Below are 57,671 nucleotides of genomic sequence, written 5' to 3' on the forward strand. Positions count from 1 at the left end.
AGGCTTTCAAGGCGCTCTGCAGCCAGGGGTTCATCTTCAATAATGAGCACTGTCATACGGCAGGGTTTTGGTTTTTAATCAGCGGAATTTTCACTGTAAAATGGGATGCGGACCTTACAATTTCGGGCTCCTTTCCTGAAATCAGGGCATACTGCTGTCTTATATTTTCAAGTCCAACCTTGCCGGATACAACGGTTGTTTTTACCTGCAGGTTATTCCGCACCACCAGGAAGTCGCCTTCAACAAACAGCTCCAGGGTTAATGGTGAGTCAGAAGTAATTACGTTGTGCTTGATTGCATTTTCAACCAGCATCTGTACCGACAAAGGAATAACAAACAGGTCATCGGAAGCCGGCAATTCTTTTTTAACGATTAAATTGCCTCCAAACCGTGTTTGCTGAAGAGCGAGGTAGTTGTCAACAAATTCAGTTTCAACCGCCAGGCTTACAAGCTTTTTATCACGCTGTTCAAGAATATACCGGTAACTATCCGACAGGTTTATGATCAGTTTCTCGGCCATGTCGGGGTCTTTATGCACCAGGGTAGTAAGCGTATTGAGGCTGTTGAACAAAAAGTGAGGATTAACCTGGTTTTTCAACGTTTCAAGCTGCATCTCCAGCGCCTTCCGTTGCAAGGTTTCCTGCTTTATTAAGCCTTCCTTCCACATTTTAAAGAATTCGAGGGCGGTAAACAGGCTGAAGACATATATTACAATAAGAATCTGAAGAACAAGGAGACTAAGGGTTGTTTTGAAAAATTCACCGCCTGAACCTCCATTGATCCGGATTATAAAAACATAGTTCAGCAGCAGGGTGACTATTATGGCGACAATGATTACAACACCAAGGGTGACGGCTATGCGTTTAACGGGACTGACATCCCAGGTAATGCGATTTCCGAATTTCCGCATTAAGAAACTGCTCAATTGCATCATCGGGTAGCCGAAGATTATTGAGAAGGCCGAATTGGAAAGCCATACCCGCGGATCACCCAGCCTGGAGGGAGCCATGATAAAACCGATCAGGTTGCCGATAAAGAGGAGGATCAGTATCGAAACGATTTCTTTCGTAAGCCTTTTCGGCAACCTGAATGTAACCATGATATGAACTATTTGGTTTGAGCGGAAATCACCATAGAATCGCACTGTTCCCTGCCCCAGTTTGGAACAAGGTTGTCGGATGGAACAAATTTGTCGAATTTTTCCTTAGCTACCAACAAAACCGGTAATGCCTTTTCTTTTCCGCCCCCGAAACCAACAGGCATATTGTAAATGGCCTGCGCTTCGATGAAATAAATACGAGGGTTATCGGGATTAATAGTTTTTGCCTTTCTTATCAGTTCATTGGCTTCTGATAGCAACGGCATGGCATTCATCGGATCCATTGCCATGGTGGCGTAATACGACATGACTTTAATAACCATGAATTCGGTTTCTTCAGGCTTAAGAGTTAATCCGGTTTCGATCATTTTCTGTGCCTGGTCAATATACAGTTTCTTTTTCTCCTTGTCGGATTCCTTGAAATTGGCAGAAAGGTTGTAAAAGGCGGCATAATACCATGCGGTCCACTCGCTTTTTTCCGCTTCGGCTATCCTCGTAAAAGAATTGGCTATGGCCACAGTTTCATCAAGGGTTTGAACGGTGCCGGCTTTCTGAAGCATAGCCGACATGGCATTTCTGTATTTTTCTGATTGAGCCTGCAGGGTTAAAGTAAGTGATAACAGGCAGATGAGTAATGCAATTGATTTCATGGCTTATTGATTTAAAATTTATTTTCCGTTTATTTAATGATCAGGTAAAATCCGGCAACAAAGAACCTTTTCGACTGAGGTTTTATCGGTGATTTTTCATAACCGACGCCATTCTCAGCAGCAGAGTAATTGAAGCCGTATACATTATTAAAACCCGCAATATTGTTGATGTTAATGAGAAACGCGCAGTAGGTTCCGAGCAACGGCCTGATGCAGGTTATGTTCAGACTCAGGTCGTTGTATGATTTTGTCCTGTCAGCTGCAGAGTTCGGAATGTAAGGATTGTAATATGTTTTCGGATTGGCATGCATAAAAGTCAACCCGGTGTAAGTATTGTATTTCCGGATGAAATATTTCCCTACAATGGAAAGGGTTTGCGGGGACACGAATGAAGGCATCCTTGACTGCGTATAGGTTTTATAGTTGCGTTTTGTATCAATCCAGGACCACGATACCCAGTAATCGAGATTGCGGATTGTTTTGCTGTCGCGCCAGAAAAGGTCTATCCCCCGGGCATAACCAAAACCATCATTATTGTAAGTACCCGGATCAGGATTCGTTTCACTCTCGTAACGTACCAGGTTATTATACCACTTCTGGTATATCTCAGCCCTGAAAATCCTGTCGTTCACTTCATACATGTAATTAAGAATCAGATGGGCGGCTTTTTCCGATTTCAGCGAAGGACTCATAACCAGTACCTGGTTTTCTGTGTGCTGACGGAACATGCCGCATGCAAGGGAAACCTGTGAATAATCCCCAGTGTGCCATGCCACTGAAATTCGCGGAACAAGCTGCCATTCGTTTGAGAGTGAGAGGTATTCGGCACGCAATCCCGTGCGGAGAACAATCTTTTCTTTCACCCTTATTTCGGGCTCTGCATACAAGGCATAATCCATTAATCTAATCCCGGAACCATACGTTCTGCCGCTATCGGATGCAAAATAACTCCTGTTGAAATAGTTCCCTCCGACCTCCTCACCCAGTTTCAGGTTGAATTTTTTAGGAACTTCATAAGTAAGCGTCGTTCTGTGATGGAATGACCGGGTCTGGTCGTTCAGCAGGTTCAGTGAGAAACCGGTTTTATTCTGATCATAACCATAAGCGATCCCGGTTTTAATCCTCCATTTTTCCGAGAGCAGGTCGTTGTAGACCGCATTGATATAAACATTGTGATTTTCGAGTTTAATGAGCGTGACATCATCATCTGATCCCGTCATATTGTAATAAAGAGAACTGTTACTGTTATCGGTTGAACCGAAAACCTTGAGCATTCCGTATTTGCCGAATTTCTGCCGGAACAGCATGGTGCCTCCGGTTTGCTCAGGAGCCTTCTTCCAGTCCATCCGCTGTTTGCTGAGCGAATAATAAGGCTGCATATTCAGGTACTGCAAGGTTCCCGAGAACGAGGTACGTTCCCACTTATGTGTGTAAGAACCGTTCATTCCCACAGTCATCAGTGAGAAGGCTCCCTGGTTCTGATCAGCCATCCCTGTTGTATTCAGGTTTATGGCAGATGAAAGCGCCTGTCCATATTCAGCTGAATAACCGCCTGTACTGAAGGCCGTGCCGGTAAACAGGATGGGTGAAAATCGGCTGCGGGTTGGCAGATCAGGCATCTTCGACATATAGGGGTTGGCCACCATAAGTCCATCGATGAAGGTTTTGGTTTCATATCCCTCTCCGCCCCTCACATACAGTCCGCCTTCGTTGCCTACAACCTGGGTTCCGGGGAGTGTGGTCAGCGCCCCATAAATATCGCCCACAGCGCTCGGAGTGGTGGCAATGTCCATGGGTTTAAGCACAATGGGCTTTTTGGTTTCACCCGTTTCGAATGCCCCTGCTGTAATCATCACACTCCGGATCTCTCCTGCCTGCTCGTCCATTTGTATTAAAACGGAATCAAGGCTTCGGGATAAATCAATTTGCTGTTCATAAGTGCGATAGCCAATGTAACTCACCTGTAAAATCTGCTTTCCTGTATCTGAGGCTAAAAAAGAAAACCGGCCTGCTGTATCTGCCGAAGCCCCGTCATAGGTACCTTTTATCGAAACATTGGCACCGGGGAGTGAAAGTCCTTTGTTGTCGGTTATCCTGCCACTCACTTTAACCTGTGAATAAAGGCTAAATCCAAAACTTAACAGGATGATAAGGATGCTGCAACTTGCTGTTTTCATGGCTTCAGGTATTAATTTCACATCAAAATTGCAGTGAACATGCCGGCTAATCAAATAAAAGGGAATCACCCGGCGAACCTTCAGGATGAATTGTAAAAAAGAAAGGATGAACCGGGAAGGTGTAATTGACTTTTTTATCTTTGAGTAATTAAAATACCCAATGAACACCGAACAATTGGTACAGGCCATAATCGACTATTGCAACCGTTACGCAAGTGACGAGAACATATTAAAATACAGCCGCTATTTCAAGGAAGGATTGTACAAGGGGTATGGGCTTTCGGCACCCCAGATTTATGCCGGGGCAAAGGAAATGATAAGCGAAAAGCCGCAGCTTTATACCGTGCTTTCAGCTGCGCCTGAAATCTTCAGCACCGAAAAGTACGACGCCATCAGTATTCTCATGCTGACAGTGAAAGAACTGCACAAGGAATTCACACATGAAACTTTTGAAGAAATTGCAGGATGGTACCGGATGGGAATCGATAACTGGGCACATGCCGATACCCTCGGCATGCTCATCCTTCCGCTTTTTTTTAAAAAGAAACTGGTTGATATAGCCGATTTCAAAAAATGGCTTAAATCGGAAAACAAGTACCAGCGGCGGTCGGTACCGGTAACATTTATTAAGGTGATGAAAGCCGGCAGAGACTGCGAAGAGCTTTTCCGTTTTACTGAAATACTGATGACCGACAGGGAACGTGAGGTTCACCAGGGAATGGGATGGTTCCTGAGAGAATCGTGGAAGCGTCATCCGGAGGTGACTGTGAAATTCCTGCTGAAATGGAAGGACATTACTCCACGGTTGATTGTTCAGTATGCTACAGAGAAGATGAGTAAGGAAGAAAAACTGCAGTTTAAACGAGTCCGATGAAACACGAAGCTCAGAACGTAAATACCGGCATTCTGCTTGCCGTTGTCATGATCTCCTCCTTCTTTAATCCTTTCATGGGTTCAGCCGTAACCATTGCATTGCCAAGTATCAGCACCGAACTGAACATGAATGCAGTCGGAACCAGCTGGATAGCCATGTCATTCCTGCTCTCGGCTGCAGTGTTTCTTGTGCCGCTCGGTAAACTGGCGGATATCCTGGGACGTAAGCGGATGCTTCTTTACGGGAACGTGTTTTTTACAATTGCGACCCTGTTTTGCTCGTTTGCGACAAATGGAACCATGCTTATCGTTGCCCGGTTCCTGCAGGGCATTGGGAGTGCCATGAGCCTCAGCTCGGGTATGGCTATAATCATCTCGGCTTTCCCTCCTGAAAAACGCGGAACCATCATCGGTTGGAATACAACAGCCGTTTATGCAGGGCTTTCCGCAGCTCCCCTTCTCGGCGGATTTCTGACCAGGAATTATGGCTGGCACAGCCTGTTTTATGTGAATGCAATGGCCGGTATCCTTGTTATTGCAGGAATTATTTACGGCGTAAAAGCCGAATGGGCCGAGGCAAAGAATGACACATTTGATATCATCGGCTCGCTCATTTACATGCCATCCATGATGGCGCTTATGTACGGCTTTTCAAAACTTCCTGAAAAAAGTGCAGTACTCTTAACTGCTGCAGGACTGACCGGGCTGATCGTTTTTGTATTTTGGGAACTCAGGCAAAAATCACCGGTACTGGATATTGCTTTGTTCAGCAGGAACAGGATATTTGCTTTTTCAAACCTGGCTGCACTGATCAATTATGCGGCAACATTCGGGATCACTTTTGTCCTGAGCCTCTATTTGCAGAATGTACGCGGACTTGACCCGCTCAATGCCGGGTTGTTGCTGGTGGCCCAGCCTGTAATGATGGCCATTGTTGCATCTGTAAGCGGCCGTTTATCAGACAGAATCGATTCGCAGATCCTGTCTTCTACCGGTATGGCCATAATTGTAACCGGACTTATTTCCCTTGTATTTCTTAAAGCTAATACAGGAAACCTCTACCTGATGATAACCCTGTTTGTACTGGGTACCGGTTTCGGCCTGTTTTCCTCACCGAACACCAATTCGGTGATGAGTTCAGTGGAGAAGAGATTTCTCGGTACAGCATCCGCGACCCTGGGAACCATGCGACTTACCGGTCAAACGTTCAGCATGGCTATAGCTGCCATGGCCATTCACATTTTTATCGGAAATTCAACGATAAAAGGTAATTCAACCCAGTTTATGGGCAGTGTACGGGTCATATTCATTGTATTCGCAGTATTGTGTACATTGGGAGTTTTCGCGTCACTGGCAAGGGGAAAGAAGAAAACAGCAATAATTTAGCGGGGTTCAGTTCCCCGACTCGAGGATGCTTTTCAGGTTACCTAAGCCGGCTGAAAAGTCATTCCCGATCATTTTTTCCATATTCATAAAAACTAACATAATATTAAAGGGGTATTTCATGTGGCTCGACATTCCCCACTCCACCCTTGTAGTATTTTCTGATGCAGGTTCTGTACTGAGATATACCAACGCCCTGGAATCAAAAGGTTTCATAAAATGCAGATCATAATCAATCCGTTTTCCGCGCTCAATTTTTGAAATCGTTTGTTCGCCCTGTCCCACATTCTTATTCGTACTTTCCCACCTGTATACAAAGCCGGGTTCACCGTCTGTGCCTGTAAATGTAAGTTTCATTTGCGGGTCCATTTTAGCCCATTTACTGTAATTTGGCTGGTTCTTCAGATACTTTATATAATCAAAAACAAAATCTTTGCCTTTATTAATTATGATTTCTCTTTTAACTGTATAGTTCTTTTTCAGAAACAAGGCTGTAAGGAGAATCAAAAGAACAACAACAGCTACCACGATAAAGATGCCTATAAGTATATTCATGAGATTAGTATTTATTAAGGATCAGAGAAATAACAGCTAAAAGTCAGAAATGTTCCGGTTGTGACTTGCTTCTTCAAATCAGGTCATTGAAAGCCTCTTTCAGCAGTGGATACCTGAATTCAAATCCCGTTTGCCTGATTTTTTCTGACGACATCCTGCTTCCCTCTAAAAGTAAACCGGCCATTTCACCGAATGCCAGTTTAAGAATGGCGGCAGGAACCGGAGGCGCTATTAAAGGTTTGTTACGGGCTTCCGCCAGAGTTTTCATAAACTCCCGGTTTGTTACATGCTCAGGGGCCACTGCATTATATGCGCCCTGCATGACCGGGTCAGAAACAGCCTTCAGATATATTCTGCACAAATCATCAATATGGATCCACGGCATATATTGCCGGCCGCTGCCAAAGACAGGCGTCACTCCCAGGCTCGCGGAAGCCGCCATTTTCTCCAGGATTCCACCCCTTTCGCTCAGTGCAATAGCTGTGCGGATTTTAACGCTTCTTGATCCAAGTTTCGCAAATTCATCAGCCGTTTCTTCCCATACCTTGCAGATCCTGCCCAGGAAATCAGAGGCCGGCGGATCCGATTCACTAAATATCTTTTCCGACGTTAACGTTCCGTAATAATTGATGCCAGATGCGGTAATGAAGGCTTTTATGTTACTGCCGGTTTCCCTGGCCATTTTAAGCAATAGCATACCTGATCCTATACGGCTGCGGAATATTTCTTCCTTTTGTGCTGCTGTCCATCGTTTACCTGCAATATTCGTTCCTGCAAGGTGAACAATATAATCGCTTGTCTTAACCGCTTCTTCGTCGGCTTCGCCTTTATCAGGGTTCCACAGGAAAACCTTTATACCGGGGATATCAATACGTTTCCGACTGAATATGCTAACTTTATAACCGTTTTGCAGCAGCAAGCCGGTCAGATTCCGGCCTATCAAACCGGTTGCCCCGGTAATTAACACAATATCCTCTTTCATGTTTACCATTCAGGTAATTTATTACAACATAACCATGTAATGAACAAAAAAACAATTGATCTGTTTAACGTATTCTTTGAAATATTAAACAAGATCCAATGATATCCAATATTCATATTAGAAAATTGTTTTTACTGCTTCCGCTCCTGTTTCTTACAATAACAATCGGCGCACAGAACGGAAGTGTAAAAGGAAGGGTTTACAATTCCTCGAGCAATGAACCCCTGGGCTTTGTAACACTCGGAATTGAAGGCACCAACATAACTACATTAAGTGATACGGCGGGAGGCTTTGTATTCACAGGACTTAAGCCCGGATATTACAAAATAGCGGCGCAGTCGGTGGGTTTCGAGCCATTTCTTACAGAGGAATTTCATGTAACTAACGCCCGTTCAGCCTTTATAGATATTGCCCTGAAAGAAAAACCGCTTGAACTTGACGAGGTGGTGGTAAAAGCCACCGCTTTTAAAAGGGCTGAAGAAAGTCCGGTTTCACTAAAATCCATTGGTATTGCTGAAATCGAAAGAAGTCCGGGCAGCAACCGTGATATATCAAAAGTAATCCAGGTTCTTCCGGGTGTGGCATCAGGGCTGTCGTACAGAAACGACCTGATCATCAGAGGCGGAGGACCATCTGAAAACCGGTTCTTTGTTGACGGAATAGAAATTCCCAACCTGAACCATTTCGGAACCCAGGGCGCAAGCGGGGGATCGATTGGTATTATCAACAGCGACTTCATCCGTGAGGCTGACCTTTTTACGGGCGCCTTTCCGGCAAACCGCGGAAACCTGCTCAGTTCGGTGCTAGAAATGAAACTGATTGACGGGAACCCTGACAGGATGCGCTACAGGGCTGCCATAGGGGCAAGCGAAGTGGCAGGCAGTATTTCGGGACCTGCAGGTAAAAAGACAACTTTGCTCGTCTCTTTCAGAAGATCCTATCTCAAGTTTCTTTTCAGTGCACTTAAACTTCCGTTTCTGCCTACATTTAATGATTACACGGTTAAAGTAAAAACCAGATTTGACCAGAAAAACGAACTTACATTTTTAAGCATTGGTTCACTTGATAAAAGTGTGCTGAATACGGGCATTGATAATCCTACCGAGGAACAGCAGTACATACTCAGCTATCTTCCGGCCTATGATCAGTGGACTTATGCCATTGGTGCGGTTTATAGGCATTATGCCGAACACTCCTATTCAACCCTTGTGCTGAGCCGCAATATGCTTGATAATGGATCGTCAAAGGATGTGAATAATGAAAAGAACGGCGATCCCTTACTCAGGTATCAATCGCAGGAAATTGAAAACAAACTGCGGTTTGAAAACACCTACAGGAATAACGGGGTGAAGCTGATCTCTGGTTTCGGATTTGAACAGGCTAAATACAACAATAACACATTCAGGAAGGTTTTTATACCACAGGGAAAAGACACCCTCCTTTCTTTAAACTATAAATCAGCAATTGAATTTTACAGGTATAATGCTTTTCTGCAGGCCAGCCGGGAGTTTTTTAATGATCAGTTGACAGTGTCTGCAGGGTTAAGGCTTGACGGTAATTCGTATTCTTCAGAAATGTCAAATCCTTTCAACCAGGCGAGCCCCAGGGTCTCACTATCGTGGGCAATAAACGCTAAGATTTCTTTAAATGCCAATGCGGGGCGATATTTCCAGCAACCGTCATACACCACCCTCGGATACAGGAACGATGCCGGTGAACTGGTGAATAAAACGAACAAAATTAAATACATACAGGCTGATCACCTTGTGGCCGGAATTGAATTCAGGCGCAACCAGGATGCCAGGATGTCGGTTGAAGGATTTTACAAATGGTACAGCCGGTATCCGTTCTCGGTTACCGACTCGGTATCCATTGCAAGCAAGGGCGCAGATTATGGAGTATACGGCGATGAGCCTGCGGTTTCCACTTCAAAGGGAAGGGCTTATGGTGCTGAAGTCTATTATCGTGATCAATTTGCGGATAAGATTAATATAATGCTGTCCTATACTTTCGTAAGGTCGGAATTCGGGGATAAAAACGGTAAACTGATACCATCGGCATGGGATAACCGGCATATTCTGAATATCACAGCTGCAGCCCAATTCAATAAGAACTGGAATGTGGGCGCCAAATGGAGATTTGTCGGAGGCGGACCTTACACACCTTACGACTTTAACCGGTCGTCACTCATAGAAGCCTGGGACGCAAAGGGACAGGGGTATCCCGATTACAACCGGTTCAACACCGGCCGTCTTGAAAGTTTTCAGCAGCTCGACCTCAGGATTGACAAGGAATATTTCTTTAAGAAATGGTCGCTCAACCTGTATTTTGATGTGCAGAACGCGTATAATTTTAAATCCAAATCGCCGGATATCCTGGTAGTTGAACGCGATGCGAGTGGTAACCCGGTTGTTGATCCTGCTGATCCCACACGCTACAAGCTGAAATACCTGCCGTATGAGAACGGCACGGTGCTACCGACGATTGGGATGGTGGTAGAGCTTTAACCGGGGTTTCACCCCGAACCCAACTTCTTTCATCCCGCTCACAGCCACGCCGGCTCCGCGTTTTGTCCCTGCCCGCCCGCGGCGCTTCGATTATCGTTGTGGTTTAAAACAAAGCAGTGAGATGGTGTTATTGACTATCCGCTTCATTGAACTTAGTGATTACGACTAGGGACCCCTCCTCCGCCTCTTAAAAAACGCGTTAAAAAAATTAATTCACGAAGCGTTAAAAAAGAAAAGCTGTCTGAGTCCGATTCCTGCGGACGAGTTCTTTTCTTTTAGCGCAGTGAATTAATTTTTAGCGATTTTTTCAGCAGCGGCGGCATTTTTTGGCTACTTTTTTTTGCTGCAGAAAAAAAGTAGCTCAGGGTTCGGGGCGGATAGCCCCGATAGAATAAATCCAGATATTAACGACTGATCGTCATATCATTGGGTGATCCTTAAAAAGGTGTTCTTACTCGCAATGACGGCTGCGAATCCAGTATCCAGCATCCAGCATCAGTTATACAGATACCTCTTGATGCTTCTTTTCGGAGTTTTGACGAATTCCTCGGGGTGAAGCTCGAAACGGGTTATGTTCATGTACTTTGGAAGCGATGCATTTACTTCCTTGCGATAATGCTCAAGAATTTCAAGCAATGCATTGCTATCGATATTTTCGGCTTTTAATTTGTCCGAATCCGGATAAATCAGCGCCACCAGCTTTTCATCACGATATACTACCAGCGATTCACTCACATAGGTTTTATTATTGATGGATGCCTCAATTTCTTCAGGATAAATATTCTTGCCGTTGGATCCGAGGATCATATTCTTGCTCCGTCCTTTTATGTGGATAAATCCGTCCTTGTCTATCAGTCCAAGGTCGCCCGTATGCAGCCAGCCATCATCATCAATAATCTCCTTTGTGGCTTCCGGATTCTTATAATACCCTGTCATGGCGTTTTCGCCTCTCAGGATGATCTCACCCACTATTTTTGCCGGATTTGGTGAATCCACAATCACTTCAAGCGTATCCACCTTTCTGCCGCTTGCCCCGATTTTATTCACGTTCCATGGAGCATAGCTGATAAGGGGACCACATTCGGTCATACCATACCCAACAGCAAACGGAAAGCCGATTTTTTTCATAAAAGTTTCGGCTTCGATGTTGAAAGCGGCGCCTCCTATGACAACCTCAGCGAAATTACCTCCAAAAGCCTGAACCAGGTTGGCCTTGATTTTCTTATAGATTAACCTCCTTAATAAAGGAATCCGCAGGATCACATTTACAGGGAATTTGCGGATTACGGGTAAAATTCTCGCTTTGAAAATCTTTTCAATAACAAGCGGAACTGATAGGATGAGCCTTGGCTTCACTTCCTGGAACGCCTGCGTAACAATCTGCGGTGAAGGTGTTTTGGTTAAAATGGTGATGTGGCATCCGATTGAGAAAGGGAATAGGAATTCAAAAGCGCATCCGTAGGAATGAGCCAACGGTAAAAATGAAACGATCGGATCGCCGGGGACAAGAGGCATATTGTTCTGTGCATACCTGACATTGGCTGCCAGGCTGTTGTGCTGAAGCATAACACCCTTTGAAAAGCCTGTTGTTCCCGATGTATAGCTTATAACAGCGAGTTCTTCATTACTGATTTCAGGCAAATCGAAGGTATCTCCCGTAATACCCGAGGGATACTTCGTTTTAAATGCCATATCGAGATCTGCCATCAAAGCGGTGATCTCATCCGAACTGCTGTGGAACAATTCAAAATTGTTCAGCGATATGATGGCCTGAATGGCAGGCAGTTTTGAAGAGTCAACCGACTGGAAAATAGTGTCTGTACAAAACAGAAGTATTGAATCGGAATGATTTACAATGGACTGGATATCGTCGGGTTTGAAATCAGGCAGAACCGGCACTACCACGGCGCCGTATGATGTTACTGCCAGGTAAATACAGCACCAGCGGGCAGAATTTTTACCCACCAATGCAATTTTATCACCTTTTTTTATTCCGGCCTTTTCAAAGAGAAGATGAAATTTAAGGATGTAATTGCCGGTATCTGCGTAAGTAAGTTTTTCGCCATTGTAATCGGAAAGTGCCGGAAGGTGCCAGTTTTTCTTTATGCTGTTTTCAACATAATCCACAAACCGTTCCTTAATCATGACTGATTATTTATGTTTAGCACAGAAAGATAGTGATTTTTACTGATTCTGGCTTAATGCCTTCAAAATTTATAACCCGGTCGCAGAGACGCGATGAATCAGAGACGCGATGAATCGCGTCTCTACGATCGGGTTAAAGATTCTTACCAGTCGTCCGTTCTGAACGGTGATGCGGGCAAACCTTCCTTGTTATAGAGGTTTGCATCATCAGGATTATCGGCCCAGGCATAGCGCACTGCAACAGGATTCTTTACATCAGGACTGTAAACACCAACCTTGTTGTCTGCAGTAACATATGCTTTTGCCCAAACGAATTTCTTATCGGCCCCGGCAATGGCAAATGATTTCAGGTACCCGTATTTATCATGGATTTCCAACCCTGAACCCACCTGGTCAAAATCAATAAGGATCTTATCATTATCGATTTTCATCGATTTATAGATGGGGCCTGAATACACGATGTCACGGCCATATGCCTTTTTAAGGGCTGCAAGCGACAGACGGTATCCGACGTCATCCTTATCACGCGGATGGATATCTTTTGCATCACCAATGTCAATAATCACGGCCATACCCGTATTGGGCTCGGCAAGAGTCATTGTCTGGGCTTCACGTAAGCCGGCCCATGAACTCTGTTGCGGAACTTTAGGCGGTTCCATATAATTGGCCAGCTGTACAAACAGGAACGTAAAATCACCGACGTTCCATTTTTTTCTCCAGTCACGGATCATACCGGGAAATAGGGACCTGTATTTTATGAAATTACCGGCATTGTTTTCGCCCTGATACCAAATCACACCTTTAATCGGGAAATTGATAATCGGGTTGATCATGGCGTTGTAAAGCAAAGAGGGGGAACTATTGGGACTTGAAACGTCCTTTGGTGCGGGAAGATCGAGCCCTACTTTATACGACCAGTCGCCTGCCAGGCCAATCTTTGTACCACCTGCATCCACATAAAGCTGGTTATCCATACCCCATAATCCTCCGCCTCCACCTGTATCAATTACTTTCACGGCTATTACATTCACTCCGGGTTTAAGTGTACCCGCCGGTACTTTATAGGACCTCGGAGCGTCATACTGTTCGGTCTTGCCAATGAGTTTACCATTCAGGTACGTCAGATCGTTGTCATCAATGGGTCCCAGGCTTACAATCGCATCTTTGGCTGCATCTGCGGCGCTTACAGTAAATTCCTTCCTGAACCATACCACACCGTCCAGCGAAGGCAGGCCGGCACCTTCCCAAGTCTGGGGCAATTTCATCGTTTTCCAGTCGGTAGTCCCTGTTTCCGGCAGGAACCATTTATTCACAACTCCCGGGTCTTCGTTATTAATTGCATTCATCCACTTTTTTGCATTGGCATCGGCTTCTTTCTGAAGCTGTTCAATGTTCTGGCTCTTTACCTTATCAATAGCAGCTGTATAATCCTTATCGGCATACATGGTTTCAAGGCTGATCCATGTTTCAATATCGGTTCCTCCCCAGTTGCTGTTGATGAGCCCGATGGGTACATTCAGTTCTTTTGCCAGATTCTTACCGAAATAATAGCCGATAGCTGAGAACCTCGGCGCCGATTCTTCATTGCAGGGCTGCCATTGCGCTTCTTTCGTATTATCCAGCGGTTTGAAACTCATGTTCTTGGGAACATAGAACAACCTGATATTCGGATTCTTCACATCATTCTTATCCGTTGCCCAGTTTCGGGATTGCGCAAGCGGCCATTCCATGTTCGACTGTCCCCCGCACACCCAAACATCACCAATCAGTATGTTTTTCAAAACAATTGTATTTTTTCCCTTAATTGTCATTTCAAAAGGTCCGCCTGCCGTCAGCGGCTTCAGTTGAACTTTCCATTCTCCTGTCTTACCTGCCTTAGCAGTAAGTTTCTGGTTTGAGAATGTCACTGTGACTTTTTCACCGGGATTGGCCCAACCCCAGATGTTAACCGGCAGGTCGCGCTGAAGCACCATATTATCCGAAAGGATATACGGCAGCTTTACCTCGCTCCTTGAAAGGGCGGGGAACATGAATGCGAGCAGCAATACATATGCCCACTTCATTCCGTAAATCGATTTATTGTTCATTGTCATGAAATTATGTTGATTATGCTTTTGGTTTCATAGCCTGGTAGCCGATATGGAGCATATACGCATCGAGAATGATCAACGCAGTGAATGCTTCAACAACAGGCCACATTCGGGCAACAATAGTGGGATCACGGCGGGTTACTGCCGCCAGCTCCTTATTTTCAAGACTTACCTTATCCACAGTGTGCTGTGGTTTGGCAATGGTGGGGGTGGGTTTTACAGCCACGCGGGCTACAATGTCCTGACCGGTTGTTAACCCGCCGGTTATGCCGCCTGCATTGTTTGATGTGAAAACCACTTTACCGTTTTCAACATACATGGCATCATTACATTGTGAGCCTGTCATTTTTGCGGCATCCATACCACAGCCTATTTCAACTGCTTTCACTGTACCGATACTCATTAAACGCCCCAGTTCACCATCAAGCTTATTGAAAACAGGCTCGCCCATACCAGCCGGAACACCTGTCACAACAACTTCAACAATACCACCTGACGAATCGCCGTCCTGCATGATCCTGAGAATTTCATCGTACATGCGGTCGGCCACATCCGGATCGGGACAGAATAATTTCGGGTTGATCCCGTAGTTTTTCCTTACTTCCTCTTCATTATAAATCGGTCGGGAAATAAGAGGAATGCGGGTTTCAAGTTCAGCCAGTATGGCGGCTTTCTCAAAAAACCGCTGTGAATCATTCATTTTACCCGAAGCAAAAAGCTCGAGGTAAATCGGATCGTACTGCTTACGCACTTCGCGGTATGCCGCTGCCTTTTTCCTGATTTCACTCAAAGGCATATCCTTCATCCGTATACCGGCGGCTTCCCTTACAAACGATACGACTTCAATGCCATGGTCCTTCAATATCTTTTTGGCTATACAGCCTGCAGCCACTATGGATGAAGTATATCGGCCGCTGAAAAAGCCTGCGCCGATTGAATCATCCCATGATCCGTATTTCTGATAAGAGGCATATGATGCATGACCGGGGCGCGGGGTGCGGTTTGTCGACTGATATTGCTCGATGTGTTCCATATGCCTGTCGACATTGGGAATAAGGATAACCATGGGCGTACCATTTGTAAAACCGGCATTTTTAAATCCCGGCATAGTGTCGGCCGCATTCACTCCGCTGAATATAATAGGAACATCGGCTTCACGGCGGGGTGAAGTCAGTTCACCCTGCCCGGGTTTGCGAAGCATGAGTTCTACATATATTTCTTCTTCACTGAAGTGATATCCGGGCGGAACACCCTGGATGTTGATTGATAGCCCTTCCTGGTAAGAACCACCTGCAACCGTGGTTTTAAAAAGAGTTCCGTATGTGCATCCAAGCATAAGTATTTAGGTTAAAGGTTTCACGTTTAAAATACTTCGAAGCTGGCTCCCAGCCGCTTCATGTCATCCACAAACGCCGGGTACGTCACAGAAGCCGATTCGGCCGTGTCAACAATAGTCTGACCTGATGCTGCCAGTCCGGCAATTGAAAGTGACATCACCAGCCTGTGATCGTCATATCCGTGAACAGCGGTTCCGGTTAATTTGCTTTGTTTTATAATCAGTCCGTCGGGTAACTCTTCAATATCAGCGCCCATCTTTGAAAGCTCTTTTGCCATGGCTGCAATCCGGTCGCATTCTTTTAACCGGGCCTGAGGAACATTCAGAAGCCTTGTAGTTCCTTCTGCAAAGCATCCGGCCACCGCCATAGCAGGCAGTGCATCAGGTGTGGCGTTCATATCGATATCAATTCCCTTAAGCCTGCGGCCGCTTACTTTCACACCGGTATCCATCTTTCTGATATCCATTCCCATCTTCTCAAAATATTCAAAAACCGCTTTATCACCCTGGTGGTCCGCAAAATCCAGCCCTTTGATTGTGAGTGTTGAACCGGTAACGGCTGCAGCACATAACGGAAAGGTTGCCGTTGAGAAGTCGGCCGGAACATTCCTGTCAAATGCGCTGTATTCCTGGTTTCCTTTTATCCTGAACCAATCAAGACCTTTATTCTCAAATGCTATTCCCATACGCCTCAGCCAGTCGAGTGTAATTTCTACATAAGGCCGTTCGTTCAGATTTTCAACTATGATTTCTGTATCCTGCGGTGCAAGAGGACACGTGATCAGAAGCGCAGTAAGGAATTGTGAACTCACCCCGTTCACTGTTGTTCTGCCGCCATTTATCGGACCCAATATTGTAAAAGGGCATTTCCCGCCCGCTGATTCAATCGTTCGGGCACCCAGACTCTGGAGTGCAGACAGGAGCGGTTGCATGGGCCGTTGACGGATTGATTTATCCCCGTCAAAAGATACGGGATGATCCGCAAGGGCACATAATGCAGTGAGTATTCTCAGTGAAGTTCCTGAATTTCCGACATCAATATGGCGGCAATTTTCGGATAGCCGGCCTCCTGTTCCGCGGATTATCCAGTCGTCACCCATGGTGACCGCGGCTCCCATTTCAATGGCACCTGATAAAGCTGAACGGGCATCATCCGACATAAGGGGATTCCGTATTACCGAAGTTCCGTGTGCAACGGCAGCAAAAGCCACAGCCCTTATGGTGTGCGACTTTGAAGCCGGAACCAGTATATCTCCGGAAAGAACGGATGGTGTTGATTTGAGCTTCACCCTCTTTTAGGTTTTGGTTCAAAGGGAACGAAGATAATACATGAACCCTTCAATTGCAAATTCGTCTGTCATTCAACAGTACCCTGCCTAAACAGGGGTTGTCATCAGAAAAGTGACATTTGCTCACCGGTATCCCCACCCTCAGGCAAATCGGGTTTCTCGGATGGCGTCTCGGTTTCTTCAGCAGGTGGCTCAGGAAGTGGCTCAGGCTCTTTAAACCTGACCGGTTCGAGTTCGCTTATTGATGCCACTTCAAAATTGGTTAACCGCTTACCTTTAGCCTTATAGCTCTTGACGGCAATGAAATCAGCGGCTTCAATAACTTCCGGTTCGCGCTTTTTATGCTTTCCTCCGAATTTGATCTCAACCCGCGGGAAGTCTTTATCCGAAAGAAGCACGAATTTCGATTTGGCATGTTCATCAAAGAACCTGCCCTGTTTTTCAGTGGCCTCGGCCTGGAATCGCTTAATATAATTGAATTTTTGTTCGCCGTCGTAATATATCACGGTGAAAACTTTTGAAGGATCGTACTTTGTGATCAGGATCAGGTCTTCTTCAAAATGGGTTGTCAATTCAAATCCAGAGAACCGGATGAGGCCCGACTGGGTCATCACAAGGATCTTATCATGGCCGCTGAATTCTCCAAGGTACTCCCCTTTCCCGTCATCCCTGAGCCTTCTTACATAAGAATCCCACCATATTTTCTTGCCCCCAAGGGTGGATATACCTTTCTCTTTCAGTTCAATCTTATGGACAGGATACCGTGTGAGAATATTGCCGATAGAGGCTTTCCCCTTTATATCCGTATTGCTGAATTCGGCATCGAAAACAAGGTTTTTAATGCGCGGCCTGGGTTTCAGGGTGACCTTAACGGTTTCGGCCTCGCCGTTAGGATTCACGCTCATATAAAGTATTTTCGATCCTTCACTTTTTGCAAGATCATATTCTTTATCGCGTGTGAGACTGGTGATAGCACACCGTTTTATATATATGATGCCGGTTTCGCCGTCGCGATAAATGATGTTGAATATCGTACGCTCATCGTTTTTCTTGAATACACCGGCATACTCGATATCTTTGCCGACGAATTGTTTTTCAGCCACTTTAGTGATCAGGTATTTTCCTGTCTTCCTGATCACCAGGATATCATCGATGTCCGAACAGTCGCAGATGTATTCATCTTTCTTCAACCCTGTGCCTATGAAGCCCTCGGCCCTGTTCACATACAGCTTTTCATTGGCCACAGCCACTTCGGTAGCCATAATGGTATCAAAGCTCCTGATCTCGGTTTTTCTTTCCCTCCCGGCCCCGTATTTCTTTTTAATCTGCCGGTAATAGCTTATGGTGTATGGAATAATGTTTGCCAGGTGATTCTTTACCTCCTCCATTTCAGCCTCAGTCTGCCGTATGTGCTCATCGGCCTTGAAACTGCTGAATTTTGAAATTCGCTTGATGGGAATTATGGAAAGCTTTACAAGGTCTTCGGTAATAATATCGCGTCTCAGCAAATTCCGGAAAGGCTTTAGTCCTGTATGAATGGTGGCCAGTATGTCCTCTTCGGTCTTACACTGCTTAATGGGCTCATAAAGCTCATTCTCGATAAAAATCTTTTCAAGTGAAGAATAATGCCATATCTCATTCAGCTCATCCATCCTGATATTCAGTTCTGCCGTAAGGAGCTTAATCGTGTTGTCAACCGACATTTTAAGCATATCGGAAACGCCCAGGAAAACAGGCTTTTCATCCCTGATCACACAGGAATTGGGAGAGGCAGGCACTTCACAATCAGTGAAGGCGTACAGGGCATCAATTGTAATATCCGGATCGGTACCGGGAAGCAGGTGAACGATGATTTCTACCTGGCCGGCCGTATTATCCTCTATTTTGCGGATTTTTATCTTTCCTTTTTCATTGGCCTTTAGGATCGAATCAATCAGGGTAACGGTTGTCTGACCGAATGGCAAGTCATTTATGATGAGCGACTTTCTTTCCTGTTTTGTTATTTTTGCCCTGATCCTTACAATACCTCCGCGAAGTCCGTCATTGTATCTTGATACATCAATGAGCCCTCCTGTCGGGAAATCAGGGAACAATTCAAATGGCTTTCCCTGGAGATAAGCGATGGAAGCATCGATAAGCTCATTGAAGTTATGCGGAAGGATTTTGGATGCAAGTCCCACAGCAATTCCTTCAACACCCTGGGCAAGCAACAGCGGAAATTTCACAGGCAGCGTAATGGGCTCTTTGTTTCTTCCGTCATATGAAAGTTTCCAGTTGGTTATCCTCGGATTAAAAACAACTTCCTGGGCAAATTTGGAAAGACGTGCTTCAATATACCTCGAGGCAGCCGCCCCGTCACCGGTGTAAATATTGCCCCAGTTACCCTGGGTGTCGATGAGAAGATCTTTCTGACCCAACTGAACAAGCGCGTCACCGATCGAGGCATCGCCATGCGGATGGTATTGCATGGTCTGACCAATGATGTTAGCCACTTTGTTATACCGCCCATCCTCGATCTGCCTCATGGCATGCAGAATTCTCCGCTGCACGGGCTTTAAACCGTCGTCCAGGTGGGGAACCGCCCTTTCGAGAATCACATATGAAGCATAATCGAGAAACCAGTCCTTATATTTACCGGCCAGTTCAGTTACATGACCGGTACCGATAAGCGGATCCTCCGTTAATCCCTCCTCTCCGGGCAATGCATTATCCAGCTGCCCTTCTTCGTTTTCATCCCTTTTATAGAGATCCTCAGAGTCCATTAATAAAAGTCTTTTTTGAAATATTATACGGCATCTACAAGGTCTTCCTCCACACGCAGATTTCCGATGATGAACTCCTGGCGCTCGGGGGTGTTTTTGCCCATGTAAAACGGAAGAATGTCCTGCACATGCTCGCCTCTTTTTACCCTCACCGGTTCAAGCCGGATATCTTTACCGATAAAATGCCTGAATTCGTCAGGCGATATTTCACCCAGTCCTTTAAAACGGGTGATTTCGGGATTTGCTCCCAGCTTCCTGATTGCACCTTCCTTTTCATCGTCGGTATAACAATAGTAGGTATGCTTTTTATTTCTCACCCTGAACAACGGCGTTTGAAGGATAAACAGGTGACCCTGCCTTACCAGTTCAGGGAAAAACTGGAGAAAGAAAGTCATGAGCAGGAGTCGTATATGCATCCCGTCAACATCGGCATCGGTGGCGATAACCACATTGTTATAGCGGAGATTTTCAAGACCGTCTTCAATATCCAGTGCCGCCTGCAACAGGTTGAATTCTTCGTTTTCGTATACAATCTTCTTTGTAAGACCGTACACATTCAGGGGCTTGCCTTTCAGACTGAACACGGCCTGTGTGGCCACATCGCGGGATGTGGTGATGGATCCGCTTGCTGAATCGCCCTCAGTGATAAATATGGTTGAATCGAGCCTGCGCTCGTCATTATCGTTGAGATGAATTTTGCAATCGCGCAACTTCCGGTTATGCAAACTTGATTTCTTAGCCCTTTCCTTTGCCAGCTTCTGGATTCCTGAAATAGCCTTTCGCTCTTTTTCCGATTCGATTATCTTTTTGAGCAGCAGGTCAGCCGTTTCAGGATGCTTATGCAGGTAATTATCAAGGTGTTTTTTAAGAAAATCGGTTATGAAATTGCGGATTGAAACACCGTCAGGCGACATCTCTTTCGATCCCAGCTTGGTTTTGGTTTGAGATTCGAACACCGGTTCCTCGATTTTCAGGCTAAGTGCGGCTACGACGGAGGCACGGATATCTGACGGATCGAAATCTTTTTTATAGAATTCCCGGATTGTCTTAACAAGCGCCTCTTTGAAGGCTGCCAGGTGGGTTCCGCCCTGGGTGGTATGCTGGCCGTTCACAAACGTGTAATAGATCTCGCCGTAATGCGTTCCGTGTGTCATGGCGAGTTCCACATCTTCATCAGTAAGATGTATAAGAGAATAGAGGCTGTCGCCGTTCACATTTTCATGTAGCAGGTCAACAAGCCCTTCCTTTGAAAAAAACGGATTCCCGTTAAGGTTAATCGTAAGACCCGCATTGAGGTACACATAATTTTTGATCATGGACTCCACGTAGTCTTCCATAAACCGGAAATGACCGAACATTTTCTGGTCGGGCACAAAGGAAACAAGCGTTCCGTTGCGTGCGTCGACCGTCTGCTCAGGTATGTCCTCGGTTATATTGCCTTCGCAGAACTTTACTGTTTTTACCTTACCATCGCGGAAGGAACGGATTTCAAAAAAGGAAGACAGGGCATTGACTGCCTTGATACCAACACCGTTAAGACCAACCGATTTTTTAAATACCCTCGAATCGTACTTGGCACCTGTATTCATTTTCGAAGCCACATCAAGTACTTTTCCCAGGGGTATACCGCGGCCATAGTCACGGATCTGAACTATATTTTCATTCAGTGTGATATCGATCTTCTTCCCGAAGCCCATCATGAATTCATCGATGGCGTTGTCGAGAACTTCCTTCAGAAGAACATAAATGCCATCGTCCTGTGATGAACCGTCACCCAGTTTACCAATGTACATACCCGGACGCTTCCGGATATGCTCCTTCCAGTCGAGCGTACGTATAGTATCTTCCGAATAATTAGCAGCGGTCATATCTTTTAACGGTTTGTCGCAAAATTAGCATAAAGATGCTTGTGCCTTCCATTTCTTTATTAACATGCAAATAACAGGCTGTTGCGCCTTTCAAAAGGTTTGAAATTGAAAGTCAAAATTTTATCCTGTTTAAAATTAAATTTACGATTAATCCGATTTACGATTTACGATTTACGATTAAAAAATCCTATTACTGATTACTGTTTACTGAATACTTCTCTTGGCTAAGTCCTGCCTGTGCGGGCAGATTGCTTCGTCGCAAGCTCCTCGCAATGACGCTCTCTGTTCAAGGCAGTCACCAGTCACCAGTCACCAGTCACCAGTCACCAGTTACCAGTCACCAATCACTAATCACTACTCTTAAAACCACTTCTCCACATCCTGCACACTCAACCCCTTCAACCCCAGCTTATTCTTCTTATTAAACCCGTTGAGGTCATTGGCGAGTTTGGCGGCTTTGGCCTCATTCAGCTTTTCAATGGTTACAAAACCCAGTTTTTTCAGCGGATCAATCCATTCCTGCGGAATACCCTTCTCAGTATATTTTTCCGGTTCATCTTCCTTAATCACCAAAGGCTTTTCGGGCTTCATCTGGGGGAAGAACAACACATCCTGAATGCTCGACTGGTTAGTCATGATCATGGCAAGCCTGTCGATTCCCACGCCAAGTCCCGATGCCTGCGGCATTCCGTATTCGAGCGCCCTCAGAAAATCCTGGTCAATGAACATCGCTTCATCATCGCCTTTTTCTGAAAGCCTTAGCTGTTCCTGGAAACGTTCGCGCTGATCAATAGGGTCATTAAGCTCGGAATAGGCATTGCAAAGCTCTTTCGAATTCACGATCAGCTCAAAGCGCTCTGTGAGGCCCGGGTCGGACCTGTGCTTTTTGCAAAGAGGAGACATTTCAACCGGGTAATCCATGATAAATGTGGGCTGAACCAGGTGGGGCTCGACCTTCTCACCGAATATCTCATCAATAAGCTTGCCTTTGCCCATTGAAGGATCGGTTTCGATACCCATATTTTTACAGGTATCTCTCAATTGCTGTTCATCAAGAGCCCTGATATCAATACCTGCATATTGCTGAATGGCGCCTGCCATTGTCAGACGGGCAAAAGGTCTCTTGAAATCAATAACCGAATTGCCAAAAGGAACCTTTGTGGTGCCGTGTAAGTCGAGAGCCACCTTTTCAAGCATTTCCTCCACAAAATCCATCATCCACAGGTAGTCTTTCCAGGCAACATAAATCTCAAGAACAGTGAATTCAGGATTATGAGTCCTGTCCATTCCCTCGTTCCTGAAATCGCGTGAAAATTCATATACTCCCTCGAAACCGCCGACAAGAAGTCTTTTAAGGTACAACTCATCGGCTATCCTCAGGTAAAGAGGCATATCAAGCGTATTATGATGAGTGATGAAAGGCCTAGCCGTTGCACCGCCAGGAATGGGTTGCAGCACCGGTGTTTCCACTTCAAGGTATCCTTTTGAATTATATAATTCCCTGAGAGAATTGATAATTTTAGTGCGTTTTATAAAGATATCGCGCACGCCGGGATTAACAACAAGGTCAACATAGCGCTGGCGGTACCTGAATTCAGGATCGGTAACCGCATCATAAACGGTTCCGTCCTTTTCCTTAACAACCGGAAGAGGTTTAAGTGATTTCCCAAGAATTATGAGTTCCTTCACATGAATTGATATCTCGCCCATCTGGGTTATGAAAACAAATCCCTTAACACCTATGAAATCGCCTATATCCAGGTGTTTTTTGAATACGATGTTGTATAAGGTTTTATCCTCACCCGGGCACAGGTCATCGCGCTTCAGGTAAATCTGTATCCGGCCGTGTTCATCCTGAATCTCGGCAAACGACGCACTTCCCATGATGCGTTTACTCATAAGCCTTCCGGCCAGGGCCACATCCTGAAACTTCTCCTCATTGCCCTGGAATTCGGTTATGATGCGCTTTGTATTTATATTCACCGGAAACATGGCGGCCGGGTAAGGATCAATACCCAGTTTGCGTAATTCATCGAGCGACTGCCTGCGAATTACTTCCTGTTCGCTCAATTCAGAATGATTCATTTAATTAAATTGATTTAAGATTCGGCAAATATACATTTTTTTAATATCGCTCGCAGAGATGCTATGATCACCTCTCACGATTGAGCATCAGAGTGCAAATCATTATATTTGCACTTTAGTTTACAGCATGCGCTATTTTATTATAGGTTTCAAAAACAGTGGTAAAACAACATTCGGAAAATTGCTTGCCGAAAGACTTTCGCTTGAATTTATTGACCTGGATGAATACATTGAAAGCCGGGAGAAGAAAACAATCCCTGAAATCTATACCGAACGGGGCGAAGAAAGTTTCCGCCGTCTTGAATGGAGAGCCCTGAAAGAAGTGGCCGTAGGGCATGATAACATCGTCATTTCAACTGGCGGAGGTGCTCCCTGCCACTGTGATAACATGACCCTGATGGAAAAATACGGGAACGTTATTTACCTCAGGGTAAGCGACAGCTTGCTTATCAGCCGGTTGTCCGAGGCGGCGAAAGACAGGCCTATAGTTCTGGGTAAAAGCACCCGTGAACTCCGGGAATACATAACTGAATTACGAAACCGGTGTGAACACCATTATAAAAGAGCCAGGTATATAGTGGATGGCGATATCCCCGATTTGGAAGCAGTTGTGACTATGCTTAATGCCGGCTGAATCAGAAAGGAAGATCGTTGGGTTCTTCGCCGGGCAACAGGGGCTCCAGGTGGTCCATTACATCGGCAACAGGTAGTGCGCTTGTTTCCTGTACGCCTGAAGATTCAATTTTCCATGCTCTCAGATCGGTGTACCACTTTCCGTTGAACTCCCGCGACTCGGCATTAAAAGCTACATTGATCAAAGCTCCGGGCTTTAATGATTTAACCAGACCTGCTTTTTCTCCCCATGCAGAAATGCAAACCTTCCGGGGATACTGCTCCTGGGTTTCCAGGATGAAATCCTGCCTGTTCCATTGGCCGTTCTTACCGGTGCCGGTCTGCTCAGGAAGAATCTGTATCAGTTTACCTGAAATTTCAAGTGCCATAACGTTATTCTTTTAAAAAGTTAATGGATAAAAGTACAACTATTCGGTCGATTATTAAATGGTGTTAATTTCTTTTTCATATTTCAAACCAGGGCCGTCTATCAGCGTTTTCGTGTTGTCAGTGTAATTTCTTGATGATGAATCATTATTTTCGTAGTTTTGCAATTGTTAACCTTATCAACAGCTTTATCCTTTAACCGACACCTGTATGGCACACGTGTTCCCTGGAGTACATGCCAAAAACCGCAAGGAATTCTTCATGTTACTTGTTACTTCCATGCAGGCCGCTTTTATTGGCGCCTTTTGTTCGCTTTTTCTCATTGGTTCACATGTGCTTTTCCTTCAATCGTGGTACCCTGAAAATCTTCCCCAGGCATTTGTGATATCAGGCGTAACCGGGATATTTCTGTTTTCGCTGTATTCTTACATGAACAGCAGGGTAAATTTCAGGGTTTTTACAATTTTCTGGCTTGTCTTCATGTTCCTTTTGAACGCTTTCATTTACATATTTTATGATTTGATCGTTCCATTGAATATTGCCGGAATCCCGCTGATGATGCCTTTCACCCTGTGTCTCCCGGTTAATTTCATTGTAATGCTTTTATGGCGCCGGCAGCTGCTGGAGCTTTATACATCTTTCCAGAACAGGAAATACAATGCCACCATACGCAATTCCTTTATCGGAGGTATCATTTTTGTCAGCTATGCGCTGGTGGCAGGACTTTACATCAACTGGGACATCCTGCTTATCCTGGCTTTCAGTTCGGCGTTCATAGGAATGGCGCTGATTCTTCAGGTCGTAATCAATTATCATCATAAATATTCAGGATTATATCATCAGCCGATCAGGCGTAATCCGCTCCGTTCAAGATTTTACGAGCTGTTTTACACGCGGTACACGCTTTTGCTTGTATCATTTGTTGTGCTTTCTGCAACTGTCGGGTTCATCATTCATTATCATTTTATTACCGAAACCCGAATCAACTTTACTAACTCCATAAGCCTTGCCAAGTTTTTCGGATTCTTTACTGGCACCATGTTTCTTTTTGTCCTGACCGTCGAGGGATTTTTGCTGCGCCGCATTCTTTACGCATACGATTCACCTTACAGCCTGGTCCTGATTCCGGTGATCCTGCTTATTGCCGCTGCTGCTTCGCTTGTGGTTGATATTCTTGTGGGCCAGAATAACGCGTTTGCCCGCTTTTCTTTCGGGTTCCTCATGATCGCAATGATGCGCATCGGTTACGAAACAACGTATGACGCTATTGAAGTCCCCTCGCTTAAAGTATTGTTCCGCACTCTTGACCTGAGGTTTTCCTCATCCATTAAGCCCAGGTTAGGAGGAACAATAAGAATGGCCTCGCTCATATTTGCCGGTTTAATCCTTCTTTTACTGCTGATTTTCAACCTGAATAAAGGCATTTTCATTAATCTTACCATCATAGTACTCACCGGTATATGGGTACCCGTTGGCATTAAGCTCGTAAGAAATTACCAGGCCTCGTTGAGAGATTACATACGCCGACTTAAATCGATCAGAAGGAATACGGGACAGGAAATGAATATCGATGAGAAATCGCATGTTCTGATCAACAGCAAAAACCCGGTTAAGTCAATCAATACCCTTTCTATCATAGAGCGGCTTGAACCGCTTACCCATGAAAAACATATTATTTCGCTGCTGGGTACCGAGTCGCCTCAGCTCCGCAAATACATACTCGAGCGCATTGATGAAAACGCCTTGTTCAGTGCTCTTCCAAGCCTTAAACAATTAATGGCTACGGATCAGAAACAGCAGAACGGTTATCTGGTCAAGCTGGCAAACCGCTTTGAAATCAAGCTGAATGCCGGAACAACGCGGCATGCCATTGAAACCATTGTGAATTCAACCACACTCACCGACCGTATATTGGCGGCAGAAATTATAGGCAATTCAGGGAACCAGGAATACGCGGATTTCCTGCTCCACCTGTCGCGTGATTTTGAACCGGAGGTGAAACTGGCATCTGTAAAAGCCATGGCAAGGCTTGCCAACCCAAATCACAGTTATGTGCTGATTGGGTACCTGACTACGCCTGTTTACTATCCTTATGCTTTTGAAGCCCTTGTAAAAATTGGTGATCCGGCAATTCCTTTCATGGAAGAGTGTTTTCTTGTGCCGGATGCCGATAACAAGCTTTTATTGCGGATTGTGAGAATTTATGGTAAGATTGGAACCATGGCCGCTATGGAATCGCTGCTGTCGAAAATTGAAAACCAGAATCGCAGCATTTCACGGCAGGCATTACTCGCCCTTCGTGAGGCTAAATTCCAGGCTTCACCCGGTAATATAAACCGGATACTCAATGATATTGTGCGCCTCATTAATATCATGTCGTGGAATTTCGGTGCCTACGCCAGCATTCAGAATCATTCTCATTTCCGGCAGCTTAAGAATTCGATTGAATCTGAAATTGCCGATAATTACGAGATCCTGTATCACATGCTCGCACTGGCTTATAATCCAACCTCCATAGCGAATATTAAAAACATGCTAAATGAAGGCACTGATACCGATATAAGCTTTGCGATTGAACTTCTTGATCAGATAGTAAATGAGGAGATCAAGCAGGTGTTCTTCCCTGTTGTTGAAAATATTTCGGTGAATGACCGGTTCAAACAACTGCAGTACTTTTTCCAGACTGTAAAGGATTCTCCTGAAAACCTTATTCATGAAATCATTACGCGCGATTTTAACCAGATATCGCTGTATGTTAAGGCAACTGCCATTTACAGCATGCTGCTTTTAAAGAAATCGGTGCCCGGCCAGGAAATCAACGCCTGTTTGTTCCACCCGAACCAGTTGATAAGGGAAACCGGTGCGCTGATTTTACATGAGCAAAAACCTGAAGAGCTGGAATCAGTATTAAACCGGCTTCCCGCCGAACAGGTTGTGGAACTCCGCTCGGCACTGAGCCGTCTGAATGATGGCGTTCCGTACCTGCTTATCGACAGGATCAGGTTTATAAAAAATTGCACAGTGCTGCAAAATATTTCAGAAGATATTCTTCTTGAAATTTCAAGAGCGCTTGTCTTTCACCAGATGAAAACTCACGAGGAATTTCTCATTAAGCGTGAGGACGTTCACTTTGCCTTTATGATTGTAATCGAAGGCACCGCCCAGATCAATATTTCTTCAGGGAAAGTGTTTACCTTTGGCAAAAATGATATAATTTACAGCGATATTTTAGTTGAAGATTGCACGTATTCTTTCAAAGCACTTTCTGATCTCAGATTCTACAGTCTTGAGCAGGAAGTACTTAATTCACTGATGTTCGATTATATCGATTTCAGGGATACCGTATTGGAAATTGTAGAAGAAGCCTAATTATTGCATAATGGGATTTGAACATGACATATTTATAGGTTTTGCACCGTCCTCGGGTAATGAAATTACTTCGGCATGGACAGTTAAATTCTGCAATTATCTTACCCTATTGATGAACCGGATATCGGAACGCAAACTCACCTTCATCACTCATGAAGACTTACGGGTGAGGCAATCCGTTCTGGGCGAGAACCCCGGGAGTATTTTTTCTCAAACGGCAGTTTTTATAATTATCCTGTCACCCGAATACATTAAGTCCAAATCCTATCTTAAGGAATTGGATGATCTATACAACAAGATCAATGCTGAAAATGCCGAAAACGGAAACATGCACAGGATATTCAAGGTACTGACACAACCTGTGCCTGTTGAAGAACAGCCTGAATGCCTTCGGGACGAACTGAGCTATAATTTCTTTGAAATAAACCGGTATAATAAAAAGGCAATATCTTACGATATCACCTCACAGGAACCAACAGAAAAATTCTGGTCCAAACTCGTTGACCTGGCTTATGACATTACCGATAAGCTCGATGAGCTTTCAGGTACCAGTCGCGCAGGTAAACCATCCAAAAATCTACCGGCAGTTTTCCTGGCTGAAACATCATTTGACCAGACAGAAAACCGAGATAAGCTGAAACGCGAGCTGCAATACCTGGGTTATAGGATACTCCCGGTTTTACCAATTTCCGAAGAGGCTGAAAAAGGGAAACAGGCCATTGACAAGTGCCTGAGTGAGGCTGTTGCCACAGTTCACCTGCTGGGTGCATGGTACGGCGATTTTATAAAGAATTCACGGCTGTCTTTCATCGATTTCCAGATCAAAACAGTCAAAGACTTTATTTCAGCCAAGGAAAATCTGACAAAACCCTACCAGATCATCTGGATCCCCAACGATATAAAACCTACGGATCAAAGGCAGGCTTTGTATCTTAAACGTCTGAAAAGGGATGAATCCCAGTACCAGACTGAAATTATAGAAACTTCTTTCGAGGTATTTAAAACAATACTGAACGCACGGCTTTCTGAACTTACAAATCCACAGGAAAAGCCGGTGGCCGAGAAAAATAAGCTTTATGTTATTTATGAAAAGCCCGCACAGGTTAAGATGAAGCAGTTTAACGACATGATGCGCGGCAGGGGATTTGAGATCGTGGAACACAGCCAGAACGGAGATGAAAATCCGCTCAGCCGGCATATCAACAACCTGCTGATTGCTGATGCGGTTCTGATCTATAAAGGTGAAAGCACAATGGACTGGCTCAACAGCAAGATCCGTGATCTTGTTAAAGCCCCTGGTTACGGAAAAAGCAAACCTTTCAGGGCGGTTGAAATTATATCCATGCAAAAAACAGCTGATAAATCGTTATTATTTCTGAAGAATGTTCCGGTTAACTGGGATGAAGAAATAAATCCTGAGGTTATTAATCACTTTTTAGATCATTTGGCAAAAAAATGACAGAGAATCCGATCCGAAATATAAAAACCAACACACTTACGCTCGCCAATCCCTTCCCGGGGCTGAGGCCTTTCAGTGTGGAGGAAAGCCATTTATTTTTCGGTCGTGAGGGTCAATGCGAAACCGTTCTCGGTTACCTCGCCAGGAACAGGTTTGCCGCAGTAACCGGTGCATCCGGAAGCGGAAAGTCGTCTTTGATCTATTGCGGCCTTATTCCTGCCCTGTATGGCGGTTTTATAACCGAAGCAGGTTCAAAATGGAGAATCATTACAACCCGTCCGGGTAACAGTCCTGTTGAAAACCTTGCAGAAGCCATAGCTGAAAGCGACCGGAAAGACAAGGAAAATGAAGAACTGATAATCGATAAACAGATTATTTATACGATCCTTCGCCGAAGTTCCTTCGGACTTGTCAATGCGGTGAGACAAATCAAACTTGCACCGGCTGAAAATATACTTCTTATCCTCGACCAGTTTGAGGAATTGTTCCGGTTTAAGGAAAGCAGGAAAGATATCACGGTTGTAAATGAAACCGAAGCCTACATTAAAATGCTTGTAAATGCCATCAGGCAGAAGGACCAGCCGATTTATGTAGTGCTTACCATGCGTTCCGATTTTATTGGTGAATGCTCACAATTCCAGGAGCTCACCAAGCTCATCAACAAAAGCAATTTCCTGATCCCTCAAATGACGCGTGACGACTTCAAGGAAGCCATCACAGGTCCGCTTGCCGTTGGTGGGGCTGAAATTGATCCCCAGCTTCTCCAGCACCTGCTGAACGCCATTGAGGATAAGAATGACCAGCTTCCTGTTCTTCAACACGTGATGATGCGTACCTGGGAGTTCTGGACCCGGAATAACGAACCGAACGCGCTCCTTAAAATACGTGATTATGAAGTGGCCGGCCGGATCGAAAACGCTCTTTCAATGCATGCCAACGAGGCATTTGACGAGCTAACCGAGGAAGGTAAGGGAATCTGCAAAGTGATGTTCCGTTGTCTTACCGAAAAAGGAACTGATAATAAGGGTACTCGCCATCCTGCTACTATAAAATATATTGCTGAAATTGCACAGGTTCCCGACTCGAAAGTGATTGATGTCGTGAATAAATTCAGGGCAAAGGGCAGATCTTTCCTTACACCGGGTGAAGAAGTGCTGATCGACAGCGATACAGTTATCGATATCTCGCATGAAAGTCTGATGCGAATATGGGATAAGTTGAAATCATGGGTAGATGAAGAGTTTTCATCTGTGCAAATGTATCTCCGTCTTGCCGAAGCATCATCGCAATACCAGGTGGGGAAAACCGGACTGTGGAGACCTCCTGACCTGCAGCTTGCCATAAACTGGAAAAAGACTCAGAAACCAACGCTGGCTTGGGCAAAGAAATATAACCCCGCTTTCGAAAAGGTAATGGTTTTCCTCGATGCCAGCGAGAAAAAGTATCAGCAGGAAGAGCAAAACAAAGTGAGGCTTCAGCGTATGGAGCTTAACCGCACCCGTAAGTTTGCCGTCTCATCCCTGCTTGCCGCGGTTGCATTTCTGTTTATATCGGTTTGGGGCTTCCAGCAACGGGCTGAAGCTATTAAAAGAGCCCGTGAATCAGAAATGGCACGGCAGGAGGCCGAATACAGGAAGAAAGAGGCCGACAGCCTGAGGGATATAGCCAACAGCAGGGCATCCATGGCAGAAATGGAAGAAATGATGGCACAACTCAGTGCCGACTCAGCCGATAAAAAAAGAGCCATTGCGTATCTGCAAACTAAAATCTCCGATCAGCAGAGACTGCTCGCCCAGGAGCAGGCTGAACAGGAGGCTAAGAAAAGCGCGGCTTACCAGCAGGAAAAAATTCAGGCTGAAACAACAGCAAAGCTTGCCCAGGAACAACAATCGATAACCGAAAAAGAGAAAGTAGCGGAACTGAAAAAGAAAACCCTCTCGATTGCCCAGACAATGGCGGTTAAGACCATTCAGACTGATGATAAAAATCTGAGAGGACTGTTGGCTTACCAGGCTTACCAGTTTAACCGCGACTATGACGGACAAATGGATCATCCCGATATTTACAGCGCATTGTACAACGCTCTGTGCGGCTTCTGGGGCGATAACTACAACCTGCTTCCCGGCCATACCGGACCAGTGAAATCAGTGGCATTTGTCCCCGGAACTTCGGTATTTTACAGTTCAGGAGCAGACGGTAAAATCCTGAAATGGGATTTAAACGGCAATGCGAAGTCATTCAAGACAATCGTCAGCAACCCGATTAACCGGTGTATGGCTATAAGTCCAAATGGCCGCTGGCTTGCCAATGCAACCCTTACTTCGGCCATTCAGTTCTTTAACCTAAATACTCCTGCCAGTGAACCTGATTTAAAACAGGCTCACAAGAGCTGGGTGAGTGTCCTTGCTTTTACACCCGACAGTAAAGGACTTTATTCGGCAAGTAACGACAGAACCATTATATTCTGGGATCTTATCAACGGCTCAAACCAGGTGTTCCTGAACCTTCCCAATACAACAGTACGTTGCATGGCCGTTTCACCAGTGGGCCGGTTCCTTTTCGGCGGCACCGATGACGGAAGGTTAATCCGTTGGAACCTGGATACCAAGGAGGAAGTGGTTCTTTTCAAATCCGATAACGATGCGATCTCAGCAATGGCGTTAAATTCAACAGGCAGCCGCATTGCCTTTGTGGATAAAAACGGCACCATGGGAATCGTAGACACCAGGACTAACCTTGTCACACGTACCATCCAGGCTCATTCTGTAAGGGTGATGGATATTAAATTCAGTCCCGACGACCGCCAGATAGCCACAGCATCCATGGATAAAAAAGTAAAGATATGGGATGCCGGTAATTTAAATAACCGGCCAATCACTATTACCCGTCATAATAACTGGGTGCTTTCTGTGGCCTTCAGTCCTGACGGAAAATACCTTGTATCGGCTGACAATGACGGAAATATCTATTACTGGCCGACCCATGCATCCCCTATGGCCGACCAGATGTGCGGACTCATTACGCGAAATATGAACCAGCGTGAATGGGAAACCTATGTCGGTTATGATATTAATTATGTGAAAACCTGCCCAAACAAATAAACTTAAATGCTGCACCCAAAAACCCGGTTGTTGATCTTACTCCTGATTGTTTCAGGTGCTTTTTACAATCTTTCCGTGTCGGGTCAGGAAGATTGTGCAAATAAAATTCAGGAAGCCCAGCGGTATTATGACCAGGGAATGATTGATGAAATTCCGAGTATGCTTGCGCCCTGTATGCAGGACGGATTCACCCGGCCCCAGAAAATCGAAGCTTACAAGCTGATCATCATGTCTTACCTGTTTAATGAAAATCAGTTTGAAGCCGAAAAAACGATGCTTGAGTTTCTTAAAAAATACCCCGAGTACGAAATCATGCCCAATGACCCGGTTGAATTCGTTTATCTTTTCGAATCGTACCGTACTGCCTCCGTTTTTTCCTTTGGCCTTATAGGCGGTATCAATGTGACCGATCCCCGGATTATTGAACGGTACACTATGCTCGACAAGACAAATGCCGAACTTACAACAAGCATCAAACCCGGCTTTCAGTTTGGGCTTGGGGTTGAACGGTATCTTAGCCGGAAGCTGCTTTTGAACGTGGAACTCTATTTTGCCGAAAATTCATATGAATTCTCGGATAAGATCAAAACACGCTATGTAAATTTTACAGAAAAGCTGTATAAGGTTGAGATTCCCCTTACGTTGTCGTATGAGTTTACAATAAATAAAACACACTTCATTGCCAGGGCAGGTTTTTCCGCTGCAAAACTCACAAAAGTGACAGGCCAGCCGCAGAGAAAATATTTCGAAGATGCACCGGCCCTGTCTTCAGGTGATATCGATATAACCGGCCAGAGAAGAAATATGCTTTACAGCGGCGTCATTGGGGCCGGGCTGAGGTATAAGGTGCCCCGGGGGGTTCTTTCATTTGATGTAAGGGCTAAAATAGGAATCAATAACATAGTGAAGAGCAGTAGCCGTTTTGATAATCAAAAGCTTACGTATCAGTACTATTATCTCGACGATGATTTCTCAGTGAATACTCTTTCTTTTTCAGTAGGTTATTATTTTTCATTTTATAGTCCCCGAAAACAGCGTTAATATGAAACCCATTCGGCATATACTTTTGCTTATCAGCATATTATACATGTTTTCATGTGACAAGGAAGATATTTCCAGCGGTCAGAAAACGACTTTTATTAAATATTTCACTGACTTTCCTGAGTTCAAAGCCGCGGATGTGGTTGTAACCGATAATGGCTATGCAGTTCTGGGAACCGCCACGACTATTGATAACTCTAAATATATTTGCCTGATTAAGACTGATGAATATGGCAATACTACGGATTCAATAAGAACTTACGGTGTTAATGCACGCAATACGGCATGGTGCCTTAAAGCCCTTGACGACGGAGGTTATGCCATTCTCGGATCCTACATCAATGATACAACGGAGCATAAAGCAGTGTATTTCATTCGTACAAACAGTGCCGGAGATACATTATGGACAAAAAAAATAAGAAGAAACGGCGACCTCGAAGCGGTTTACTTTGATGTGAGCGATAACGGCTCATTTTTTATGACCGGTTACTATGACACGGATTCTTTGAATCTGAAAAAACAAATATGGTGCATGGGTATTGATGAATCAGGGAATACAATTGGAAACCAGAGATTATACGGATTTCCGTCAGGAGATGATATGGGTACACATTTGCAGATCCTGCCGGATGAAAGACTTGTGATTACGGGTTATGTGACTCACTCACAAGGCAAAATGCCCTTTATCATTAAAACGAAAGAGAACACCGTATTTGCTGATGCCTGGGAACTGTCAGGAAATGCTAATGAAAGCGGTAACTGCATCAGGGCACTGGATGGTGATAATTTTCTTCTTCTCACAACTTACAGTACTTCAGGACAGGAACAGGTAACGCTCAAGCGGGTTCATATGTCATCTTCCCTTCATGAAATCAACTGGCAGAAAAGTTTTGACAACGGAACCCGTGAATCTGGCAGGGACCTGATCCTGAACGGCCAGACATTTTATATCCTGAGTACAAGTGCACTCAATACTTCCAACTCTTCAATTGCGATAACAACTACCAACCCGGAAGGACTTCAAAGTAACCGGGTGGAATTCGGATCGGAAAGCCAACTGCTGGGTTCTTCATTCAAACAGACTGCCGATGGCGGATTTATAATCACAGGAACCAATCAGCACGCTGAAGCCAATAATACAGCGATTACACTGATCAAGACCGATTCCCATACAGGACTATAGTCCTCCGGGTTGGAAATCAGTGTTAAATGAGGCTGATTACCGCAGTTTTTTTACAGTTCATCAAATAGTTTCGTGCGTTTATTTTGCATTTTTGTATTTTTGAGGTTATCCTTGGAAATCCTTCGCTAACATCTTATGCAAAATGAGAAAACTTTCATCACACCCGAAATTGCTTTTCACTTTCATTGTTTCATTCCTTCTGTTCTCATCAAATCTGCAATCCGCATCAGATAATACCTCACTCACCGTTCTGGATGTAAATGCATCACCCGTTGCTACAGCAGATTCTTATACGGTTGATGAAGGAGCCTCCCTGACTATTGCAGCACCAGGAGTTCTTTCAAATGATACGGATGACGACTCAGATCCGTTAACCGCCGTAATTGTTGGTTACCCTGAGTTTTATTCTAACTTTCAGCTTAATAATGACGGCTCTTTCACGTATACACATGACGGTAGTGAAACCACAACTGACGCTTTTACATACAGGGCTTTTGACGGCTCCTCATACAGCAGTACAGTAACTGTAACCATTACAATTAACCCGGTTAACGATCCGCCGGTTGTAACTAATATTCCTAATCAGACGGTCTCGGAAGGTTCGATTTTTGGTATCATCAATCTGAATAATTATGTGTCGGATCCGGACCATAATGACAACCAGATTAACTGGACCTTCAGCGGAAATATAGATCTGACCGTTTCCATTTCACCATCAAAAATTGCTACAATTACGATTCCGAACATAAACTGGAACGGAGTTGAAACCATAATATTCACCGCCACCGATCCTCTTGGCGGAAGTAGCAGTGATCCGGCAATATTCACAGTGACACCTGAAAATGACCCACCTGTAGTTTCTGATATTCCCAACCAGACCATTTCAGAAGGGGCATCTTTTGCCACCATAAATCTTGACAATTATGTGTCCGATGTAGACAATACCAATGCTGAAATGACCTGGACCTACAGTGGAAATTCACAGTTAATCGTAAGCATAAGCCCTTCGAGATTGGCAACCGTTTCTGTTCCGAATGCACATTGGTATGGTTCCGAAACCATCACTTTTGAGGCCGCGGACCCGTCAAATGCAAAAAGCAATGATGCGGCCACTTTCACTGTCACCAATGTGAACGACAACCCGATACTGGCCGCTATTGAAGGCGGCGCGCTGAGTTATTCCGAAGGATCGGGACCTGTGCAAATAACAGCTTCCCTTTCCGTTACTGATTATGATAATGCGGTTTCTTCAGCAACAGTGAGCATTGGATCCAATTACCAAAGCGACCAGGATATTCTTTCATTCGTTAATGCATATGGCATTACAGGTAGTTTTAATTCAACCAACGGAATTCTGACTCTCACTGGTACCACAACACCTGCCAATTACCAGGCAGCATTGCGGACAATAAAATACGAAAACACCAGTGCAAGTCCTTCCACAGCCACACGTACAATCAACTTTATGGTGAACGACGGGTCAGCAAACAGCAATACGCAAACCCGGTCGGTTGTCGTTAATTCAACCAATTCATCACCTGTTTTGTCAGACCCCACTTCTACATCAATCCTTTTTACTGAAAACGGGACACCTGTAGTCCTCACAAGTACGATTACGGTATCCGACGACGATAATCTGACCCTTACCTCCGCACAGGTTTCAATAACATCTGGCTTTCAGACCGGCCTCGATGTGCTGAGTTTCACCCCATCGGGACCCGTTACAGGGAGTTTTGATAATTCAACCGGTGTGCTGACTTTAAGCGGTATGGCTTTTCTGAATACTTACCGGACTGTTTTGCGAAGCGTCCGGTTCAATAATACAAGCGAAGTTCCTTCCACCGACAGCCGCACAGTAACGTTTTCTGTATCCGATGGAACATCTAACAGCAATAACCTGAACAAAACAGTAGTTGTCACCGCTGTGAATGATAAACCCGTCCTGGCTGCCATTGAACCAACAGCGCTGTCATACACGGAAGGTGAAGGTGAAAAACAGATTACAAACACAATTACACTTTCAGATGTGGATAATCCAACGCTCCCGTCTGCCACCGTTAGTATTTCTGCCAATTACCAGAGCGATCAGGATATCCTTACCTTTACACCTGCCAACGGCATTACCTCTGCCTGGAATTCCGTGCTGGGTCAACTTGTACTTACCGGCCCTGCAAGTCTTTTAGATTTTCAAAACGCTCTCCGATCCGTCAGGTATAATAATACCAGTCAGAATCCGGGTGTACTCGCCCGTACAATAAGGTTTGTCATCACTGACGGTACTGCAACAAGTGATCCGATAAGCCGCAATATTACAGTTACAAGCGTAAATTCGGCTCCCTTACTTACCGATCCGGTATCCACTCCGGTTGTTTTTACTGAAAACGGAGGACCAGTGCAGGTTACCAGTACAATAACGGTTACTGATAACGACAATCTGAACCTTGCCGGTGCCACAATTACGATCAGTTCCGGTTTTTCAACCACACAGGATGTACTGAGCTTCACGTCAGCCGGTTCCATAACCGGAAATTACAATACAACAACAGGTATCCTAACACTTACGGGCAGTTCATCGGTTGCCAATTACCAGACGGTTTTGCGAAGTGTTAAATATAACAACACCAGTGAGGCACCTGCAGAGGATCCAAGGGTTATATCTTTTATTGTGAATGATGGTACTGTCAACAGCCCTGCCCTGGAGCGAACAGTCACCATAACACCTGTGAATGATGCTCCGGTTGCCACCAATGTTACAATGACTTCAATCAATAATAACGTCGGAAGTACATTCACCGGTTTATTTACATTTACTGACCCCGACAACGACAATCCGGGAACTCATACATACCAGTGGTACAGGGCCGAAAATGCACTCGGTAACCTCCCAGTGCCCATTAATGGTGCCACGGCTGTTACTTACAAACCAACCAGGTCAGACGGAGGCAAGTATATAAGTTTTGAAGTAACCCCCGTGGATGAACATCTTCTGGCCGGAGCCCCTGTAAGAATTACCCCGTTTCAGTATATTAATGCAGCGCCTGTGGCTAGCAGTGTACATATTTATGCACCAACCGCCCAGTCCGGATCTACAATTAGCGGAAGATACGGTTATAGCGACAAGGAAGGCAATCCCCGTGGAAACGGAATTTACAGGTGGTACAGGTCGGATGTAAGCAACCCGACCGCCTCTTCCCCCGGAACGCTCATAGGAACCGATTCTACTTACAGGCTTAAGCCGGCGGAGGGAGAAAAATGGATATGGTTCAGGGTAAGTCCCATGGCCACCACAGGCTCAACTCCGGGTGACTCGGTATGGAGTAACATCATCGGACCTATAGGCCAGTTCAGCGCCACTATAGCAGGGACCGACACGTTCTGCTATGGATCGGTAATGCCCATCACGCTCACCATAACAGGAGGCACTGCACCGTATTCGGTTATCCTTCACCGGGCCGGTACACTGGCTAAAGACACAACCATCAACGCCATCCAAACATCACCGCGGACGATCAATGTGAAAATACCGGGTACATATACTCTTAAAACAGTTACCGATGCCAACTCAGATGATGCCGATCTGACAACGGCCACGCCGGTTGTCCTATTTGTAAATGCCCGTTCAAAAGCCTTGATTTCAGGTACAACTAGTATATGCCCTGAATCAGCTTCCCATGCCAATCTGTTCCTGAGCTTCATTTCAGGTACAAAACCATGGACTGTCACGCTGAGGAGAAAGGAAACACCCCCATACACCGATACTACGATTACCAATATCAACACCACACCATATACATTCTCAGCCAGTATACTCGGAGGGCCCACTCGCTACCGTGTCGTTGCCATCACCGATGCAAACGGATGTCCGGGCGACACGGCATCAGGATCGGCCTGGTTATCATACCGGACATCCCCGCTTGCTCGCATTACCGGAAGTGATACCATTTGCTCAGGCACAAGTGTTAACCTGAACGTGGCGCTGACAGAAGGAACTGTACCCTGGAGCTTTACTTATGTCAGAAACGGTGTTAACCCGGTTACCGTTAACAATATCAATACAAATTCCTATACATTCCCTGTTACTCAGTCGGGAACCTACACCATTACAACTGTGACTGACCATGTGGGATCGGGTTGCGGACTGGGGATAGCGGAAATTGTTTATTACACTCCTCCAACTGCAACCATATCAGGAACCGCTACAATATGTGATCATACTACAACTAATCTTACGGTTACCCTGACCGGGAAAGCACCATGGAAATTCGGATATGATCGTAATGTTACACTTGATTCCACCATTGTTCAGAATGTTTTAACAAGTCCCAGGTCTGTTTCTGTTTATAAAGCCGGCACATACAGGTTGTTCGAAGTGATCGATAAAAACGGCTGTAAGGGATCCGTTTCGGGGAGCGCAACCATTACGCTTACACAAGGTCCTGTGGTAAGCATATCAGGACTTAAAACGGCATATGATTATATGTCAGCAGAAATTGACACCATTATCGGAACACCTGCCGGGGGCGAATACTTTGGTCCGGGTGTTATCGGCAATTATTTTATACCTAAAATTGCAGGTCTTGGAACACACAATGTGGCTTACAGGTACCGTACCTCACCATCGTCGTGTTACGGCTATGACACGGTTGTAGTGAATGTGCTTGAATCCGATGCCATTATCCGTTTTGAAAACGGCCGCAATAAATTCTGCAAAAACGATGCTCCATTCAGGGTTACCGGAGTAAACCTCGACGGAAGCATCGGAAACTTTCACATAAGCGGTGACCAGGGTCTGACTGATAACGGCGACAATACGGCAAGTGTTAATCCTGCTGTTCTTGGATATAACAAGTATACAATCACCTACACGTATTATAAAAGCGGCGTTCCGTTTTACAAAACGGCTGATTTTGATCTTGGTGTTCCCCCGTTGGCAGCTTTTAATTGGGCAACCGAGTGTTACCATGAAGGCCAGTCCATTAATTTTATAAATAAATCCACATCTAGTTTCGGATTCCTGAATGACACCAGCTATTTCTGGCAGGTTAAAACAAATTCGGGATTTGATGCGGACAGCAATAAGAATATAACTTATACATTTCCTCAAGCCGGCATTTACCAGATCTCACTGAAAGTGAAAAATACCTACGGCTGTACCGATACCAGTATACAATCGCTGAATCTCAGACAGACTTACCAACTTTCAAATCTGGGCTATTTTGAAAATTTTGATAATAACCCGATTGAATGGGAAAGCGGTAAAAAGACTTACCCGGTGAACAGCTGGAAACTGGGAACACCTGTTCGGTCGGTAAACGGATTCACAGGTGCTTTCTCGGGGAATAACTGCTGGTTCACCAATATAACAACGACCACAACTCCTGCACCATCTGAAATATCCTGGGTGACAAGTCCCTGCTTTGATTTTACAGGAATAGACAATCCCATGCTCAGCCTTGAAATTTGGAGATTGTTCAATTCCAACCGTGACGGGGCCAATATTGTCGCCACATCAGACAGCGGTAAGACCTGGAACCTTGTAGGAACTGTCGGTGATGGTAAAAACTGGTTCAACAGCTATTATATCAGAGGCATTCCGGGAGAGTTCGGATGGTCGAATGATAACAACGCCGGGAATGATTCCTACTGGGTTAATGCAAGGCACTCTCTCGATTATCTGAAAGGCAAAAAGGAAGTTCAATTCCGTGTTGCTTACGGATCGGCAGAATCTGCACAAAATAATGACGGAATAGCGTTTGACGATTTTTCGATTACCAAACGGGAAAAAATGGCATTAGTTGAACATTTTACCAATTCCAAACTGAAGTCTGCCGCTAAGGCTGATTCAACACTCGATTTGTTCACTGAAGCATATGGCACCAATGCCATCAACATCCAGTACCATAGCGGAGATCCTGATGGTGATCCATTCTATGAAACAAATCCTCTTGTACCCACTACACGCCAGTTTTATTATGGTCTTTCTGATATACCATATGCTGTAATTGACGGTGGGTTTGAAAACGGATTCCTAATTGACTATACAGACTCAAAGCCTTTGGATAAGAATACAATCATTAAGCGATCCCTTGACGATTCATGGTTTGATGTAAGAGCGAGCGCTTCACGTACTGACAATCAACTTGATGTTGTTGTAGCGGTTAAATCGAAAAAAGATTTGCCGCATATCGAATTGTCAGTTCGCATTGTGGTAATTGAAAGCATTGTACACGGGGTGACCGGTGAAAACGGAGATACGCTGTTCCGCAATGTTGTAAGAGCCATGCTCCCTGATGCTTCAGGCACAATTATTTCAAGATCATGGGTGAATGAAATGGATCAAAAAGTTGAAGGAAGCTGGGAAATACAAAATGTATCCGACCGCAACAGGCTTATGGTTGTTGCATTTGTTCAGAACGAGGCCACGCGTGAAATTTACAATGCTGACCTGGATACGGTTGAACTTTCTACAGGTATCGAAGATCCTGTGATTGAAGGAGCACCTGGGTACAGAGTGTATCCGAATCCTGTCCGCCGTATGGCAACGGTTATGCTTTACGGAGAATTATCCCATGAAGTCACACTTGAACTGTTTAACAGTATGGGCCGCCTTGTATACTCTGGCAAGATTGATGCCGGTGTTGTTGCAGCCGAAATTCCTGTAGAAGAACTTCCCGATGGCCTGTATGTGCTGCGTTTGGTGTCGCAACAGAAATTGCTGGGAATTAATAAATTGATAATTTCTAAATAATCCGAAAGCCCTGCCCGATACCGGCGGGGCTTTTGGTTCATCAACCAAACACTTCCTTGATTGTTTTTCATGTGAGCGTTGCTCGTTTAAATTAATTGGCATCAGACATGAAAAAAATCAACTCCTTAAGGTTAATCCTGCTTTTTTTGACTTCACTGACTATTTTACCAGGGTTTGGTATCCTGGATGCTCCATTGTTAAAAAACATAGAAAAGAGCGACATTAGCTATACCGGCAGTGTCATTGTATCCAAGTCGATTGATATTCAGGATAAAGACAATGAAATAGCCTCTGCTCTTGTTACCGTGTCATCCGGATTTATACCGGGGGAAGACAAGTTGAATGTTGCAGCACCCGACGGTATTTCCTCTTCATGGGACAACGGATCAGGAACATTGTCATTAACCGGTACCGCCAAAACATCCTCATACCAGCGGGCATTCAGAAGCGTTCAGTACAGTAACAGCAGTGACACACCAACTCCCGGAAGGAGGACTGTTAGTTTCACGGTGAATGACGGGGAGTCCGTCAGTAATACCCTTTCGAGAGCAATTAATATAAATTCGGCGGATACTACACCTCCACCTCAACCACCACCGGATACTACACCTCCACCTCAACCACCGCCGGATACTACACCTCCGCCCCAACCACCGCCGGATACTACACCTCCGCCTCAACCACCGCCGGATACCACACCTCCACCGCAACCGCCACCGGATACTACACCTCCACCGCAACCACCACCGGAAAAACCGGCACCTACCGCTGTAATCTCAGGTAATAAAACCGTTTGCGAAGGCGATAAAGCAGTTCTTGAAATAGCATTTACAGGAACTGCTCCTTTCAGTGTAACTGTATTGCGTAATAATGAAGCATATCAGGATCTGTCGGGTATCCAGGGATCATCGTATAACCTTGAAGTGATGGATGACGGCACCTATTCTCTGAAAGGTCTTAAGGACGCCAATAAAGAAGGCGATGAATCAGGAACAGCGGTTGTTGTTGTCCATGAATCTCCTTCAGCACGCATCAGCGGTGATGTATCAATTTGCGGAGGAGGAGAAACACCACTGAATGTTACCCTTTCAGGCAACCCTCCTTACCAGTTCAGCTACCGGCTGAACTCAGGAACAGCCGTTCTTGTGCAACATGTTGAATCGAACTCATATTCACTGAAAGTTAACCGCCAGGGAACTTATACACTTGCTGAAGTTCAGGATAAATACTGCCGGGGTGATGTATCCGGAAGCGCCAAAGTTACATTCAGCGAAGCGCCGGATGTGAAAATAACCGGATTGAAAAGTAGCTACAGCAATACATCAAAGGAATGGGTAGAACTCAGAGGTGATCCTTCAGGCGGTGAATTCACCGGTAGCGGTATTCTGAAATACCAGAATAAATGGTTTTTCCTGCCCTCACTGGCCAAAGTCGGCAATAACCGTATTATTTATAAATACAACAGCCAGAATTCCTGTACCGCATATGACACAGCTGTGGTTAAAATTTTCGAATCAACGGCTGAAATTGAATTTGAACAGGACAGAACGATGTTTTGCGCCAACGACAGACCGTTTGTTGTGAAAGGAACAAGCATGAGCAGCTCTAAAACAGGTTCCTTCAGCATCAGCGGAGGAACAGGGCTTACCGATAACGGTGACAATACGGCAACCATTGATCCGGCAATCATTCCCCCCGGTGAATATACAATCACCTTTGTGGCTGGCGACGGAGTCACTGTCAACCGGAAAGTGGAAATCGGTGAATCGCTGAAAGCCGATTTCAGCTGGGAAACGGAATGCTATACTCCCGAAAAGGCAATTGCTTTTACAAATCATTCCAGTTCCCCGTTTGGTTTCCTGGATGAAAGCAGTTACACATGGAGCATTTTCAACGAAAGGGATTCGGTTAACCTGCACGCTAAAGACATTACCTACAATTTTGCCGAACCCGGTAATTACACCATAGCCCTTATTGCCAGGAATTCTAACGGCTGCATCGACACTGCTCTGAAAACACTGAGACTTAGCCCGATAGTCCGGCTTGCCGGTCAGAATTATTTTGAATCGTTCGAACAGGAAAGCTCATGGTATGCAGGAAATAACCCTGAAATACCTGAGAATAGTTGGAAACTGGATGCACCACAGCGTCACGGGTTTCCGCCTCACGGGTTTAAAGGTCCATGGTCGGGTCAAAAATCATGGTTTACTGATATCCTTACAAGTCCGGTTGTTCCTGAACAATCCTGGATCAACAGTCCCTGCTTTGATTTTACCGGAACAAGCAAACCCACATTCATAGCGCACGTGTGGCGCGCATTTACCGATAACCGTGATGGTGCCAACCTGCAATACTCCACTGACAACGGCAAGACCTGGCAACCTGTCGGTAAAATCGACGATGGTATCAACTGGTTCAACGGCTATTTTGGTCCTGCGGGTGAACAGGCACAGGGCTGGACTGCCAAGTACGATACCGGATGGGTCGAAGTCCGTCATGAGCTCGATTTTCTCAAGGATCAGCCCGAGGTACAATTCAGAGTCGTATATACGGCCCGCGGCACGGCAATAGGGAATGACGGAATTGCCCTTGACGATATACGGATAGCCGAGAGAAACAGAACGGTTTTACTGGAACACTTCACCAATACACAGGATGAAAAGAGTGTACTGGCTGATTCACTTGTTAACCGGATTGTGGATGATGCCGGATCAAATATTATTGATATCCGCTATCATACCGATAACCCGGCTGGTGATCCGTTTAACGCTGATAATCCGGCCCTTCCCGGCACCCGCTCCTTTTACTACAGTGTGTCCCGTATTCCCTATACAGTTATAAACGGAGGTACCCAAAGCCGGCAGCGGATTGATTATATAAATGATAAGCCCGACGATAACCAGCTCAGTGTGGAATCGCTTTACGACAGCGATTTTGACATGGACGTAACATCCATGCTGCTTGATGATACACTATACACGGAAGCAGCGATTACAGCCATCACCGATGTACCTGCAAAAGAGTTGTCGGTTCGGCTTGCCATTATTGAATCTTCCGTTGAGGACGATCAGGGCCGTGTCAGCCGGAATGTTGTGAAGGCAATGATTCCCGATGCTGCAGGCACTGTGTTGTTTAAGTCGTGGTTAAAAGATGAAACCATCTATGTAAGGCAAAAATGGGGACTTGAAAACGTGTATGATTCTTCTGATTTACGTGTGGTAGCCTTTATACAGGATGAAACCACCCATGAAGTTTATCAGTCGGCCCTCGACACAAAGGGTACGGTTACCGGAAATGAAAATGTTACGGATGAAACCGGAAGCTGGCTGGTATTTCCGAACCCGGCTAGAGATATAATTTACGTGAATTTCAACGCGAGGTTGAATGGGCCGGTGGATATGCAGGTGATAAACAATATCGGCCAGGTGGTATATGCTGAAACCGTTGCCTCAGGAACATCCATGATCAGTATTCCGGCCGGCGGATTACCTACAGGATTGTACCTCATCCGGTTCACCGGAGAAGACGGGTTCATTCATTTTGAAAAGGTAATGATCAGTCGGTAGGTATCACCCTGAGCGTTTACCCTGAGCTTGCCGAAGGGAGTCGAAGGGTTTACGATGCCTGCACCTGTTCCTTCAGCAAACCGGCAAACGTGCGGCCGAATTCAACCATGCTGCGGTGTTTCTCTTCATTTGCGGAGAACTTGCTGCTGATCCCTTCCAATACCACATTCAACTTAAGAGCCCGGAGCTGGTTCTCAATAAGTTTTACAGCTTCCCCGCTCCAGCCATATGATCCGAAAGCCGCCGCTTTCTTGCCTTTGTCACGCAACGGGTTGATCATCGCAAAAAGCCTGTATACGGGCAAGAGCGTATTCTGATTGATTGTGGGTGATCCTACAAGAATCGATTTGCTCTTTACAATCAGTTCTTCAAGATCACCGAGCAAAATATTTTCGATGTCCACCACACGTACTGTGTAATCGACAACCTCTTTAATGCCTTCTGCAATGGCATCCGCCATTTGTTTTGTATAACCGTATGCAGAAACATAGGTGATCAGGATACTGTTGTCAAGGCACAATGAATCAGCAATATACTGTTCAGCGTACTTTCCCGTAATTTTAACCTTTTCCTGCCAGGTGGAGCGAAGGATGGGACCGTGGCCGGGGCAAATCATTCTGATATCGAGAGGCTTGATTTTTTCAAGGGCTTTTACCATGAAATTGCTGAATGGTTTCAGAATCACGTCAAAATAATATTTGAATGATTCATCATAAGGGCCTGTGAGGTCATCAAACATTTCTTCGCGGCAGAAGTGAGCGCCGAAAGAATCACAGGTAAACAACAGCCTGTCTTCATTCAGCCAGGCATACATTGTATCAGGCCAGTGAAGATTGGGAGCCGAAATGAAGGTAAGCTTTTTGTTTCCCAGGTCGAGCACATCGCCATCTTTAACAAACACAAATTTGAATGGCCTGTCAATCATATCCTGAAGATAGTTAATGGCCTGGCGGCTTCCGTAAACAACAGCATTAGGAGCCTCCTGCAGCAGGTACTTCAGACTTCCTGAATGATCCGGCTCGGTATGAGTGACGACGATATAGTCTATTTCAGAGGGATTGACAACCGACCGGATTTTATCCATATAAATCTCATGGAAGGTCTCTTTCACGGTATCAATCACAACCTTTTTCTCAGCATTGATAAAGTAAGAATTATAGGTGGTGCCTTCGCGGGTTTCCATCACAATGTCAAAAGTCACCAGGTCCCTGTCAAGAACTCCAACCCAGCTTACATCTTCAATTACCTTCAGAACTTTATTGTCAGTCATATTCCGTTATTTTTGCGGCTCAAAATTAATATAAAAATTGAACTGCGTGTAGTTCCTCATCAGCATGGATTTCCCCCCGGTCAATAATTTGTGGGTAATTTCAAAATTCTTACCTTTACGATGACCGATACGCCTGTGAAGAAAAACATCTTTTACCGGGTTTTCTATTTCTATTATGATGGATTCAAAAGTATGACTGTCGGAAAGCAGCTTTGGATCATCATCATAATCAAATTATTTATCATGTTTGCCATCCTCAAAGTGCTTTTCTTTCCCGATTTGCTTAAGGAAAAATTCAAGACCGACAGGGAAAGAGGCGATTATGTAATTGAACAACTGTCAAAATCTCACTAATATGCATCAGGTAATTGACCCGTCAGTGGTTGACTGGTCGCGCGCACAATTTGCACTAACGGCCATGTATCACTGGATATTTGTACCGTTAACGCTTGGACTTTCCTTTATTATAGCCATTCTTGAAACACTGTATGTAAAAACGGGAAATGAAGAATGGAAGCGCATTACAAAATTCTGGATGACCCTTTTCGGAATCAACTTTGCCATCGGGGTGGCAACGGGAATCATTCTTGAATTTGAATTCGGCACCAACTGGTCGAATTACTCATGGTTTGTGGGTGACATTTTCGGTGCCCCCCTTGCCATTGAAGGAATACTGGCGTTTTTCCTTGAATCCACCTTCATTGCCGTCATGTTCTTCGGCTGGAATAAGGTGAGCAAAAAATTTCACCTGCTTTCCACCTGGCTTGTTGCTTTCGGCTCAAACCTTTCAGCCTTGTGGATCCTTGTCGCTAATGCATGGATGCAGAACCCGGTGGGAATGCATTTTAATCCCGACACTGCCCGTAATGAAATGGTCAACTTCTGGGATGTGCTGCTGTCGCCTTTTGCCATAAACAAGTTCATGCATACCATTACATCAGGCTATGTATTATCGGCCATTTTTGTAATCGGAATCAGCTCATGGTATGTTCTTAAAAAACAGAATGTTCAGCTGGCGAAAAGGAGTATGCTTATTGCTGCTGTGTTCGGACTGCTTTCGTCCGTCATGCTGATATTTTCAGGTGACGGTTCTGCAAAGCAGATTGCCCGTGTGCAACCGATGAAATTTGCCGCTTTTGAAGGACTCTATGACGGTGAAGAAGGCGTTCCGCTCATCACAATCGGCGTGTTATCGGCAGCGCCCGGTGAAAATGAACCCCATAATGTAAAAGACTTTGCCTTTAAAATAGAAATACCGAACTTCCTTTCTTATATGGCCTTCGGTAAATTTGATGCCTATATCCCCGGCATTAACGACCTGGTTAACGGCAATCCGGAGCGCGAATTGCTTTCGGTAAGCCAGAAAATGGAAAGAGGCCGCGAAGCCCGTGAAACACTTGCAAGGCTTAAGGAAGCCCGCGATTCAAAGGATATGGCCACGTATAACGAACTAAAGGAGAAGTTTTCCGATCCGCAGTTCAACGATAACTATTTCAGGTATTTTGGTTACGGATTCCTGAATTCGCCGCAGGATGCGATTCCCAGTGTACCGGTGGCTTTTTACAGCTTTCACATCATGGTAGTCCTGGGGTTTTACTTCGTTCTGCTTTTGCTGTGGGTAATAGTGGCTGTTTTCAGGAATAACCTTGAGAATAACAGGTTCCTGCTGCGCCTGGCTTTGTGGACAATCCCGCTTACCTACCTGGCATCGCAGAGTGGATGGGTTCTCACGGAAATGGGGCGCCAGCCATGGGTAATTCAGGATCTTCTGCCTACAATGGCCGCCATATCCAAAATAAATGCTTCATCGGTGCAGATCACTTTCTTCCTGTTTGCCACATTGTTTACCATTCTGCTTACTGCCGAAATCAGCATTATGGTGCGCCAGATTAAAAACGGACCTAAATAAAAAGGAGGACCTTTCCATGTTTGAATCAATATCATATTTATTTCTGCAACATTACTGGTGGGCCATTATATCATTACTCGGTGCCCTCCTCGTGTTCCTCTTTTTTGTCCAGGGCGGCCAGACCCTGATTTATTCGTTCGGAAAAAATGAATCGGAACGGACAATCCTTGTCAATTGCCTGGGTCGTAAATGGGAAATCACCTTTACCACGCTGGTGACTTTTGGCGGTGCCTTTTTTGCCTCATTCCCGCTATTTTATTCCACAAGCTTTGGAGGTGCTTACTGGGTATGGATCCTGATCCTTTTCTGCTTCATTCTGCAGGCTGTTTCGTATGAATTCAGATCGAAACCGGCAAATATTTTCGGTCACAGGACCTTCGAAATCTTTCTTTTCATCAACGGCGCAGTGGGCACCATCCTTGTGGGTACTGCCGTCGGTACCTTTTTTACAGGTTCCTCATTCAGTGTGGATTTCAAAAGTATCACCCAAGTGACCGACCCGGTTATTTCGAGATGGCAGGGACCTTACAGGGGACTTGAGGCCGCTTTCAATATCCAGAACATGGCACTCGGATTGAGTGTGTTTTTCTTATCACGTATCCTCGCTGGTTTATACTTCATCAACAGCATCAATCATGATGAAATTGTGCTGAGGGCCCATAAATCGGTATTGCGGAATACAATACCCTTTATTGTCGTATTTCTTACTTTCCTGGTTCTGCTCCTTACCAAAAAAGGCTTTGCAGTCGATCCATCCACCTCAGTGGTAAGCATGGAAAAATTCAAATACCTGCATAACCTGGTACAGGTGCCGTTGGTTGCGTTGCTTTTCCTGGGTGGTGTGGCTCTTGTTCTTTACGGTATAGGCAAAACCATGCTAACTGAAAACTATCAAAAAGGGATCTGGTTCTCGGGTGTGGGCACAATCCTCACTGTTTTCGGTTTGTTTCTGCTGGCAGGATATAACCATACCGCTTATTATCCGTCGGTTTATGATTTACAGAGTTCCCTTACAATTGAAAACAGCAGCTCAAGCAGGTATACGTTGACCGCCATGAGTTATGTGTCGCTGTTTGTTCCCTTTGTGGTATTGTACCTGTGGTATGCATGGAGGGCGCTGAACCGCGAAAAGATTACGGCAGAAGAAATGAAAACCGAAACACACGTTTACTAAGGTATGTATACAAATTCAATATTCCTGTTACTCAGCTGGCCCCTGCTGATCATCCTTATCTGGTTCGCCGTAAGGATCGCGCTTGTGTTTTTTGAGAGGAAGAGTAAATAGGTTAAGAAGGATTTTTTGACCACCGGTTTTCAGCCCGAGCTATTCATTTTCAACCACTCCGTGGTTGATCCCTGCTTCTGATTCACCGCGTTAGCGGTGATACATGAATAGCGCCGGCTGTAAAGCCGGTGATGATAACGATAATTCAATATTTCTCCCACTACTCACCGCGTTAGCGGTGATACATGAATAGCGCCGGCTGTAAGCCGGTGATGACGGAAATATATGTTCATCTCAACCACGGAGTGGTTGAATTTGAAAATTGTATTACTTTACAGCAAATATTTTTCATCATATGGAATTCCATGCTCTTTTAATAATGCAATCAATTCCTCTTTAAAAGTCCTTTTCCGATGATGCTCTTCCTGATTTTTTACATATTCTATAAGATTATCCTTCGCTTCGATTGAATAGGTAAACCCACCGTACCCATCCTGCCATCCTGAAAAATTCGGGAAAAGATGTTGATCTTTAATAAAACCTGAACTCGCAACCTTTATATCCCGCACAAGATCTGATAAGGCAACAGTTGGATGCACATGAGTTACTATATGTATATGATCACGTACACCTCCAATCCGATATAAATGACATTTTTTTTCGTTAAGAATTCCGAAAATGTATTGGAATAGTGCTTTTCGGTTTTGATCAATTAGGTTTTTCTCATGATTTTTAGTCGCAAAGACAATTTGGTAGAGAATTTGGGTAAATGTGTTCATAAGATTAATTATTTGGGATTAACGTTTTTGCCTAATCAAATTTAATATAATCTTAATATATTTCATCGGGCGTCAGGCCGATGGTATTCACATTTAACCACTCCGTGGTTAGAAGTTCATATGATAAGAAAAATGCCGTAAACACCACCGGCTTTCAGCCGGAGCTATTCATATTCAACCACTCCGTGGTTGATCTCGGTGTCATTTCGTTTTTCAATGATTCACCGCGTTTGTGGTGATACTTGAATTGGAGTGGCTGAATTTGAATATTGGATTTCTTAACTGCAAATAAAGCCGGTGGCCGTAAAATAATTTTGATGATTATCTATTTGTTTTTCCCAATGGTCACAACCGAAACCAACACATACAGCACAATAATCGGTGAAAGCGCAGGGAGGTGAAATAACACAAGCAAAACCGCCGATACGAGGAGGAACAGGTACTGGACAGCATTGGCTTTAAACCCGTATGAAGAAAACTTAAGAGAGAACATGCGGATATTGGACACCTGGAGGTATGAAAACAACACAACCAGTGCCAGCAGAATCCAGACGGAACTGACAATCTGATGGCTCAACCAGACATTGGATTCCACGATAAACCCGATTCCTGCAAAAAAGATAGCGTTGGCCGGAACGGGCAAGCCCCTGAAACTCTTCGACTGCCCGGGATCAAGATTGAATTTGGCAAGCCTGAGAGCTGAAAATACAGCAAGGATAAACGAACTAAATAGAATAATATGCTGGCCTGTTGTAGGGTTATATTTGTCAAAGCTGGTGGAACTCTGCACAAACGCCAGTTCAATGATCTGGTAAATGATCATCGACGGGGCAACGCCAAAACTTACCACATCGGCAAGCGAATCAAGCTGTTTCCCGAAATCGGATATGGCATTCACCATTCGTGCGGTAAACCCGTCAATGAAATCAAAAAAAGCGGCTATGAGGATGAAATAGCCCGCCAGAGTAAGATTGCCATAGGCAATTGAAAACACAATGGATATACACCCTGAAATAAGTCCCAGGGAAGTAAAGAAACTGGGTAAACCTCTTTTCATAACATCAATAAAATATGGGAAATCGCTTCACTTCACTACAAATGTAAACTTAATTTGTGTTTAATTGTATATTTTTGTTACTTGCATACATTTGACAAAACAGCTATATGAAAATTGCAGTCGATTTTGATGGAACAATAGTGGAACATCGTTATCCCCAGATAGGTGAAGAAAAACTTTTTGCTTTTGAGACCTTAAAACAATTGCAAAAACTGGGACACCACCTTATACTCTGGACGTTCAGGCACGGAAAAGAGCTCAACGAAGCGGTGGAATACTGTAAGAAAAAAGGAATCGAATTCTATGCCGTAAATAAAAGTTACCCTGAAGAGGTATTTGAACCCGAATCAAGCAGTCGTAAAATTGATGCCGATCTGTTCATTGATGACCGTAATGTGGGTGGATTCCCTGGGTGGAGTGAAATATGGCAGATCCTGAACCCTGAGTACGCCGATTCGGAATATAATGAACTCAGCAACCTCGCTAAAAATAACAACAGGGTGGGCAGTCGATTGAAAAAACTTTTCCAGTAAAACTATAAGGGGTATGAACAAAACAGGTTTCTGGCTGTATGCAATTCTGGTTCTTATTCTTATTCCCCTGCTCAGCTGCTGCAGAAAATCATCACCCGAAGGTGAACAAAAAACTACTCCTGAAAAACCCACTGTCTTTTCGCTGGTTTCTCCCGAACCAAACAAGGTGATCCATTGCGGCGACGTGGTTACAATCGCCTATAAAATAAATGACACCACGGCAAAAGTTGACTCCATAACTCTTTTCTCAGGAAAGGACAGGGCTATGTCAGTTAAAGGCAATCCGGGTAAAATCGACTGGAGCTCGGAAAAAAGCAGGATGGGACAGACTACCCTGCGTTTACAGATTTTTTACAGCGACAGCCTTCAGGAATCACACAATACAAATCTTGTAATCCTTTCGGATGTGGTGCCGCTTTCCTATAAATACAAGGTAATCGCCAAATACCCTCATGACAACCAGGCGTATACCCAGGGACTGATTTATGATAACGGAGTGCTCTATGAAAGCACGGGAATCGAAGGCCGCTCTTCAGTAAGAATAGTAAATATTAGAACAGGTGAACCGGTAAAGCTTGTGCCTCTTCCGGCAAAGATCTTCGGTGAAGGTATTGCCCTGTTTAAAAACGAACTGTACCAGGTGACCTATAAATCCCAGGTTGGGTATGTATATGACCGGAAAACCCTAAGCCAGATCAGGAGCTTTGATTATCCGCTCAAGGAAGGCTGGGGGCTTACAACGGACAATGACATGCTTATTATGACAGACGGCTCAGCGGGCCTGTACTTTATCGATCCAGAATTCTTCACACAGGTCGACCTGGTGAATGTTTTTGATAATAAGGGCATGATCGATTCACTGAATGAAATAGAATTCATTAAAGGTAAAGTACTTGCCAATGTATATGGCAGAACCTTTATTGTCATTATCGATCCCTCAACCGGCAAAGTGCTGGGTCAGCTCGACTGCAAAGACCTTATGCCCAAAGGATTTCAGAATGATTACGACAAGGTCCTCAATGGAATTGCCTATAATCCTTCAACCGGACATTTATATATTACAGGCAAAAACTGGCCGGTGCTGTACGAAATTGAACTCATTCCCGCCCTTTGATTCCCTCTCAAACCCACAAAGTTGACCCGTTTATAAACCTGTTATCAGCTGTAATTGTTAATACCTATATTATTGAATATCAAAGTTTTGAAGTACTTTATTAACAGTCAGGAGCATAGGCTCGATTGTTAATATCTTGTTCATAAATGAAAATTTATTGTTTACAAAAGGTTCGTTTAATTAAAAAATAGGCGAATTATTAAATTGTATTTTTGAACCCGCTTAGGATGCCGATTAATATTGAAAAACAAAGAATAGATACATGGGAAAAATCATAGCCATTGCAAATCAGAAAGGTGGAGTCGGAAAAACCACCACAACGATTAATCTTGCGGCAAGTCTGGCTGTACTTGAAAAGAAAGTACTGATGATTGATGCGGATCCTCAGGCCAATGCCACATCGGGAACAGGTTTTAATGTCAAGAATATTAAAACCGGCATTTATGAATGCCTGATCGACGAGGTGAATCCCAATGATGTCATCCTGAACAGTGAGATTGAAGGGCTCGATCTTTTACCATCCAGCATTGACCTTGTCGGTGCCGAGATCGAAATGCTCAATATGCCCAATCGCGAAAGAATGCTTAAGGCTGTGATCGATAAAATCGAAAAAAAATACGATTATATTCTGCTCGACTGTTCTCCTTCGCTCGGTCTGATCACCGTAAACTCGCTTACGGCCGCTAATTCGGTTATTATCCCGGTTCAATGTGAATATTTTGCATTGGAAGGTCTCGGCAAGCTACTGAACACAATCAAGATCATCCAGAGCAGGCTCAACCCGGAACTCGAAATTGAGGGATTTGTTCTTACCATGTATGATTCACGCCTGCGCCTTTCCAACCAGGTAGTTGAAGAAGTGAAACGGCATTTCCAGCAAATGGTATTTGATACCATTATCCAGCGCAACATCAAGATCAGTGAAGCACCGAGCTTCGGAAAACCGGTTGTGATGTATGACGCCGAATCAAAGGGATCACTGAATTACCTGAATCTTGCAAGGGAAGTCCTGCAAAAGAACGGTGACACGAAGATCCCTGAAACCAAAAAAATCATCGAATAAGAGCCTATGTCAGCAACAAAGAAAAATGTATTAGGAAGAGGTTTGGGTGCGCTTATCGAAGAAGCAGAACCGAATGAAGTTCTGGTTGAGAAGACGATTGCCGGAGGAACCGAAATAGATATCAGCATGGTTGAAGCTAACCCGTTTCAGCCCCGCACTGTGTTTGACCAGGAAGCTCTCGAAGAGCTTTCTTCATCCATCAAGGAAATTGGTGTGATCCAGCCGATCACTGTCCGTGAATTGGAAAACGGCCGGTATCAGCTGATCACCGGTGAAAGACGCTTCAGGGCCTCCATGCTGGCTGGATTAAGCAAGATTCCCGCTTATATCCGTACCGCCAACGACCAGGGCATGCTTGAAATGGCCCTTGTTGAAAATATCCAGCGTGAAGATCTTAATGCCGTGGATATTGCCATCAGCTACCAGCGCCTCATTGAAGAGTGTTCTCTTACACAGGAGAACCTGAGCGTAAGGGTAGGCAAAAAAAGAGCAACGGTTGCCAACTACCTCCGCCTGTTAAAACTTCCTGCCGAGATCCAGATCGGCATCCGTGAGAACAAGATCAGTATGGGCCACGCCCGTGCACTGGTTGCCGTTGAAGATCCCCATCATCAGCTTAACCTTTTCTACAAAATTGTTGAAGAAGATCTGTCTGTCCGCAGGGTTGAAGAACTAGCCCGGAAGATCGAACACGACCTGATGAAACAACCGAAAGAGGAAAAACCCGAAGAAAAGACAACCCAGCAGCCTTACGAGGAACTTAAAGAACAGCTTTCCGATTTTTTCAGCACCAAGGTTAATTTCCAGCACAATAATAACGGTTCGGGAAAAATTGTTATCCCTTTTCGGTCCGATGATGAACTCGAAAGAATTATCGGTATCTTTGACCGGCTTAAAGATTAACCGGTAAAATTTTGTTTTCGACAAGGGCAATAAGGAAATCATTATCTCATATACTACTTGCATGTCTGCTGACTGCAGGATTAATAACTTTTCCCGGGATTGGGTTAACCGCACAGACCTCTGCGGATTCCGTAAGGTTCGACTCGGTGGCACAGGCAAACCCTGACACGGTTATTCACCATCACAGTCCTCAGAAAGCCGTTATTTATTCTCTGATTTGTCCTGGTTTAGGCCAGGTCTACAATAAGAAATACTGGAAAATTCCGTTTATATATGGTGCAGGTGGTGCATTCCTGTACTACATAACTTACAATCAAACCAAATACAAGAAGTTCAGGAATGCTTTGTTTGAAAACCCGGCATCTCGACCGGATGATGTATTTGTAATTGACGGGTACCCATACAAGTATTCCACCCTGCCAATAGGACGAGACTATTACAGAAGGTACAGGGACCTGAGTATAGCCGGATTTGCAGCCATCTACCTGCTTAACGTAATTGACGCCATGGTAGACGCTACATTTTTTGAATACGATATTTCGGATGATCTTTCAATGAAGGTTGAACCAGCGGTGATACAAAACATTGGCACAACGGGTATAACCGCATCACTTGGCCTCCGTATAAATATCGGCTTTTGATTATTTTTGCATAAAACTGACTTCCATGAAACGCTTAATATTTGGTTTTCTTACACTTACATTTGCCTTTTCCCGTTCTTTCGCTTCCTCTTTTATTTCTCCGCCCGATACAATACCCTCCTTTCCCGAGGATACTGTCATGTCGGATCTGAATTTTGACCAGAATCTGGATAGTTTACTCAATCTTTACTATGTCGAACAGTCCCTTGCAAGCGATCCTGATTTCTGGACTGTCGGTTCCGATTCCCTGGTTCCCGAATACTCTGATTCGGTTTATATTGCAAGGCTGAAAAGAATCCCGTCCGTTGTCGACCTTACCTATAACTCGATTGTCAGGCGTTACATTGAAGTATATACAAAACAAAAAAGAGCAAACGTTTCGGTAATGCTCGGACTTGCCCAATACTATTTTCCCATTTTTGACGACATTTTTGATTATTACGACATCCCCAACGAAATGAAATACATGTCGATCATTGAATCGGCATTGAATCCCAGGGCTTACTCGCGTACCCGTGCTGTCGGACTGTGGCAGTTTATGTTCGGAACAGGCCGCTTATACGGACTTACTGTGAATTCACTGGTTGACGAAAGACGCGACCCAATAAAATCGACTTACGCTGCCGCTCGTTTCTGCAAGGATCTTTACAATATTTACCACGACTGGACCCTTGTGATTGCGGCCTATAACTGCGGTCCAGGCAATGTAAACAAAGCCATCCGCCGTTCAGGAGGAAAGAAAAACTACTGGGAAATTTACTATTATCTTCCAAGGGAAACCAGGGGACATGTTCCGGCTTTCATTGCTGCAACCTACGTAATGAACTATTACAAGGAGCACAACCTTTCGCCCATGCCCATGACATTCCCGCTGGCCAGCGATACCATTATGGTTACAAACAACCTTCACCTGGCACAGGTATCCGAAGTGCTTGGAATTCCTGTCCAACTTCTGAGAGATATGAACCCGCAATACCGCACGGATATCATCCCGATCAACGGTGGACATCCAATGGCCCTTAGATTACCTCTGGATCAGACTGCCCGGTTCATCGACATGTCGAATAATATTTATGCCTATAAAGATTCTGTATATTTTGACCCGGACAAGGTTACAACAACCCCCAGCGCTGTCACTTCAAGCGGAGCAGAGCTGCCCTCGGGAAATTATACGAAACTTACCTATACAGTAAAATCAGGAGATAACCTGGGACTCATCTCCATGTGGTACAATGTCAGGATCTCTGATCTCCGGTACTGGAACGGCATTCGTCATAACACCATCAGGGCCGGACAGCGACTTGCCGTGTATGTGCCCAAAAGCAAAGCCTCCCGGTATGAAGACATCAACAAGCTTTCATTTGCTGCCAAACAGGCCAGGGCCGGAGGGACAGCACCTGCACCTTCTACTGCAACAATCGACAGCAATGCCACAGCCGATGCCACACCGCATACAGGAACCTATGTAACGTATACCGTTAAGAAAGGCGATACGATCTGGGATATCATGAAAATGTACGGCGTTACCGAATCCGAGATCAAACAGTGGAACGACCTTTCGAACCTTTCCAAAATACAGGCCGGCCAAAAGCTGAAGATCAGGCAGAAGAGCTGACCACAGCCGTCGTTGCGAGGAGCCTGAAAAACTTTGATTATGGCAGGAAGTAAAGCGACGAAGCAATCTGCCCGCACAGGCAGAACATTGCAAATCAGTGTTTGGTATTCGGTGTTCGGTAGTTGAAAACTTCGCCTAGCACATCTTTGTTCCCTGATCCCTCAAAACTTCAAACTTCAAATATCAAACTTCAAACATTGAACATTTCTTCCTAAATTTGGAAAAACAAAACCCAAAATGCCCGAATTAAGCATTGTTATTCCCCTATTTAACGAAACTGACAATCTTGATCAAC

The 57,671-nt window shown here is 44.8% G+C and carries 37 protein-coding genes (1 of these 37 running past the window's edge); 21 read left to right on the forward strand and 16 right to left on the reverse strand.

Features of this window, described 5'->3' with window-relative positions:
• Positions 1-52: 52 nt before the first annotated feature.
• Genes VK179_06305 through VK179_06315 form a run of 3 tightly spaced genes read right to left on the reverse strand, consistent with a single transcriptional unit; the run spans position 53 to position 3,926 of the window.
• Complete coding sequence (locus tag VK179_06305; protein HLO58334.1) at positions 53-1,099, reverse strand: histidine kinase; 1,047 nt, start codon at positions 1,097-1,099, stop codon at positions 53-55.
• A gap of 8 nt (positions 1,100-1,107) precedes the next feature.
• Positions 1,108-1,749, reverse strand: a complete 642-nt coding sequence (locus tag VK179_06310; GenBank protein ID HLO58335.1) for a hypothetical protein — start codon at positions 1,747-1,749, stop codon at positions 1,108-1,110.
• A gap of 29 nt (positions 1,750-1,778) precedes the next feature.
• Positions 1,779-3,926, reverse strand: a complete 2,148-nt coding sequence (locus VK179_06315; GenBank protein HLO58336.1) for a TonB-dependent receptor — start codon at positions 3,924-3,926, stop codon at positions 1,779-1,781.
• A gap of 160 nt (positions 3,927-4,086) precedes the next feature.
• Between VK179_06315 and VK179_06320 the strand changes: the two genes are divergently transcribed.
• Together VK179_06320 and VK179_06325 are read left to right on the forward strand one after the other, a co-directional pair.
• The gene (locus VK179_06320) at positions 4,087-4,800 is read left to right on the forward strand and encodes a DNA alkylation repair protein (protein ID HLO58337.1); all 714 of its coding nucleotides are present in this window, start codon (positions 4,087-4,089) and stop codon (positions 4,798-4,800) included.
• Positions 4,797-6,185: an MFS transporter gene (locus VK179_06325; protein ID HLO58338.1), complete on the forward strand. Its 1,389-nt coding sequence runs from the start codon at positions 4,797-4,799 to the stop codon at positions 6,183-6,185. The genes VK179_06320 and VK179_06325 overlap by 4 nt, the downstream gene beginning before the upstream one ends.
• Before the next feature lie 6 nt (positions 6,186-6,191).
• Here the strand turns inward: VK179_06325 and VK179_06330 are convergent, their stop codons facing one another.
• Positions 6,192-6,737, reverse strand: a complete 546-nt coding sequence (locus VK179_06330; GenBank protein HLO58339.1) for an SRPBCC family protein — start codon at positions 6,735-6,737, stop codon at positions 6,192-6,194.
• A 73-nt stretch (positions 6,738-6,810) separates the two neighbouring features.
• A complete protein-coding gene (locus tag VK179_06335; protein HLO58340.1) occupies positions 6,811-7,728 on the reverse strand; it encodes a TIGR01777 family oxidoreductase in 918 nt (305 codons plus the stop codon).
• Positions 7,729-7,817: 89 nt separating this feature from the next.
• On the opposite strand from VK179_06335, the gene VK179_06340 reads away from it, so the two are divergent.
• On the forward strand, positions 7,818-10,226 hold the full coding sequence (locus tag VK179_06340) for a TonB-dependent receptor (GenBank protein ID HLO58341.1): 2,409 nt from the start codon (positions 7,818-7,820) through the stop codon (positions 10,224-10,226).
• 495 nt (positions 10,227-10,721) lie between these two features.
• On the opposite strand, the gene VK179_06345 is transcribed toward VK179_06340, so the two are convergent.
• From VK179_06345 to lysS, 7 genes are all read right to left on the reverse strand, one after another.
• On the reverse strand, positions 10,722-12,371 hold the full coding sequence (locus tag VK179_06345) for an AMP-binding protein (GenBank protein ID HLO58342.1): 1,650 nt from the start codon (positions 12,369-12,371) through the stop codon (positions 10,722-10,724).
• A gap of 143 nt (positions 12,372-12,514) precedes the next feature.
• Positions 12,515-14,458, reverse strand: a complete 1,944-nt coding sequence (locus VK179_06350) for a sialate O-acetylesterase (GenBank protein HLO58343.1) — start codon at positions 14,456-14,458, stop codon at positions 12,515-12,517.
• A 19-nt stretch (positions 14,459-14,477) separates the two neighbouring features.
• A complete protein-coding gene (locus VK179_06355; GenBank protein ID HLO58344.1) occupies positions 14,478-15,797 on the reverse strand; it encodes a chorismate synthase in 1,320 nt (439 codons plus the stop codon).
• A 26-nt stretch (positions 15,798-15,823) separates the two neighbouring features.
• Entirely contained in the window at positions 15,824-17,086 is a 1,263-nt protein-coding gene (gene aroA / locus VK179_06360) for a 3-phosphoshikimate 1-carboxyvinyltransferase (protein HLO58345.1), read from the reverse strand.
• A gap of 104 nt (positions 17,087-17,190) precedes the next feature.
• On the reverse strand, positions 17,191-19,848 hold the full coding sequence (locus VK179_06365) for a DNA gyrase/topoisomerase IV subunit A (GenBank protein HLO58346.1): 2,658 nt from the start codon (positions 19,846-19,848) through the stop codon (positions 17,191-17,193).
• Between the two features lie 23 nt (positions 19,849-19,871).
• Positions 19,872-21,716, reverse strand: a complete 1,845-nt coding sequence (locus VK179_06370) for a DNA topoisomerase IV subunit B (GenBank protein HLO58347.1) — start codon at positions 21,714-21,716, stop codon at positions 19,872-19,874.
• Positions 21,717-22,076: 360 nt separating this feature from the next.
• Positions 22,077-23,801 (reverse strand): lysine--tRNA ligase, encoded by a 1,725-nt coding sequence (gene lysS, locus VK179_06375; GenBank protein ID HLO58348.1) that lies wholly within the window; start codon positions 23,799-23,801, stop codon positions 22,077-22,079.
• A gap of 127 nt (positions 23,802-23,928) precedes the next feature.
• Here lysS and VK179_06380 point away from each other — a divergent pair, with 127 nt between their 5' ends.
• The gene (locus tag VK179_06380; GenBank protein ID HLO58349.1) at positions 23,929-24,435 is read left to right on the forward strand and encodes a shikimate kinase; all 507 of its coding nucleotides are present in this window, start codon (positions 23,929-23,931) and stop codon (positions 24,433-24,435) included.
• A gap of 1 nt (position 24,436) precedes the next feature.
• On the opposite strand, the gene VK179_06385 is transcribed toward VK179_06380, so the two are convergent.
• Positions 24,437-24,802, reverse strand: coding sequence for a DUF3127 domain-containing protein (locus VK179_06385; protein HLO58350.1), 366 nt, complete (start codon positions 24,800-24,802; stop codon positions 24,437-24,439).
• 208 nt (positions 24,803-25,010) lie between these two features.
• Between VK179_06385 and VK179_06390 the strand changes: the two genes are divergently transcribed.
• From VK179_06390 to VK179_06420, 7 genes are all read left to right on the forward strand, one after another.
• Positions 25,011-28,169, forward strand: coding sequence for a hypothetical protein (locus tag VK179_06390; GenBank protein ID HLO58351.1), 3,159 nt, complete (start codon positions 25,011-25,013; stop codon positions 28,167-28,169).
• Between the two features lie 10 nt (positions 28,170-28,179).
• Positions 28,180-29,628 carry a hypothetical protein gene (locus VK179_06395; protein ID HLO58352.1) on the forward strand — a complete coding sequence of 483 codons (1,449 nt, stop codon included), beginning with the start codon at positions 28,180-28,182 and terminating at the stop codon, positions 29,626-29,628.
• Positions 29,625-32,729 carry a hypothetical protein gene (locus tag VK179_06400; GenBank protein HLO58353.1) on the forward strand — a complete coding sequence of 1,035 codons (3,105 nt, stop codon included), beginning with the start codon at positions 29,625-29,627 and terminating at the stop codon, positions 32,727-32,729. The genes VK179_06395 and VK179_06400 overlap by 4 nt, the downstream gene beginning before the upstream one ends.
• Positions 32,730-32,735: 6 nt before the next feature.
• Complete coding sequence (locus VK179_06405) at positions 32,736-33,770, forward strand: outer membrane beta-barrel protein (protein HLO58354.1); 1,035 nt, start codon at positions 32,736-32,738, stop codon at positions 33,768-33,770.
• 1 nt (position 33,771) lies between these two features.
• Entirely contained in the window at positions 33,772-34,953 is a 1,182-nt protein-coding gene (locus tag VK179_06410; GenBank protein ID HLO58355.1) for a hypothetical protein, read from the forward strand.
• A 142-nt stretch (positions 34,954-35,095) separates the two neighbouring features.
• Complete coding sequence (locus VK179_06415) at positions 35,096-41,701, forward strand: tandem-95 repeat protein (protein ID HLO58356.1); 6,606 nt, start codon at positions 35,096-35,098, stop codon at positions 41,699-41,701.
• 107 nt (positions 41,702-41,808) lie between these two features.
• Positions 41,809-45,267: a T9SS type A sorting domain-containing protein gene (locus VK179_06420; protein ID HLO58357.1), complete on the forward strand. Its 3,459-nt coding sequence runs from the start codon at positions 41,809-41,811 to the stop codon at positions 45,265-45,267.
• Between the two features lie 49 nt (positions 45,268-45,316).
• On the opposite strand, the gene VK179_06425 is transcribed toward VK179_06420, so the two are convergent.
• Positions 45,317-46,537: an FprA family A-type flavoprotein gene (locus VK179_06425; GenBank protein ID HLO58358.1), complete on the reverse strand. Its 1,221-nt coding sequence runs from the start codon at positions 46,535-46,537 to the stop codon at positions 45,317-45,319.
• Positions 46,538-46,627: 90 nt separating this feature from the next.
• Between VK179_06425 and VK179_06430 the strand changes: the two genes are divergently transcribed.
• The 3 genes from VK179_06430 to VK179_06440 are packed head-to-tail and all read left to right on the forward strand — an operon-like array spanning position 46,628 to position 49,620.
• Complete coding sequence (locus tag VK179_06430) at positions 46,628-46,891, forward strand: DUF4492 domain-containing protein (GenBank protein ID HLO58359.1); 264 nt, start codon at positions 46,628-46,630, stop codon at positions 46,889-46,891.
• 1 nt (position 46,892) lies between these two features.
• A complete protein-coding gene (locus VK179_06435; GenBank protein ID HLO58360.1) occupies positions 46,893-48,446 on the forward strand; it encodes a cytochrome ubiquinol oxidase subunit I in 1,554 nt (517 codons plus the stop codon).
• A 16-nt stretch (positions 48,447-48,462) separates the two neighbouring features.
• Complete coding sequence (locus tag VK179_06440) at positions 48,463-49,620, forward strand: cytochrome d ubiquinol oxidase subunit II (protein ID HLO58361.1); 1,158 nt, start codon at positions 48,463-48,465, stop codon at positions 49,618-49,620.
• A 383-nt stretch (positions 49,621-50,003) separates the two neighbouring features.
• On the opposite strand, the gene tnpA is transcribed toward VK179_06440, so the two are convergent.
• Positions 50,004-50,450, reverse strand: coding sequence for an IS200/IS605 family transposase (tnpA, locus tag VK179_06445; GenBank protein HLO58362.1), 447 nt, complete (start codon positions 50,448-50,450; stop codon positions 50,004-50,006).
• Between the two features lie 325 nt (positions 50,451-50,775).
• Complete coding sequence (pssA, locus tag VK179_06450; GenBank protein HLO58363.1) at positions 50,776-51,507, reverse strand: CDP-diacylglycerol--serine O-phosphatidyltransferase; 732 nt, start codon at positions 51,505-51,507, stop codon at positions 50,776-50,778.
• 107 nt (positions 51,508-51,614) lie between these two features.
• On the opposite strand from pssA, the gene VK179_06455 reads away from it, so the two are divergent.
• The 7 genes from VK179_06455 to VK179_06485 all read left to right on the forward strand — a co-directional run.
• Positions 51,615-52,040 carry a hypothetical protein gene (locus tag VK179_06455; GenBank protein HLO58364.1) on the forward strand — a complete coding sequence of 142 codons (426 nt, stop codon included), beginning with the start codon at positions 51,615-51,617 and terminating at the stop codon, positions 52,038-52,040.
• Between the two features lie 13 nt (positions 52,041-52,053).
• A complete protein-coding gene (locus VK179_06460) occupies positions 52,054-53,154 on the forward strand; it encodes a glutaminyl-peptide cyclotransferase (GenBank protein ID HLO58365.1) in 1,101 nt (366 codons plus the stop codon).
• Between the two features lie 262 nt (positions 53,155-53,416).
• Positions 53,417-54,217: an AAA family ATPase gene (locus VK179_06465; protein ID HLO58366.1), complete on the forward strand. Its 801-nt coding sequence runs from the start codon at positions 53,417-53,419 to the stop codon at positions 54,215-54,217.
• Positions 54,218-54,223: 6 nt separating this feature from the next.
• Complete coding sequence (locus tag VK179_06470) at positions 54,224-55,120, forward strand: ParB/RepB/Spo0J family partition protein (GenBank protein HLO58367.1); 897 nt, start codon at positions 54,224-54,226, stop codon at positions 55,118-55,120.
• A gap of 11 nt (positions 55,121-55,131) precedes the next feature.
• On the forward strand, positions 55,132-55,761 hold the full coding sequence (locus tag VK179_06475; GenBank protein HLO58368.1) for a DUF5683 domain-containing protein: 630 nt from the start codon (positions 55,132-55,134) through the stop codon (positions 55,759-55,761).
• A gap of 25 nt (positions 55,762-55,786) precedes the next feature.
• A complete protein-coding gene (locus tag VK179_06480) occupies positions 55,787-57,376 on the forward strand; it encodes a LysM peptidoglycan-binding domain-containing protein (GenBank protein HLO58369.1) in 1,590 nt (529 codons plus the stop codon).
• 237 nt (positions 57,377-57,613) lie between these two features.
• On the forward strand, positions 57,614-57,671 hold the 5' end (the start) of the coding sequence (locus tag VK179_06485) for a glycosyltransferase family 2 protein (protein ID HLO58370.1). It continues 866 nt past the right edge of the window; 58 of the gene's 924 nt are visible here — the first part of the coding sequence; the start codon lies at positions 57,614-57,616; the stop codon falls past the right edge of the window.

It is taken from the genome of Bacteroidales bacterium (assembly GCA_035299085.1).
Lineage (GTDB): Bacteria > Bacteroidota > Bacteroidia > Bacteroidales > UBA10428 > UBA5072.

Bases quoted from the DNA above. Each gene is read 5' to 3' on its own strand.
- VK179_06320 (HLO58337.1), top strand. From the start codon at position 4,087: ATGAACACCGAACAATTGGTACAGGCCATAATCGACTATTGCAACCGT.
- VK179_06465 (HLO58366.1), top strand. From the start codon at position 53,417: ATGGGAAAAATCATAGCCATTGCAAATCAGAAAGGTGGAGTCGGAAAA.
- VK179_06480 (HLO58369.1), top strand. From the start codon at position 55,787: ATGAAACGCTTAATATTTGGTTTTCTTACACTTACATTTGCCTTTTCC.
- lysS (HLO58348.1), bottom strand. From the start codon at position 23,801: ATGAATCATTCTGAATTGAGCGAACAGGAAGTAATTCGCAGGCAGTCG.
- tnpA (HLO58362.1), bottom strand. From the start codon at position 50,450: ATGAACACATTTACCCAAATTCTCTACCAAATTGTCTTTGCGACTAAA.
- VK179_06390 (HLO58351.1), top strand. From the start codon at position 25,011: ATGGCACACGTGTTCCCTGGAGTACATGCCAAAAACCGCAAGGAATTC.
- VK179_06345 (HLO58342.1), bottom strand. From the start codon at position 12,371: ATGATTAAGGAACGGTTTGTGGATTATGTTGAAAACAGCATAAAGAAA.
- VK179_06385 (HLO58350.1), bottom strand. From the start codon at position 24,802: ATGGCACTTGAAATTTCAGGTAAACTGATACAGATTCTTCCTGAGCAG.
- VK179_06455 (HLO58364.1), top strand. From the start codon at position 51,615: ATGAAAATTGCAGTCGATTTTGATGGAACAATAGTGGAACATCGTTAT.
- VK179_06355 (HLO58344.1), bottom strand. From the start codon at position 15,797: ATGCTTGGATGCACATACGGAACTCTTTTTAAAACCACGGTTGCAGGT.
- VK179_06315 (HLO58336.1), bottom strand. From the start codon at position 3,926: ATGAAAACAGCAAGTTGCAGCATCCTTATCATCCTGTTAAGTTTTGGA.
- VK179_06410 (HLO58355.1), top strand. From the start codon at position 33,772: ATGAAACCCATTCGGCATATACTTTTGCTTATCAGCATATTATACATG.
- VK179_06470 (HLO58367.1), top strand. From the start codon at position 54,224: ATGTCAGCAACAAAGAAAAATGTATTAGGAAGAGGTTTGGGTGCGCTT.
- VK179_06420 (HLO58357.1), top strand. From the start codon at position 41,809: ATGAAAAAAATCAACTCCTTAAGGTTAATCCTGCTTTTTTTGACTTCA.
- VK179_06365 (HLO58346.1), bottom strand. From the start codon at position 19,848: ATGGACTCTGAGGATCTCTATAAAAGGGATGAAAACGAAGAAGGGCAG.
- VK179_06330 (HLO58339.1), bottom strand. From the start codon at position 6,737: ATGAATATACTTATAGGCATCTTTATCGTGGTAGCTGTTGTTGTTCTT.
- VK179_06415 (HLO58356.1), top strand. From the start codon at position 35,096: ATGAGAAAACTTTCATCACACCCGAAATTGCTTTTCACTTTCATTGTT.
- VK179_06350 (HLO58343.1), bottom strand. From the start codon at position 14,458: ATGAACAATAAATCGATTTACGGAATGAAGTGGGCATATGTATTGCTG.
- VK179_06310 (HLO58335.1), bottom strand. From the start codon at position 1,749: ATGAAATCAATTGCATTACTCATCTGCCTGTTATCACTTACTTTAACC.
- VK179_06370 (HLO58347.1), bottom strand. From the start codon at position 21,716: ATGACCGCTGCTAATTATTCGGAAGATACTATACGTACGCTCGACTGG.
- VK179_06405 (HLO58354.1), top strand. From the start codon at position 32,736: ATGCTGCACCCAAAAACCCGGTTGTTGATCTTACTCCTGATTGTTTCA.
- VK179_06305 (HLO58334.1), bottom strand. From the start codon at position 1,099: ATGGTTACATTCAGGTTGCCGAAAAGGCTTACGAAAGAAATCGTTTCG.
- pssA (HLO58363.1), bottom strand. From the start codon at position 51,507: ATGAAAAGAGGTTTACCCAGTTTCTTTACTTCCCTGGGACTTATTTCA.
- VK179_06380 (HLO58349.1), top strand. From the start codon at position 23,929: ATGCGCTATTTTATTATAGGTTTCAAAAACAGTGGTAAAACAACATTC.
- VK179_06425 (HLO58358.1), bottom strand. From the start codon at position 46,537: ATGACTGACAATAAAGTTCTGAAGGTAATTGAAGATGTAAGCTGGGTT.
- VK179_06395 (HLO58352.1), top strand. From the start codon at position 28,180: ATGGGATTTGAACATGACATATTTATAGGTTTTGCACCGTCCTCGGGT.
- VK179_06460 (HLO58365.1), top strand. From the start codon at position 52,054: ATGAACAAAACAGGTTTCTGGCTGTATGCAATTCTGGTTCTTATTCTT.
- VK179_06325 (HLO58338.1), top strand. From the start codon at position 4,797: ATGAAACACGAAGCTCAGAACGTAAATACCGGCATTCTGCTTGCCGTT.
- VK179_06340 (HLO58341.1), top strand. From the start codon at position 7,818: ATGATATCCAATATTCATATTAGAAAATTGTTTTTACTGCTTCCGCTC.
- VK179_06440 (HLO58361.1), top strand. From the start codon at position 48,463: ATGTTTGAATCAATATCATATTTATTTCTGCAACATTACTGGTGGGCC.
- VK179_06400 (HLO58353.1), top strand. From the start codon at position 29,625: ATGACAGAGAATCCGATCCGAAATATAAAAACCAACACACTTACGCTC.
- VK179_06335 (HLO58340.1), bottom strand. From the start codon at position 7,728: ATGGTAAACATGAAAGAGGATATTGTGTTAATTACCGGGGCAACCGGT.
- VK179_06435 (HLO58360.1), top strand. From the start codon at position 46,893: ATGCATCAGGTAATTGACCCGTCAGTGGTTGACTGGTCGCGCGCACAA.